Below are 52,823 nucleotides of genomic sequence, written 5' to 3' on the forward strand. Positions count from 1 at the left end.
CTGGTGGAGCCGGTACAGGGCGAGGGCGGCATCCGGCCGGCGAGCCGCGAATTCCTGCACGGGCTGCGCGCGCTGGCGGACAAGCATGGCCTGCTGCTGATGTTCGACGAGGTGCAGTGCGGCGTGGCGCGGACCGGGACGCTGTTCGCGCATGAGCAATATGGTGTCACGCCCGATGTGATGGCGATCGCCAAGGGCATCGGCGGCGGCTTTCCGGTGGGCGCCTGCCTGGCGACGGAGCGCGCGGCGGCCGGCATGGTGATCGGCACGCATGGCAGCACCTATGGTGGCAATCCGCTGGCGATGGCGGCCTGCCAGGCGGTGCTGGATGTCGTGGCCGAGCCGTCCTTCCTGGAGCAGGTGAAGCAGACCGGCGCGCGGCTGCGCGCGGCAATCGAGCAGATGATGCCGAACCACGACCATCTGTTCGACCATGTGCGGGGCATGGGGCTGATGCTGGGCATCAAGCTGAAGGCGGACAGCCGGGCCTTCGTGAACCATGCGCGCAGCCATGGCATCCTGCTGGTGGCCGCCGGCGACAATGTGGTGCGCGTGCTGCCACCACTGAACATCGACGAAAGCCATATCCGCGAGTGCGTGGAGCGGCTGTCCGCGGCGGCGGCGGCGTTCGAGCTTCCTAAGGCCGCCTGATGGCGCGGCATTTCCTGAACCTGGCGGATGTCGGTTGCGCCGGACTGCGGGCGTTGCTGGATGCGGCGCATGCGCGCAAGGCCGCGCGGGCGGGCTGGCCGCAGGGGCGGGTGGATGGCGACGCGCCGCTTGCCGATCATGTGCTGGCGGCGGTGTTCGAAAAGCCATCGACCCGCACGCGGCTGAGTTTCGACATCGCGATGCGGCAGCTGGGCGGCGCGACCATCACGCTTGCCGCCGGTGACATGCAGCTGGGCCGGGGCGAGACGGTGGGGGATACGGCGCGGGCGCTGTCCGGCTATGTCGATGCCATCGCCATCCGCGCGAACCGTCATGCCGATGTCCAGGCCTTGGCGGCGGAGGCGGGCGTGCCGGTGATCAACGCGCTGACCGACTGGTCCCACCCCTGCCAGATCGTGGCGGATGTGATGACCGTGGAAGAATCGCTGCGCAGCAGCGTGGCGGGGCTGCGCTGGGCCTGGCTGGGCGACGGCAACAATGTGGCGCACTCGCTGATCGAGGCGGCGGACCTGCTGGGGTTCGAGCTGGCGCTGGCGGTGCCCGAAGGCCATGATCCCGATCCCGCCCTGCTGGCGGGTTCGCGGGGGGTGCATGTGACGCGCGATGCGGCGGCGGCGGTGCGTCGGGCCGATGTGGTGGTGACGGATACCTGGGTGTCGATGGGGCAGGCCGGTGGCGCGGCGAAGATGGCGGCGATGGCGCCCTATCAGGTCACCGCGGCGCTGATGGCGAAAGCCCTGCCGCATGCGGTTTTCCTGCATTGCCTGCCGGCGCACCGGGGTGAGGAGGTGACGGGGGATGTGATCGACGGCCCGCAGAGCCGGGTGTGGGCGGAGGCGGCCAATCGCGTGCATGCGCAGAAAGCCATCCTGTTGTGGGCGTTGGGGCGGCTGTGAGCGACGCCATATTGGGGTTCACCATTCCCGGTCGGGGGGCGAGGGGGCGGCTGGTGCGGCTGGACGGGGTTTCGGCGGAGATCCTGGCGGCGCATGACTATCCGGCCGCCTGTTCGGCGCTGCTGGGCGAGGCGCTGGCGCTGACAGCGCTGATGGGCAGCCTGTTGCGGCAGGATGAGGGGCAGGTGACGGTGCAGGCGCAGGCGCAGGGCGGGCCGGTTTCCATGCTGGTGGCGGATTACCGGCCGGTCGGGGCCATGGCCGAGGTGCGCGGCTATCTGCAGCATGGCGCCGGTGCGGCGACGGGGGCTTCGCTGCCGGACCTGTTCGGCGAGGGCTATCTGGCGATCACGCTGGAGGCGACGGCGGCGGCCGAGCGCTATCAGGGCATCGTGCCGCTGGAGGGGGCGACGCTGGCGGAGGCGGCGGAAGCCTATTTCAACGGCAGCGAGCAGTTGCCGACGCTGGTGCGGCTGGCGGCGGCGCCGGGGGCCAATGGCTGGCGGGCGGCCGGGCTGCTGCTGCAGCATCTGCCGCGCGGCGAGGTGGACGCGCCGCGACTGGGTGTGAGCGGCGACGTGCCGGGGGTGCCGGCGGACTGGGCGCATGTGGCGGCGCTGGCGGGAACGGTGACGGCGGACGAACTGCTGGACGCCGGCCTGCCGTTCGACGCGCTGCTGTGGCGGCTGTTCAACGAGGATGAGGTGAGGGTGACACCGCCGGTGACAGTGGTGAAGGGCTGCCGCTGCTCGCTGCCGTATATCCGCGGGGTGCTGGCGGGGTTTCCCGAGGAGGAGCGGCTGGCGATGCGCGGCGACGATGGCCTGATCGGGGTGGATTGCGGCTTTTGCGCCCGGCGGTTCGAGCTGGCTTTGTAAGAAAGCGACAAATCGACGGCAGTAGGCATGATTTTGCGGCATGCCGGGATTGATTCATCCGGCGCGCTGCCCCTTTGTCGGTCCCATGAACGGGATGAGTCGGATTGCCCTCTTTTGCATGGTGCTGGCGGCGCCCGCGGCGGCGCAGGACCTGGCGCTGCTGCGCGATTTCGTGCCCGGCGCCTATGAGGCGCGTGAGGTCGGGCAGGATTGGGGCGCGCGCAGCCTGTGCCTGGACCGGCCGGTGCAGCTGCTGTTCGATGGTGATCCGCCGGCGGCGAAGTGCGAATGGACGGTGCTGGGTGACGAGGCGACCAAGGCGGCGGTCAGCTATCGCTGCAACGGCAAACGCTCCGGCCGCACTGACCTGCGGCGCGACGCTGCCGGCGTCTATGTGGTGGATGCGCAGGGGATTGCCGGCGCGCTGCCGTTCGCGCGCAAGAGCGAATATCGGCGGACGGGGGCGTGCCGGGCGCCGGCGCAGTAGCTTCTCAGCAGCGGAGCGCGTCGGCGGGGATTTGCAGCTGGTCCAGCAGGGCGGCGTGGGCCGCGGCGGTATCGGCCCAGAGCGACGGGTTGCCGAGGTCGGATGGATTGATCGCCTGGGGCCAATGGGTTTCGACGAGGCGTTCGAGGGCGTCGAGCCGGGCGTCGTCGACCAGGAAGCGCGGGTCCACGGCGGCGAGCGCGGCATCGGACAGCGCGACGCGCAGCCGCAGGCAGGCGGGGCCGCCGCCGTTGCGCATCGATTCGCGCAGGTCGAGGATGTGGAGGTGGGTGATCGGGTTGGCGGGGTCGGCGACGACGCGTTGCAGCCAGGCCCAGACGCTGGGGGTTTCGCGGGCCTCGGCGGGGAGGAACAGCGCCATGCCGTCGGGCAGGCTCACCAGCGCGGCGTTGAAGACGTAGCTGGCGATGGCATCGGCGAGCGGCACGTCGGCGGCGGGGGCTTCGACGAGGGTGAAGCCGGGGACGCGGGCCTGAAGCGCGGCGACGAGCCCGTTGCGGTCGTGAAATGCCGTTTCATGGGCGAACAGGACAGACTCGTTGGCGACGGCGACGACATCATTGTGGAAGGCGCCGGACTGGATGGCGATGTCGGCCTGGCGGGCGAACAGCGCATCACGGGTGCCGTGCTGACGGGCGACGGCCTGGGAAGCGCGGACATGCTGGCGCGCGGGGAAGGCGCCACCCGCTTCGCCATAGACGAAAACCTGGGTGGCGGGGTCGGCGTGGGTGGCGGCAAGGCGCATGTGGTTGGCGGCGCCTTCGTCGCCGAAGCAGGGCGGGATGGGCGCGTGCACGGCGAAATGCTGCCGGTCGGCGAAGGCGAGGCGGAGTTGCGCGTGGGTGAAGGCGGCCTCTTGCGCGCGGTGCGGCATGGTGGCGAGGTTGGCCGGGGTGAAATGGGTGCGGCCATCGCCACTGTCCGGCGCCGGACAGACGGTGGCGGCGTTGGCGGTCCACATGGCGCTGGCAGACGTTGCCGCGGCGAACAGCGGCGGATCCTCGCGCGCGGCGGTGGCGAGCACGGTGGCGTCGTTGCCGGTGAAGCCGAAACCGCGCAGCCAGGCGGCGTTGGGGCGGCGGTGGGGGAGGAGCAGCCCCTGGGGGACGCCCAAGGAGACGAGGCGCCGCATCTTGCCGAGGCTCTGGAGCGCGGCGCGGCGCGGCGCGCTGGTGGCACCGGCGTTGCTGGTGGCGGCGAGGTTGCCGAGGCTGAGGCCGGCATAGTTGTGGCTGGGGCCGACGAGGCCATCGAGATTGAGTTCGCGCATCAGATCAGCCCTGTGCCGATGGTGGCGGCCGGGGTTTCGGACTCCATGCTGGCGACCGGCCAGGCGCAATAATCGGCGGCATAATAGGCGCTGGGGCGGTGGTTGCCGGAGAGGCCGATGCCGCCGAAGGGCGCGTTGGAGGCGGCGCCGTTGGTGGGGCGGTTCCAGTTGACGATGCCGGCGCGGCTCTTAGCCCAGAAATCATCGTAGCGCGCGCGGTCGCCCCCGAGCAGCGCGGCGGAGAGGCCGAAGCGCGTGTTGTTGGCGGCGGCGATGGCCTCGTCCCAATCGGCAACGCGGGTGACGGTGAGGAGGGGGCCGAAATGTTCCTCGTCGGGCTGGCTTGTGCCGGTGACGTCGATGAGCGCGGGGGTGAGGAAGGGGCGGTCGGGGTCAGGGCGGGTGAGGGGGCGGATGACCGTGCCGGGCATGGTGGCGGCGGCCGACATCAGCCGCGTGGCGGCGCGGTTGTCGATGACGGGGCCCATGAAGGGTTGGGGGTCGGCGAACGGTTCACCAATGCGCAGCCGTTCCATCAGTGAAACGACACGGTCGATAAGGTGGGCGTGGGCGCCATCGCGTATGATCAGCCGGCGGGCGCAGGTGCAGCGCTGGCCGGCTGACAGATAGGCCGACTGGACGATGGTGGCGGCGGCATCGTCGAGATGCGCGGGATCGAGGTCCCAGACGAGGAGCGGGTTGTTGCCGCCCATTTCGAGCGCCAGGATGCGGTGCGGGGTTTCCGCGAACTGGCGGGCGAGTGCAGAGCCGGTGGGGGCGCTGCCGGTGAAAAGAAGCCCGTCGATATCGCTGCCGGCGAGTGCGCGGCCGGTGTCGGCGAGGCCGTGGATGACGGTGAGGACGCCTGGGGGCAGGCCGGCGGCGGCCCAGAGCGCGGCCATGAAATCGGCGGTGGCGGGGGTGAGTTCGGAGGGTTTCAGCACCACGGCGTTGCCGGCGAGCAGGGCGGGCACGATGTGGCCGTTGGGCAGGTGCACCGGGAAATTGTACGGGCCGAGCACGCCGAGGACGCCGTGCGGTTTGTGGCGGAGTGCCTGGGTGGCGGCGCCGGCGGCGCTGCTGCGTTCGCCGGTGCGTTCCCTCAGCGCGGTGATGCTGATGTCCACCTTGGCCGCGGTGCTGGCGACCTCGGTGCGGGTTTCCCACAGCGGCTTGCCGGTTTCGCGGGAGATCAGGCGGGCGAAGGCGTCGGCCTGCTCCTCGACCGCAGCCTTGAAGGCGCGCGCGACCGCGATGCGCGTGTCGAGGCCGGCGGCCCACCAGGCGGGTTGGACGGCGCGGGCACGGGTGACGACGGCGGCGACCGCGGCAGCGTCGCCGATGGCGCCCTGCCAGATGGTTTCGCCGGTGCAGGGGTCGAAGCTGTTAAAAGATGACATGCGACACATCCTGTCCATCAAGGTCGGCGCTGGCGGGGACGCGCAGCGTGTCGCCGTCGGCGATGCCCAGCGTGACGCGCGCGGTGAAACGTTCGGCTTCGCCGGCGGCGACCAGGCGGGCTTCGCCGGCGGCGCTGCCGGCGCGGGCGGTGGCGCGCCGCGCGGTGGCGACGCTGGTGATGCGGTCGGTCGCGCATTCCACCGTCGGCCCGCCATCGAAGATGTCGATATAGCCGTTGTGGACGAAGCCTTCCTTCGCCAGCATGGCGAGGGCCGCGCGGCCGGCGGGGTGGCATTGGCCGATGACGGCGCGGGCACTTTCGGGCAGCAGCGCGGCATAGACGGCGTGTTTGGGCATCAGGTCGGCGATGAACTGGTTGCCGTGCAGGCTGTTGAACTTGTCGGCCTCGCGGAAGTCCATGCCGAAGAAGCGGCCGGCGAGACCGTCCCAGAAGGGGCTGTTGCCGGTTTCGTCGATGACGCCGCGCAGCTCGGCGATCATGCGGTCGCCGAAGCGGGCGCGGTGGCGGGCGACGAACAGGTAGCGGCTGCGCGCCAGCAGCCGGCCGAGGCCGCCGGTGCGGCGGGCGGGGTGCAGGAACAGCCCGCCCACTTCGCTGGCGCCGTCATAATCGTTCACCAGGTGCAGCACCTGGGTGGAGAGGGTGCGGCCCAGTTCCTTGCTCTGTTTGGAAAGGGTGGTGAGCTTGTAGCTGTAGAAGGGCCATTCGACGCCGACGCGGCTGAACAGGCAGGCGGTGCCGGCGATTTCCTGGGTGCGGCGATGGGCGAGGACAAGCATGTAGAGCTCGTTCTGCGGACCATCGAGGGCGGCGGCGAGGCTTTCCAGCGACCAGTTGATGCGCAGCGCCAGTTCGTCGCGGTCCGGCGGCAGGTTGGTGAAGCCGCCGCCGGTCAGCTGCGCCAGCGCGTAAAGCGCGTCCACGTCCGACGCGCAGGCGGTGCGGATGTGCCAGTCGTGGAGTTCCCCGATGTCCATGGGCATGGGTCTTGCCAGAAAGCGCAGCGCAGCGGTAACGATATTCTGAGGTTTCGACCGCAGATTCTGCGGCAATGAAGGGTGTTTCCATGGACAGGATCGACCGGCGCATCTTGCTGGCGTTGCAAAATGACGGACGGATGACCAATGCGGCGCTGGCGGAACGGGTGGCGCTGAGCCCGAGCGCCTGCCTGGCGCGGGTGCGGGCGCTGGAGGAGGCGGGGGTGATCGCCGGCTATCGCGCGGTGGTGGCGGTGGAGAAGATCAGGCCGGCGCTGACCATCTATGGCGAGGTGACGCTGAAACGGCACCTGCCGGAGGATTTCGCGGCGGTGGAGGCGATGCTGCGCGGCGAACCGCGGGTGCTGGAGGCCGCCGAGATCAGCGGCAAGAGCGACTATCTGGTGACCTGCATGGTCGCCGACATGGCGGAGTGGCGGGCGATGACGGCGGAATGGACGGCCGGTCCGTGGCAGATCGAGCGGGTGACGAGCAGCGTGGCAATGCACCGGACCAAGGCGTTCGCGGGGTTTCCGCTTGGCTGACGCTCCGGCCCGCTGACGGGCCGGAGCGCGACGCATCAGGCGAAGGCGAGGCTGCGGTCGATGCCGGTCATGCGGTCCTTGACCTTCAGCTTGGTCTTTTTGAGCCGAGCGAGGCGGACGGCGTCGGGCAGGCGACGCGCCCGTTCGGCCTGGATTTCATGGTCGAGCTTCAGGTGCAGGCGGCGCAGATTGGCAATGAGTTTGAATGACATATCCCTCTCCCGTGGATGACACGTCCCCTGTGGACCGAAAGGTTGGGAGGTGTCTGGCGGCCTTCAACCCCCCGGCCGGCGAGTTGAGTAAAATTCATGGCAAGTCGGCGCCGAGTTTCAGCAGACCGGCTGCGGCGAGGAGCCGCCGGTCGCGCGTCCAGAGGCGACAGCCGGCGGTGAGCATCGTTGCGGCAAGCAGATGCACATCGATGTAGCTGAGTTTGCGGGAATGGAGCGGGACGGATTCGATAAATTGCATCACCTCTTCATGCGATGCGGTTTCGCATCGCGGGAGTTCATCGAGCATGGTCAGCACGTCATCGCGTCCTATGATCGGCCCGACGGCGATTTCACCCAGCACCATCGGATGGACGTGAAGTTGACGATTGCTGACAAGTTCGGTCAGCTTTGCATCCGGCTGACGAAAATGAACGAGCCAGATATTCGTGTCGGCCAGGATCAAGCAAAAGGCTCGCTGTCAGCGCCGAACTCGTCCCATGGTCGCTTTCGCGGGGTGATTTCCAGGTCGGGCATCGTTCCGCCCAGCGCTGCCAGCCGGAGTCCGGCCTGCCACGCCACATAGGACCGCAAGGCTTCATTGATGACCGCCGATTTTTCCTTGAGACCGGAATAGACCGCGGCCCGTTCGATCAGCCGATCATCCAGGGTGACAGTTGTACGCATGTCAATTCTCCGCTTCGCATATCAAATGGCACCATTTGATGCTTTTTTCAATGCCAGCTACAGATGGATGACGCGGCCATAGGCGTCGAGCACGCTTTCGTGCATCATTTCGCTGAGCGTTGGGTGGGGGAAGATGGTGGCCATCAGGGTTTCCTCGGTCGCCTCGCATTGGCGGGCGATGGCATAGCCCTGGATCAGTTCGGTGACTTCGGCGCCGGCCATGTGGGCGCCCAGCAGCTCGCCGGTGCTGGCGTCGAACACGGTCTTGACGATGCCATCCGCCTCGCCGAGCGCGATCGCCTTGCCGTTGCCGATGAAGGGGAAGCGGCCGACCTTGACCTGGTGGCCGGCCTCGATGGCCTTCGCTTCAGTGAGGCCGACGCTGGCGACCTGGGGGCGGGAATAGGTGCAGCCGGGGATGTTGGATTTGTCCATGGGGTGGGCGTGCGGCTGGTTGGTGAGGCGTTCGACGGCGACGATGCCTTCGTGGCTGGCCTTGTGCGCGAGCCAGGGGGCGCCGGTGACGTCACCGATCGCCCAGAGGCCGGGGACGGTGGTGGCGCCCCATTCGTCCGTGACGATGTGGCCGCGGTCGGTCTTTACGCCGAGGGCTTCGAGCCCGAGATTTTCGGTGTTGGGGGCGATGCCGATGGCGATGATGACATGGCTGAAGCGCGATGCTTCGCCATTGATGGTGGCGGTGACGCCGTCGGCGTCGGGTTCCAGCTTTTCGACGCTGGATTGGGTGCGCAGCGTCATGCCCTGTTTGGTCAGCGCCTTGGCCATGAAGGCGCTGATGTCGGCATCCTCCACGGGCAGGATGCGGTCCAGCATTTCGACGACGGTGACCTTTGCGCCCATGTCCGAATAGAAGCTGGCGAATTCGATGCCGATGGCGCCGCTGCCGATGACCAAGAGGTCTGTCGGCATGGCGGGCGGGACCATGGCGTGGCGGTAGGTCCAGATGCGCTCGCCATCGGCCTTCAGGTGGGGGAGTTCGCGGGCGCGGGCGCCGGTGGCGATGATGATGTTGGGGGCGGTGAGGGTGCGCTCGCCGACCTGGACGGTGGTGGCGGAGGCGAGGGTGGCGACGCCTTCAACGACGGTGACCTTGTTCTTCTTCATCAGGCCCTTGACGCCGGCATTCAATTGCCCGGCGACCTTGCGGCTGCGGTCGGTCACCTTGGCGAGGTCGAAGCTGGGTTTGTCCGCGGTGAGGCCGTAGGCGCTGGCGTGGTCCATGTAGTGCTTGATTTCGGACGTGCGCAGCAGCGCCTTGGTGGGGATGCAGCCCCAGTTGAGGCAGATGCCGCCAAGGCGCTCGCGCTCCACGATGGCGACCTTCTGACCAAGCTGCGACGCGCGGATGGCGGCGACATAGCCGCCGGGGCCGGAGCCGATGATGATGAGGTCGAAGGGTTCGGCGGGCATTACACAGTCTCCGGTTCTGCATATCGGATGTTTTCGGGCAGCCAGGTGACGATGCCCGTTCCGAACAGGTCACGATCGCGGGTCATGACCGGGGCATTGAACGCCATGGCAAGGGCGAGGAGGGGCCAATCCTTGTCGCGCGCGCAGCCGACAAGGCGCGCCATGGCCTGGGTTTGGAAGGACGCATAATCCTCCTGGCCGGTCACGGACACCAGCGACCACAGGATGGACGGGTTTGGCATGGGCACTGCCTTGTGGCGCGCCACATGAGGCACAACGGTGGCGACTTCTTCGGCCTGTGCGGCCGGCGTTGTCAGCGCGAAGCCCCGGTCGTTCAAATCTCTCAGCATTCGCATCGATGTTCCGAACAGCGAGCCCAGCAGGATGTTGGCGTCGATGATGAGGTCGCTCACGGCTTGCCGTCGGCGAGTGGTGCTCCTGACGGGTCAAGGCCAAGGTCGGCGAGAATGTCGTACGGCTCGATCCCGTGTGCGCGCAGCGATGCCTGATAAGCCTCGATGTCGCGCACTGCGGCCGCAGCGACTTCAGCAGGAACCGGACGTCGCTCGGGAATGAAGCGGCCCAGGCGCTTTCCGCGGTTGGTGATGACCACCGGCTCCGCGCCGTGCACCATCTCGCTGAAACGCTCGCGAAACTCGCGAATTCCGACCTGGATCATGCAGCTGCTCCTTGTGCACACATATGTGGCAACAAGGCGTGGGAGTCAAGTTCAGCGTTCAAGCGAGCATCCCCAGTGGCGCTTCGATCAGGGTTTTGAAGGCGCTCATCAGCTGGGCGCCGACGGCGCCGTCGATGGCGCGGTGGTCGAAGCTGCCGGTGGCGCTCATCACGGTGGCGATGGCCAGCGCGTCGTCCACCACATAGGGGCGTTTTTCGCCGGCGCCGACCGCAAGAATCAACCCTTCCGGCGGGTTGATGACGGCGTCGAACTGTTTGATGCCGAACATGCCCAGGTTGGAGAGGCTGGCGGTGCCGCCGCTGTATTCGGGCGGTTGCAGCTTGCCCTCCTTGGCGCGGGCGGCGAGATCTTTCATTTCGGTGGCGATTGCCGAGAGGCGTTTGTTGCCGGCGTCGCGGATGACGGGGGTGATGAGGCCGCCGGGAATGGCGACGGCGACGGAGATGTCCGCGCGGTGGAATTTGCGCAGGGAATCGCCGGCGAAGCTGACGTTGGCGTCCGGCACGGCGTGGAGGGCGAGGCCGAGCGCCTTTACGATCAGGTCGTTGACGGAAAGCTTGATGTTCTGCGGTTCGAGCGCCTTGTTCAGGTCGGCGCGGAGTTTGAGGAGGGCGTCGAGCCGGACATCGACCGTGAGGTAGAAATGCGGGACGGTGGTTTTGGATTCGGTGAGGCGGCGCGCGATGGTCTTGCGCATGTTGCTGAGTTTGAGGGTGTCGTGGGGGACGTCCGTGGGGGCTGGGGTGGATGCGGTGATAGTGTTGCCCCCTCCGCTCGCCGTTGGCGAGTCGCTCCCCCGTGCCGGGGGAGAGACTGGTGCGGTTTCAGCGGCTTGCTGAGCGCTGACGATAGCAAGGGCCGGGCGGGCGGTGGCGGCTTCGACGTCGGCTTTGATGATGCGGCCGCCCGGGCCGGTGCCGGTGAGGGTGGCGAGGTCGATGTTGCGGACCTGGGCGATGCGGCGGGCGAGGGGGGAGGCGATGGGGCGCGTGCCCCCTCCGTCACTCGCTGCGCTCGTGCCACCTCCCCCGCTGCGCAGGGGAGGAGCGACTGGTGCGCTTGCGGGCGTTGGTTGCTCCACCTTGCTGGGTTCTGTCGAGGTGGGTGTTGGTTGGGGTGGGGGGGCCTTTGCGGGGAGGGTGACACCCCCTCCGCTCGGCTGCACCGAGTCGCTCCCCCTTGCAGGGGGAGAGCTGTCCTCGCCTTCTTCGGCGAGGGTGGCGATGGGGGTGTTGACTTTGACCTCCTCGGCGCCTTCCTCGACCAGGAGGGCCGTGACGGTACCTTCGTCCACGGCTTCGACTTCCATGGTCGCCTTGTCGGTTTCGATCTCGGCGATGATCTGGCCGGATTTGACGCTGTCGCCGGGCTTGATGTGCCATTTGGCGAGCGTGCCCGATTCCATCGTGGGGGACAGGGCGGGCATGGTGATGGTGATGGGCATGGCTTTACTCCGGCATTGCTTCAATCGCCGTGCGAATAGCATTCGCGTCTCCCCCCGGCGGCGTTACGGCGGCAACAATCTCGTCTATGGTATGGGATTTTGAGCGCCTTATACCTGCCAAGACAATCATCAAAAGAATTTCATCTGGAGCATTTCTGAGCTCTTTGACCTGCGTTCGCATGCCTTCAAACGCTGGCACGCAAAAACTTGTGATTCTCGCCCCTAAATCAACGTCATCACGAAACGGCAAGGTTTTGCAGAAATAGTCCCAGCGGTCGCAAGCGCGTTCCACCATCGGTCTCATCACTCTGATTGCGTCGTCTGCGTTCGACTTTCGTCTGCGAAATGGCCACATAGCAGCAGCTCAACAGATCGATTTGACGGCGGCGACCACATCCGCGGCCTTTACCAGGGCGGCTTTTTCGAGGTTGTTGGCGTAGGGGAGGGGGACGTCCTTGTTGGTGACGCGCAGGACGGGGGCGTCGAGGTCGTCGAAGCCTTGTTCCATGCAGAGGGCGATGATCTCGCTGGCGATGCTGCACGTGGGCCAGTTTTCTTCGACAACGATGAGCCTGTTGGTTTTTTTGAGCGACGCCAGCACGGCGGCGGTGTCGAGCGGGCGGAGGGTGCGGAGGTCGAGGACTTCGGCTTCGATGCCTTCGGCGCTCAGCGTTTTGGCGGCGTCCAGCGCGATGCCGACGCCGATCGAATAGCTGACGAGGGTGACGTGCTGGCCCTCGCGCATCAGGCGGGCCTTGCCGATGGGGACCACATGCTCACCTTCCGGCACTTCGAAGCTGTGGCCGTAGAGGAGTTCATTTTCCAGGAAAACGACCGGGTCTTCGGAGCGGATGGCGCTTTTCAGCAGCCCCTTGGCGTCGGCGGCGTCATAGGGGGCGATGACGATGAGGCCGGGGACGGAGGCGTACCAGGCGGCATAGTTCTGGCTGTGCTGCGCGGCGACGCGGCTGGCGGCACCGTTCGGGCCGCGGAAGACGATGGGGCAGCGCATCTGGCCGCCGGACATGTAATTGGTCTTGGCGGCGCTGTTGATGATGTGGTCGATCGCCTGCATGGCGAAGTTGAAGGTCATGAACTCGACGATGGGTTTGAGGCCGCCCATGGCGGCACCGGCGCCCAGGCCGGCGAAGCCCATCTCTGTGATGGGCGTGTCGACCACGCGGCGCTCGCCGAATTCGTCGAGCAGGCCCTGGGTGACCTTGTAGGCGCCCTGGTATTGCGCGACTTCCTCCCCCATCACGAAGACGCGGTCGTCGGCGCGCATTTCCTCGGCCATGGCGTCGCGGAGCGCCTCGCGGACGGTTTGTTTGCGGGTGGGAGCCCCACCCGCCGCGCTAGCGCGCGAGTCGACCTCCCCGCTCTCCGCTGCGCGGGGCGGGGAGGTGGCGGCGGATGGTTGGGGCGCGATGTTTGTCGCGAGGCTGGCGGGGCTGTCGGCGGGTTTGGCGTTGACGGAGGTGGCAACAGGCGTCGCAGCGGCGGGCTCGGGATCCGGGGCGGCTGCCGGTTCTGCGGGTGCTGCCGTCTCGCCTTCTGCCGCCATCCGCGCGATCACGGTGCCGACTTTCACGCCGTCGGTGCCGGCTTCGACCAGGATTTCGGTGACGGTGCCGCCTTCGTCCGATTCCAGCTCCATCGTCGCCTTGTCGGTTTCGATTTCGGCGATGACGGCGCCGGGTTTCACCACGTCGCCCACCTTCACCAGCCAGGTGGCGAGGCTGCCTTCCTCCATGGTGGGGGACATGGCGGGGAGTTTGATGTCGGCCATCAGTAACGCTCCACCAGCACGTCGGTATAGAGTTCGGCAAGGTCGGGTTCGGGGGCCTGTTCCGCGAAATCGGCGGCTTCAGCGACCTGGGCGCGGATGACCTTCTCGATCTCCTTCAGCGCCGTTTCATCCGCGAAACCGCGTTTCAATATGTCGGCGCGGGCATTGTCGATGGGGTCGCTCTTGTCGCGCATCGCCTGCACCTCGTCCCGACTGCGGTATTTGGCCGGATCGGACATGCTGTGGCCGCGATAGCGGTAGGTCTTCATTTCGAGCAGAATCGGCCCCTTGCCGCCGCGCACCCATTCGAGCGCGCTGTTCATCGCGCCGCGCACGGCGAGCACGTCCATGCCATCGACCTGCATGCCCTCGATGCGGAAGCTCTCGCCGCGACGGTAGAGCTGGTCCTCGGCGCTCGCCCGGTTGACGCTGGTGCCCATGGCGTACTGGTTGTTTTCGATGATGAAGATGACGGGCAGCTTCCACAGCTCTGCCATGTTGAAGCTTTCATAGACCTGCCCCTGGTTGGCGGCGCCGTCGCCAAAGTAGGTCAGCGCCACGCCGCCATCGGCCTTATACTTGTGGGCGAAACCGAGGCCGGTGCCGAGCGACACCTGGGCGCCGACAATGCCGTGGCCGCCGTAGAAGCCATGTTCGACGCTGAACATGTGCATGGAGCCGCCCTTGCCGCGGCTGATGCCGGCGGCGCGGCCCGTCAGTTCGGCCATCACCACCTTCGGGTCGATGTGGCAGGCGAGCATGTGGCCATGGTCGCGGTAGCCGGTGATGACGCTGTCGCGGCCGGGCTGGATCGCCGATTGCAGCCCGGTGACGACGGCTTCCTGGCCGATGTAGAGGTGGCAGAAACCGCCGATCAGGCCCATGCCGTAGAGCTGGCCGGCCTTCTCCTCGAAGCGGCGGATCAGCAGCATCATGCGGTAGAATTCGAGATATTCGGCGACGTTGGTCTCGTGGCGGACGGGTTCGGGGAGGGCATCGAACCGATCCGGTATTGCCTTTGTCGCCGCTTTGACCGGTGAGGCTTTTGGCACGCCATTTACTCCCGAAATGCTTTCCCCCGCTCATGAAGCGGCGGCGCAGCGATTTCAAGCGCCATGGTGCGGGGTGCGCATACGTAAAACCGGCACGGCATGTTACCGGATTGGTTGGCGCTTTTCGGATTCCAGCGGCACGATGATCTCGTCGGGGCGGACGACGCCGAGCTGCTGACGCACCAGCTCGTCGGCATAGTCGGGGTCGACCTTGCGCGGGTCGAGCAGGTCGATGCGGCGCTGCATGGCGTCGCGCTCCGCGGTCAGCTGCTGCTTGCGCGCCTGGAGCGCGGCGCTTTCCTGGCGGATGCTGCCGAGCGACAGCAGGCCGGCGGCGCCGAAGGTGGCATGGCTGAGGAAATAGGCGGCCACCAGGATGCAGGCCGCCGGCAGGGCGGCGCGCGACAGCAGGTCGAAGAGCGGGTGGCGCGTCATCACGGCCACAGAATCACGGGTGATTCGCCGCGTCAACCGGCAATCATGCAAAATAAGGTCAAGCGCGCAGGATGGCACCCCCGGCGTAACGGGCGGTGGTGCCAAGCTCCGCCTCGATCCGCAGCAGCTGATTGTATTTGGCGAGGCGGTCGGAGCGGCTCAGCGAACCCGTCTTGATCTGGCCGCAGTTGGTGGCAACGGCGAGGTCGGCGATGGTCGCGTCCTCGGTCTCGCCGCTGCGGTGGCTCATCACCGTGGTGTAGCCGGCGCGGTGGGCGGTTTCGACGGCGTCCAGCGTTTCGGAGAGCGTGCCGATCTGGTTGACCTTCACCAGCATGGAGTTGGCGACGCCGCGGGCGATGCCGTCCCGCAGCCGCGCGCTGTTGGTGACGAACAGGTCGTCACCGACCAGTTGCACCTTGGTTCCGATGGCGTCGGTGAGCGCCTTCCAGCCGTCCCAGTCATCCTCGCCCATGCCATCCTCGATGCTGATGATCGGGTAGCGGGCGGTGAGCTCGGCGAGGAAGCCGGCCATGTCGGCGGGGGAAAGCTTTCGGCCCTCGCCGGTCATGTCATAGGTGCCGTCCTTGAAGAATTCGGTGGCGGCGCAGTCGAGCGCCAAGGCGATGTCCTCGCCGGGGCGGTAGCCGGCGGCTTCGATGGCCTGGAGGATGACGTCGAGCGCTTCGGTCGCCGACGACAGGTTGGGGGCGAAGCCGCCTTCGTCGCCGACGGCGGTGGACAGGCCGCGGTCGTGCAGTTTCCTTTTCAGCGTGTGGAAGATTTCGGCGCCCCAGCGCAGGCCCTCCCCAAAACTTTCCGCGCCGATCGGCATGACCATGAATTCCTGGAAGTCGATGGGGTTGTCGGCATGGGCGCCGCCGTTGATGATGTTCATCATGGGAACGGGCAGCAGGCGGGCGCGGGTGCCGCCGACATAGCGGTAGAGCGGCAGCCCGCGGGCGTCGGCGGCGGCCTTAGCGGCGGCGAGGCTGACACCCAGGATGGCGTTGGCGCCCAGCCGGGACTTGTTTGGCGTGCCGTCGAGTTGGATCAGGCTGGCATCGATCTCCTCCTGCCCCTCGGCATCGACACCGACCAGCGCGTCGGCGATCTCGCCGTTGACCGCCGCGACCGCTTTCAGCACGCCCTTGCCGCCGTAGCGGGATTTGTCGCCGTCGCGCTTTTCATTGGCTTCGTGCGCGCCGGTGGAGGCGCCGGAGGGAACGGCGGCGCGGCCCATGCTGCCGTCTTCCAGGATGCAATCCACCTCGACGGTGGGGTTGCCGCGGCTGTCGAGGATTTCGCGGGCGATGAGGTCGGCGATGGCGGTCATGCAAGCTCCTGGGAAATATCAGGCGCAGTCGTCGAGGACGGGGAGCGCGGGGGTGCCGTCTGGCGCGGGAAAGGGGGTGCGGAAGCCGAAGGCGTGCGCCGTCGGCCCGTGCCGGTCGAGGTGGGCGATGCGGGCCATGCCCTCGGCGACGGTGGGCAGCGTGCCGGCGGGGAGCCACCAGAGCGCGACGCGGGTGGAGCCGGGTTCGAACCAGTCCCGCCGGCGGCGCATGATGGCGAGATGGTCGGGCTGGCGATAGGCGTAGGCGGCGAGCGCGTCGAGGTCGGTCCAGACCGACATGTTGACGATGAGGTTGGGGTCGTTCGGCAGCACTTCGATGTCGGTGGCGTCATTGCCGTCGCCGACCAGGCGCCAGATGAATCCCGGGGCGGCGTCGGCCTGTGCGTTCACCGGATCGAGCGCGGCGATGAAGTCCGCGTTCGCCGGATGGTCGCGGGACAGGCGGAAGCGGGCGATGTTGATCTGGGCGAGGTGGAACATGGCGGCGCGTTGATAGCCGTTCAGCCCCAAAGTTCAACTGTCGGGGGCTCGACGTCGCTGCCGCTGAAGCGCAGGCCATGCGGGCGGTCGGTGGCGAGGAGCAGGGGGCCATCGAGGTCGGCGTGGCTGCCCTGCATCGCGATCATGAAGGCCGGGGCGATGCCGAGCGATGTGGAGAGCATGCAGCCGGTCATGACGCCGAGGCCGCGCTGCTTGGCGGCGTGGAGCAGGGCGAGGGCCTCGGTGAGGCCGCCGGCCTTGTCGAGCTTGATGTTGATGAAGCGGTAGCGGCCGACGATGGCGTCCAGGCTCTCGCGGGTGTGGCAGCTTTCGTCGGCGGCGAGCGGGATGGCGGGGCGGACGCCATCGAGCAGATGGTCCTGGCCGGCGGGGACGGGCTGTTCGATCAGCTCGACATGGAAGGCGGCGAGCGCGTGGGTTTCCGCCTCGATGTCGAGCGCTCCCCAGGCTTCGTTGGCGTCGGCGATCAGGCGGGCGTCGGGGGCGGCGGCGCGGACTGCGGAGACGCGGTCGCGGTCTCCTTCGCCGCCGAGTTTCAGTTTGAGGAGTTCGCGGTGGCGGGCGGCGTGCGCCGCGGCGGCCATGGCGGCGGGGGTGCCGAGGCTGATGGTGTAGGCGGTGAGGAGCGGCCGGGGCCGGGGGAGGCCGAGCAGCTGCCAGACGCGGTGGCCGCTCTGTTTGGCTTCGAGGTCCCAGAGGGCGGCATCGATGGCGTTGCGGGCGGCCCCGGGGGGGAGGAGGGTGAGGAGGTCGGCGCGGGTGGCGCCCGCGGCCAGCGCCGGCGCGGCGGATTGTGCCGTGGCGAGGGCGGCTTCGGCGCTGTCGCCATGGTAATAGATGGCGGTGCCTTCGCCATGGCCTTGGTGGCGACCGTCGGTGAGGGTGACGGACAGGACGTCGACATGATGCTTGGCGCCGCGGCTGATGGTGAAGGCGGCTTTGGTGGCGAAGCGGTCGATGCGGGCGGAAAGGATGGGCATCGCGGGTGCCTAGCGGTTGCCGGTTGTGGCCGCTAGACTGCGGGCATGAGCATCAGGGAACGGGTGAGGGCGGCGGGGCATCGGTTGCGGCGGGACGCGCATGCGCTGTGGATCGCGGCGCGCGATCCGCGCACGCCGCTGATGGCGAAGCTGGTGGGCGGATTCGTGGCGGCCTATGCGTTCAGCCCGATCGACCTGATCCCGGATTTCGTGCCGGTGCTGGGCTGGCTGGACGACCTGATCATCGTGCCGTTCGGCATCTGGCTGGCGATGCGGCTGGTGCCGGCGCCGCTGTGGGCGGAGCATCTGGCGGCGGCGGAGGTGGCGACGGCGCGGCCGATCAGCACGGCGGGCGCGGTGATCGTGGGGTTCCTCTGGCTGCTGATCATCGCCAGTGTGGCCGGGTCGATCTGGGCGATGAGGTATTGGTGATGGCGGAGGACGCGGGCGAGGAGATCGAGCTGGACCCGGTGGTGACGGTGGCGCGCATCACCACGCTGGAGATGCTGGTGCGGCAGATGATGGTGGTGCAGCTGCGGATGCTGGACGAGCGCGGGCATATCAGGCTGACGCCGGATTATGTCGCCGAGCTGTCGCGCGCCTATGCCGCGAAGGTGGATGAAAGCCCGATCATCGAGAGCAATTCGCCGGGCGTGAACTATGCCTTCAAGATGAATGTGCTCAACCAGCTGGAGCGGTTTTTCGACGAGATCACGGCGCATCTGAAGGCGACCGGGACATCTTGAGGCGCCGTGCGGCGACTGGCTTGCGGCACGGTGGTCGGGGAAAGAGGATTCGAACCTCCGGCCCCTGCCTCCCGAAGACAGTGCTCTACCAGGCTGAGCTATTCCCCGGACCGAAGCGCGGCCATACCCACCCCGGTCGGCACAATCAACCCCCCATCGCCGCCGCCATGGCGTCGAGCGTCACGAATTTCTCGCGCGGGGCGCCCGGCCGTGCCCGCGCCACCTCCGCGGCGTCGATCCGGCGCCAGCCGTCATAGCCGCTGGCGCGCACGCCGCGCGCCGCCAGGATGGTGTCGAGCATCGCGCCGCCGGGCCGGCCCTCGCCGGTTTCCGCCGCCATCGCCTCCACCACGGCGAAGGCGTCGGTGCGGTTGGTGCCGATGGTGCCGCTGGGCCCGCGCCGCGCCCAGCCGGTGCACCACAGCCGGTCGGCGATCCGCCCGTCCCTGTTCATGAACTTTCCGCCCCGGGCATCGAACGGCACGTCCGGGACCGGGCCGGTGCGATAGCCGATGCAGGGGATCACCATGCCGCAGGGGATCACCCGCAGCTCCCCGGTGCCGGTCGCGACGCCATCGGCATCCACCCGCGTGCGCTCCACCTGCAACCCTTCCGCCCGGCCTTCGCCCAGCACGGCGACCGGCCGGCTAAAGAAGTCGAAGCCGATGCGCACCGGCTTGCCGGCGTCCGGGCCGCGGGCGGCGAAGCCCCTGAGGTGGGCGAGCACCTTGCGCAGGCCCGGCTCCAGCGCGGCGTCGGCCTCCGGTGGCGGGAAGTCCGCGCCATCGACCAGCGGCGTCGCGCGTTCCAGTTCGCCGAGCTCCCCCAGTTCCTTGGGGGTGAAGCTGACCTGGTGCGGCCCGCGCCGGCCGACCAGGTGCACCGACCGCACCGCGCTGCCCGCGAGCGCGTCCAGCGCATGGCCGGCGATGTCGCTGTCCGCCAGCTCGGCGCGGGTCTTCGCCAGCACCCGGGCGCAATCGATGGCGACATTGCCGTTGCCGATTACGCAGACCGCGCCGGCGTCCAGGGGCGGGTTGAGGCCGGCGTGATCGGGATGGCCGTTGTACCAGCCGACGAAGGCCGCCGAGCCGATCACGCCGGGCAGGTCCTCGCCGGGGATGCCGAGGGACCGGTCGTGCGGGGCGCCGGTGGCCAGCACCACGGCGTCATAGGCCTCCAGCAGCTCGCCGATGCCGACATCCGTGCCCAGCGTCACGCCGCCGACATAGCGCAGCTGGCCGCCGCTGGCGGTCGCGTCGTAGCGCCGGCTGACCGCCTTGATCGACTGGTGGTCCGGCGCCACGCCGGCGCGGATCAGCCCGAAGGGAGTCGGCAGCCGGTCGATCATGTCGATCCGCACCGCGTCGCCGAACCGCTTGATGGCGGCTTCGGCGGCATAGAAACCCGCCGGACCCGATCCGACGATGGCGATGTTGGGCATTGGTCCTCCGCATTCTGCCCGGTCGCTTTGCCGCCGGCGGGCGCGGCTTACAAGCCCGTGCCGGTCGCCTCCAGGCAGTGCATCATGGCGTCCGCGGTCGCCGGCGCCATGACGATGAAGGCGCGCCGCCGGTCGTGCGCATCCTCCTGCCGCAGCAGCAGGCCCTCGTCGCACAGCCGCTTTACCCAGCGCAGCGCGGTGGTGGTGGGCACGGCGGCGGCGATGCACAGGCTGGACACGCTGACCATGCGCCCCTCCAGCCGCGCGGCGCTGAGGTCCAGCAGCATGTCCCAGGCGGGGTCGGCGAACAGGTCGGGGGGAAAGAAGCCGGCGCGCACCCGCCGCGCCTTGATCAGCGCGCGGATCGCCGCGGCATCGACCGGCACCTTGCGGCCCGCCGGCACCGGTTCCGGCAGCAGCCCGCCGAACATCGCGCCGTGCCCGCGGTCGGCGACGCTGCCGGGGTCGCCGAACCGCCGCAGGTTGGACCGCACCGTGCCCGGCGTCGCGTCACGCGGCAGGTAGCGCACGGCGGGCATGCCCAGCACCGCCGCCGCGGCGTCCACCGTGGCCGCATCCACCAGCAGCAGCGTCGGCTGCGCCTGCCAGGGGGGCGCGGCAAGCAGGCCCGCCAGCGCTTCGTCGATCCGGGCGGCGTCCAGGATCAGCAGGTCGGGCATGCTGCGCATCAGCGCGGCGCCCGCCGGCTCGCCCTCCTCCGCCACTTCCACCAGCAGGTCGAGATCGCCCAGCAGCGTCGGGTCCAGCGCGTCGCCCAGCAGGAGCGCCCGGCGCAGCGGCCTGTCCGAGACATGCCACGCCTGCGGCGAAAGGGATGAAGCGTTCATCGGCGCGCGTCTCCTGGCAGCACCGACCCCGATCCCTGTTCGGCGGTTCCGGCGGGAAAATCAATGCCCCCGCATTTCGGCTTGCCGCGCCGGCGCCGCTTGCGATAGAGGGCGACGATGCCCGGTGTTTCCTTTTCGTTCGCATCGGCCACCATGTATCCGCTGCCCTGCGGCGCGCTGTTCTGGCCGGCGGAATCGGCGTTGCTGGTGGCCGACCTGCACCTGGAAAAGGCGAGCTGGCTTGCCTCCCACGGCCAGCCGCTGCCACCCTATGACAGCCTGGACACGCTGCAACGGCTGGCGTCCACCCTCGCCGCCACGGCGGCGACGCGGCTGTTCGCGCTGGGGGACAGTTTCCACGATCCCGATGGTCCCGGCCGCTTGCCGGGGGATGCGGTGATGCTGCTCGACCGGCTGTTGCGGCAGCTGGACTGGACCTGGGTCGGCGGCAATCATGACGGCCTGGCGCCCGGCCGGCTGGGGGGACGGGTGGTGGAGGAAGCGCGGCTTGCCGGCGTCAGCCTGCGCCACATCGCCGACCCCGCGGAGGGGGGGGCGGAAATCAGCGGCCACTGGCACCCCAAGGTGCGCATCGCGCTGCGCACCGGGCGGCAGGTGTCGCGCCGCTGTTTCGCGCTGTCGGCGAACAAGCTGGTATTGCCCGCCTATGGCAGCCTGACGGGGGGCTTGCGGGTGGACGACCGCGCCTTTCGGGCCGCCATGCCCGCTGCGATCACGGCGATGGTGCCGCTGAAGAAACAGCTTTTGCAGCTGGCGGTCGCGGGTTAGGCAGCGCCATGCCCTATTTCCCGCCACCCCATGCCCGCATCTTCTGCGCCGCCGTCAACTATGGTGACCATCGGGCGGAAATGGGACGGGAGGAAAGCGACACCCATCCCATGCTGTTCCTGCGCACGCCGCAGTCGCTGGTGCCGGCGGGGAAGCCGCTGATCAAGCCGCCGAACAGCGACCGCTTCGATTATGAGGGCGAGCTGGCGCTGATCATCGGCCGGCCGGGCCGCCATGTGCCGAGGGCGGAGGCGCTGGCGCATGTCGAGGCCTGGGTGCCGTTCATGGACGGGTCGGTGCGCGACTGGCAGCGCCATACCGCGCAGTTCACGCCGGGCAAGAATTTCGACGGCAGCGGCAGCATCGGCGACAGCCCGGTGCCGGCGGCGCTGTTCGGGGATTATCGCCGCCACCGGCTGCTGACCCGCGTCAACGGCGAGGTGGTGCAGGAAACACCGGTCGACCGCATCCTGTTCGATGTCGAGACGCTGATCGCCTATGTCAGCAGCTTCACCGAATTGCGGACCGGGGACATCATCGCCACCGGCACCTGCGGGGGCGTGGGCGACAAGCGGGTGCCGCCGCTGTACCTGTTCCCCGGCGACACGGTCGAAGTCGAGGTTTCCGGCCTGCCAGTCCTGCGCAACGGGGTGGCGGCCGCGTGATTCGCCGCCGATGATTCACCCTCGATTCACCTTCGCTGGGCGAGAGGAAGCCATGCGCCCTGCCCTCCTCGCCCTGCTTCTCGCCAGCCCGGCCCTGGCCCAGACGGCGGCGCCCCAGCCGGCAACGCCCGCGCCGGCGGCCGCGCCGGCAGCCCCCGCGGCGGGCGCCGCTGCCGTTCCGTCCCAACCCGCCGGCAGCGCTGTCTATGAGAAGGACGACATCATCGCCGCGGCCGACGGTGCCTTTGGCAAGGGTGCCAAGGGCGTCGGTGCCGTCATCGAGAAGATCTTCATCGATCTCGGCAAGCCCAACGCCTATATCGTCGGGCGGGAGGGCTCGGGCGCGGTCGGGGTCGGCCTGCGCTATGGCAAGGGCACGCTCTATTCCAAGGTCGAAGGCGAGCGCACCGTCCACTGGACCGGGCCGAGCCTGGGCTTTGACGTGGGCGGCGATGCCTCGCGCACCTTCACGCTGGTCTATCACCTCGACGACACCGACGACATCTTCAAGCGTTTCCCGGCGGTCGAGGGGCGCGCCTATCTGATCGGCGGCATCAGTGCCAATTACCACCAGCGCGGCCGGATCATCGTGGTGCCGGTGCGGCTGGGGGCCGGCTGGCGGCTGGGGGCCAACGTCGGTTATATCCGCTACACCCGCGAAGGACGCATCCTGCCCTTCTGAATTGCGGTTGATGCACCGGATGGGCCTGCCTATGGCTGATGCCGTGATGCGTCCGCTCTTCCTGTCCCTGCTGCTCGCGTGCGCTTCGCCGGGGTTTTCGCAGGATGCGCCCCCGCCCGCGGCCAACCAGGCCGAGGAGATCGAGTTCAGCGCCAACCTGCTGACCTATGACGAAAATGCCGACCTTGTCACGGCGACGGGCGATGTCATCCTGACGCGCGACGGCACGCGGTTGACGGCGGATCGGGTGCGCTGGGAGCGGAAGACCGGCCTGGTCGAAGCCGATGGCCGGGTGCTGATCGTCGACCCCAGCGGCAACCGCGTGGTGGGGGACCGCATCGCGCTGACCGACAGTTTGAAGGACGGGTTCGTCAGCAACATCCTGCTGGTGCTGGAGGACGGCAGCCGGCTGGCGGCGGTGGATGGCGTTCGCAAGGATGAGGTGACGACGCTGAACCGGGCGGTGTACAGCCCGTGCGCGGTGGTCGATGCCAATGGCTGCCCGTTGCGGCCGGTGTGGCAGATCAAGGCACTGCGCATCGTCCATGATCCGGCGCGTGGCCTGGTGTCCTATCAGAAGGCGCGACTGGAGATGTTCGGCATTCCGCTGGTGGCGCTGCCCGGGCTGTCGCACCCCGACAATTTCGACCGCAACCGGTCGGGCCTGTTGGGACCGGATGTCCGCTTCAACCGTTTTCTGGGAGCGGAAGTTTCGCTGCCCTATTTCATCAGCTTCGCGCCGAACCGCGACCTGACGCTGACACCCTTTCTTTATACCGGCGTCAACCCGGTGCTGGGCGCCAGCTATCGCCACCTGTTCGATGCCGGGCCGATCGAGATCGGCGGCCGCATCACCTGGGCGCGCGGGCAGACGCTGGCGCCCGACGGCGTCAGCCTCCTTGATACCGCCAACCGGATCCGCGGCAATCTCGACATCAAGGGACAGCTGAACCACGGCGACGGCTGGCGCAGCACCTTTTCCAGCCGGCTGGCGACCGACGACAATTTCCTGGGGCGCTACCAGATCAGCTATGACGACCGGCTGCGCTCGACCTGGAACCTCGAGCATTTCGGGGGGCAATCCTATCTGTCGGTGCAGGGCTGGGCGTTCCAGGGGCTGCGTGCCACCGACCGCGCCGACACGACGCCGCTGGCGCTGCCGCTGGTGGATTTCCGCTGGCGGCTGCCGCTGCAACCGCTGGGCGGCGCGCTGATGCTGCATGTCAACTCGCTGAACATCCATCGCGCCGCCGGGCAGGACATGACGCGGGCGCTGGCGAGCCTGCAATGGGATCGCAGTTGGCTGTCCACCGCCGGCCAGCGCCTCACCCTGACCGCGCTGGTGCGCGGCGACGTGTACAACACCCGCAACGGCGAGCTGGCCGACCTGCCGCTCTATGCCGGGGAGAATGGCTGGAAGGCGCGGGCCATCCCGCTGGTCGCGGCCGACATCGAATGGCCGCTGGCCGGGGCGCTGTGGGGCGGCACGCAGACGCTGACGCCGCACATCCAGTTCGTGGCCAGCCGGGCGGGCGTGAACAGCGGCATCCCGAACGAGGATGCCCGCGCCATCGACCTTGAAGACATCAACCTGTTCAGCCTGAACCGCTTCCCCGGCTTCGACCGGTGGGAGGGTGGGGCCCGCATCACCTATGGCGCGACCTGGACCTGGAACGCGCCCGGCCTCGCCGCCAGCGCGCAGCTGGGGCAGAGCTATCGCTTTTCCAGCGAGGGCAACCTGTATCCGGACGGCACCGGCCTTTCGAACCGTTTTTCCGATCTGGTCGGCCGGTTCAACATCCGCATCGGCCGCTGGGTGGAGCTGTCGCAGCGGGTGCGCATCGACAATGAGAATCTGGCGATCCGGCGCAACGAGACCGACGTCACCTTCGGCACGCGCTCGACTTATGCCACCGTCGGCTATTTCAAGTACAACCGCAACATCAACCTGGAGGACCTGCGCGACCATGAGGAGCTGCGGTTGGGCGGGCGGCTGCCGGTGGGGCGGTTCTGGGCGGTCTATGGCGCGATCATCGTCGACCTGACGTCACGCGCCGACGATCCGCTGACGGTGAACGACGGCTTCCAGCCGATCCGGCACCGCGTCGGCGTCACCTACCTCGACGACTGTCTGGAGTTCGGCCTGTCGTGGCGCCGGGATTATGTCAGCAACATCAACATCCGCCGCGGCAACAGTTTCCTGTTCACGCTGAGCCTGAAGAATCTGGGGATCTGAACCGCGGTCAGGCGCGGACGCCGGCCGCCAGGGCCTTCGCGCCGGCCAGGAGGAAATCATGGTCGCTCGCCAGCAGGAACAGGCTGGCGCCCTTGCCGCGCCACAGCGCGGCATCGCCGGGGCGAGGCAGGAACATGCCGATGGCCTTGCCGGCGGCGCGGCCGGCGGCAAGGATGGCCTCGACGGCGGCGACGACACGCGGGTCGTCCGGCGAGGCGGCGTCGAGGCTGATGGTGAGGTCGGCGCGACCGATGAAGAGCGCGTCGAGGCCGTCGACGCGCGCGATGGCCTCGATCTCGTCGAGCGCCTCGGCATCCTCGATCTGCGCGATGACGGTGACGTGGGCGGCGTCGGCGCGGTTCGTGGCCATGGCGCGGGTGCCGAAGCCGGCGCTGCGGGTGGTGCCGGCATAACCACGCCCGCCGGGGCCGAAATGGCAGGCGCGGACGATGGCGCGTGCTTCCGCGGCGCTGCGGACGTGGGGGACGATGACGCCGGCGGCGCCGTAGTCGAGCGCCTGGAGCAGGTGCGCGGGGGCGGCGCTTTCGGGGCGGATGAGGACGGGTTTGGCGCCGGCGGCGCGGACGCAGGCGTCGAGCTCGGCGCGGCCGAAGGGGGCGTGCTCGGCATCGAGCACGAGGCAGTCGAGCGGGGAAAGGGCGAGCACCTCGGCGACGGTCGGATGCGGCGTTTTCAGCCAGGTGCCGACGGTGAGCGCGCCGCCGCGGACCTGCGCCTTGAAGGCGGGGTTCACGCGGCCGCTTTCCACAGGCGGGCGGAGGCGATTTCGGCGCCGTCGGCCAGCGTTTTCAGCTTGGCCCAGACGATCGCGGGATCGACCGCGCCGAAGCCGGCGAAGGTGGAGAAGCCGCAGTCGGTGCCGGCGATGACGCGGTCGCGGCCGACGATGTGGGCGAAGCGTTCGATGCGCTCGGCGACGACGCGGGGATGTTCGATGAAGTTGGTGGTGCTGTCGATGACGCCGGGGATCAGGATCTTGTCGTCGGGGATGATCGCGGCCTGTTCGACGAAATAGTTCCAGTCATGCTGGTGGCGGGGGTTGCTGGTTTCGAACAGCAGCCCGGCCGGTTTGGCGCGCATCAGCGTGGGCAGGATGACGCCCATTTCGACGTCGCAATGGTGGGGGCCTTCGTAATTGCCCCAGCAGACGTGCATGCGGACACGGTCGGCGGGGACGTTGCGCAGCGCGTGGTTCAGGACATCGACGTGGTGGCCGATGAGGGTGAGATAGTCCGCGTCCGAGCGGTCCTTGTACATCATGTGGCGGCCGAGGCCGAGATCGGGGCTGTCGAGTTGCAGCAGCAGGCCGGCGGCAACGATCGCTTCATATTCGGGGCGCATCGCCTCGGCGAGGGCTTCGAGATAGGCATCCTGCGTCGGATAATGGTCGTTGGGCTGAAAGAGGGCGATGACGCCGGGCGACGCGCTGTTCATGAAGGCGCCGTGGGGTTTGTGGCGTGCCATCGCCGCGGCGAGGTGGGCGAGGTCGTCGTGGAGCGGGGCGAGGGTGAGCGGTTCGACCGGGCCGACGCAGCGCGGGCGGCGGTAGCTGGGGGTGCCGCCGCCCTTCGCCTGGCGTTCGAGGAAGCTGGGGAAGGCCTCCAGGTCGGCGGGCGGGGTGCGGGGGCTGTCGCCGTCGAAGCCGGTGATGCGGTCCTTGATGTAGGTGGCGTAGGAAATCTTGCCCATTTCGCCGTCGGAGACGAGGTCGATGCCGGCGGCGACCTGGCGGGCGACGGCATCGTCCACCGCGGCAGCGATGACGGCATCGAACTGCGCCTTGTCCAGCGCGTCGCCGCGTTCCTGGGCGAAGATCAGGTCGGTGACGGCGGCGCTGCGCGGCAGGCTGCCGACATGGGTGGTGAGGATCCGGGTCATGCGGTCACTTTCAGGCGGGCGGAGGCGCCGGTGAGGATCTCGCCGGCGAAGAGGCGTTGTTCCGGGGTTTGCCCCGGGGTTTCGATGCGTTCCATCAGCATGGCAACCGCGGCGTCGGTCATGCGGCGGACGGGCTGGCGGACGGTGGTGACCTGATAGGCGTGCCAGGTGGCGGGGCCGACGCCGTCGAAGCCGACGACAGACAAGTCACCGGGCACGGCAAGGCCGAAATCGCGGCGCGCCGAATCGATGGCGCCGATCGCCATCACGTCGTTGGCGGCGATGACGGCATCGGGCAGGCCGGTGGCGGCCAGGGTGCGGAAGGCAAGCGCGCCGCTGGCATGATCGAAGGTGCCGCGTTCGAGGCGGGCATCGAAGCCGTGATGGCCGAGGCGGGCGGCCGCAGCGCGGACGCGTTCCTCCCCGACATAGCTGTCGGCGGGGCCGCCGATGATGGCGAAATCGCGGTGGCCGGCGGCGACCAGGCCATCGACGAGGGCACGGGCGCCACTGCCCGAATCGAAGCAGACGCTGGCGACGGGGGCGGCATCGCCGATGCGGTTGTAGAGCACGACCGGCACGCCGCGGTCGGCGAACTGCGCCAGCTGCGCGTCCGACAGGCGGGCGGCGACGATGGCGCCATCGACCCGGTAGCGCCAGACCTGGTCGAGCATGTCGTCCACGTCCGATTCGGCGGCGAGCGTGAACAGCAGCACGCGCATGCCGCGCGCCGACAGGCGCTGGGTCAGCTCGGCGAGCACCTCGGGATAATAGAGGTTGGTGAGGTTGGAGATGATGATCGCGGCAAGGTGGGAGCGTTTGGTGATCAGGCCCGAGGCGATGGCGTTGGGCGCATAGCCGAGGGCGCGAGCCGCCGCCATGATGCGGTCGCGCGTGTCCGGCGCGACGCTGGCGCCGGGGCGGAAGGCGCGGCTGACGGCGGATTGCGAAACCCCCGCCCGGCGGGCGACGTCATAGCTGGTGACGCTGCTGCCGGCGGGGGGTTTGGCGCTCATGCCGCTTCGGCGCGGCCGGCGTAGGGGATGTTGCGGCCACCGAAGCGGCGGACGCGGATGTTGGCCTGCTCGCCATGGCCGGCGAAGCCTTCGAGCGCGCACAGACGGCTGCAATATTCACCCACCAGCGTCGAGGCTTCGTCGGTCAGCACCTTCTGGTAGGTGCAGGTCTTGATGAACTTGCCCACCCACAGCCCGCCGGTGTAGCGCGCCGCCTTCTTGGTGGGCAGCGTGTGGTTGGTGCCGATCACCTTGTCGCCATAGCTGACATTGGTGCGCGCGCCCAGGAAGAGCGCGCCGTAATTGGTCATGTTGGCCAGGAAATAATCCGGGTCGCGGGTCATGACCTGAACATGCTCCGATGCGATGGCGTCCGCAATGCGCACCATTTCGGCATCGTCCTCCGCCACGATCACCTGGCCATAGACGTCCCAGGCGCGGCGCGCGATGTCGGCGGTGGGAAGGATGGTGAGCAGGCGGTCGATCTCCCGCATCGTGTCCCGCGCGAGCGCTTCGGAGGTGGTGAGCAGGATGGCGGGCGAATCGGGGCCATGTTCGGCCTGGCCCAAGAGGTCGGTGGCGCAGAGTTCGCCGTCGGCGCCGATCTCGTCCGCGATGACCAGGGTTTCGGTGGGGCCGGCGAACAGGTCGATGCCGACGCGGCCGAACAGCTGGCGCTTGGCTTCGGCGACGAAGGCGTTGCCGGGGCCGACCAGCATGTCGACCGGAGCCATGGACTGTGTGCCGATGGCCATGGCACCGACCGCCTGGATGCCGCCCAGGCACCAGATCTCGTCGGCACCCGCCAGCGCCTGCGCGGCGACGATGGCCGGCGCGGGCTTGCCCATGAAGGGCGGCGCGCAGGTGACGACGCGGGGGACGCCGGCCACCTTTGCCGTGATCACCGACATGTGGGCGCTGGCGAGCAGCGGATATTTGCCGCCGGGGACATAACAGCCGGCGGCGTTCACGGGCAGGTGCTTGTGGCCAAGGATGACGCCGGGCAGCGTTTCAACCTCGACATCCTTCATCGAATCACGCTGGAACCGCGCGAAATTGCGCACCTGCGTTTGGGCGAACTCGATGTCGTGGATGTCCTGCTTCGTCAGCTGGTCGAGGCAGGCCTGGATTTCCGACGGGCTGAGGCGATAATCCTCGCGGTCCCACTTGTCGAAGCGGATGGAGAGGTCCCGGACGGCGGCGTCACCCCGCGCGGCGATGTCGTCAAGGATCGTTTCGACGGTGGCACGCACATTGGCGTCCACCGCGGCGGCGGCACTATCGTCTATTCCGGTCTTCAGATATCGGGCCATGGGAACCTCCTGTGGGAAAGGATAACCGCGGATGACTGCGGATGCAACGCGCCATTTTTCCGTCGATCTCCAGGGCCGGGTCGCGGTCGTCACCGGCGCCTCGCGCGGGCTGGGGGCGGCGATCGTGCGATTGCTGGCGCACTGTGGCGCGACGGTGCACGCCGTGGCGCGCGGGGCGGAGGAGCTGGCAGCGCTGGCGGCGGACTCCGCCAATATCCGCCCTTGGGTGGCGGATGCGGCGGATGCGGGGTTCCATGCGGCGCTGGCGGCGATGGAGGTGGACCTGCTGGTGAATAACGCCGGGACCAATGCGCCAATGCCGATGGCCGACGTGCCGGACGATGTGCTGGACCGGGTAATGGGGTTGAACCTGCGCGCGGCCTATCTGGTGGCGCAGGCGGCGGTGCGATCGATGCTGCGGCACGGGCGCGGCGGCGCGATCGTCAACATCACCAGCCAGATGGGGCATGTCGGGTCGCCCGGGCGCACCGTCTATTGCATGACGAAGCATGGCCTGGAGGGGTTGACGAAGGCGATGGCGGTGGAGCTGGCCCCGAACGGCATCCGGGTGAACAGCGTGGCGCCGACCTTCATCGAAACGCCGCTGACGGCGCCGATGCTGGCGGACCCGGCGTTCCGGGCGTTCGTGACCGAGATGATCCCGCTGGGCCGGATCGGCAAGCCGGAGGATGTGGCGGCGGCGGTGGCCTATCTGCTGTCCGACGCCGCGGGGATGGTGACGGGGACCAGCCTGCTGGTGGATGGGGGGTGGACGGCGCGGTAGGCGCGCGCATGCAGCCGTCGGCAAGGCCGACGAGTCTGCCGGGGGAAGTGAAGAAAGAAATTGCGGGCAAAGCCCGCTCGTCGGGCGTGTCGCTTTTGTGGCTTCGCCGCAAAAGCGCACGCCGGCCGCGCACTGCGCAGAGTCTTGGCGCTTCAGAAAATCGCTTCGCAATTTTCTTCCACCGCCAAGCCTGCTTGGCGGTGGTGGAGCCTAGCGGGATCGAACCGCTGACCTCTACAATGCCATTGTAGCGCTCTCCCAGCTGAGCTAAGGCCCCGAACCAACAAACCGCCTGGGGGCGGGAGGCGCCGGTTACGCGGGATCGACACCCGAATCAAGCCGGATTCTGCGAAATGCGCACCGGTGCCAGCCGCGCCGTGCTGTCGGAAAAAGGCCTGATGACTGTTAAATGCTGTTCTTCTATGGTTGTCCGGTTCGGCCGTGTTGCGGCTTTCGGGGACATGGCATGGAGGTCTCGGCCCGTATCGAAGCGACGATCGAGGGTGCCGATTGCAGTTTTCCGCTGACCGCCGGACGCCTGTTCCGGATCGGTCGCCATGCCGACAATGATGTCGTGCTGAAAACCCATGCGGCGTCGCGCCACCATGCCACGATCCAAGGTGATGGCGTGGGCCATTTCCACCTGTTCGATGCCCGCAGCAGTAACGGCACGCTGCTGAACGGCCGGGTGCTGACCGGCGGCGAGCGGCTGAGGGACGGCGACCTGGTGGAGATCGGCGGGCAGCAGTTCTGCTTCCGGCAGTCCGCCCTGGAAGTCGGAAAGCGCGACGACTCCGCCTCCGAACATACCCAGTTCCTGGTCTCGCGCGACCTGGTGACGGTGATGGTGGTGGATATCTGCGATTTCACCGGCCTGTCGCGGCGCATCGGCGAGACGCGCATCGGCGGGTTGGTGAGCGACCTGTTCCGCACCTCGGGCGAGGTGCTGGACGGCAATGGCTGCTGGGCGAAGAAATATATCGGCGATGCGGTGATGGCGGTGTGGCGCCACCGCGAGCCGGTGCTAGAACCGATGCACCTGGCACTGTTGCTGCGGATTTTCGCGGAGTTCCTGCTGCTGTCACGCGACCTGGTGGTTCGGCATGCGCTGGGGGAGCCGATCCGCATGCGCATGGCGCTGAACGCCGGTTATGCCGCCACCGGCAACATGGGCAGCGCCGGCACCGCCGACTTCACCGCGATGGGCGATACGGTGAACAAGGCTTTCCGGCTGGAAGGCGGGGCGAAGGCGCTGGGCGCCGATGTGCTGATCGCCGCTGACATGATCGGCCTCATCCACCCGCGCCTGCCGGCGGGGTCGATCCCGGACAGCATCGACCTGCCGCTGAAAGGCTATGACGCACCGGAGCCGGTGCATGTCATGAGCTATGCCCAGGCGGGCGCGCTGGCGCGCGCCATCCTGGCCTCGGGCAGAGGCGATTAACGCTCCTCGTCGTCGTTGTCGCTGACCACCTCGGACAGGTCGTCGTCCCCGCCGATGTCCACGGCATGCTCGTCCGAGGGTTCCTCGTTGTCGGCATCGAGGTCCAGATCGTCGGTCGACAGGTCGGCGCCTTCGGCGGCCACGGCCTCGGGCTTCGCCGCCTCGAACGGCAGCGTCTGCTTCGATTTCAGGATGGGTTCGGGCACCCAGGCATGGCCGCAATTGATGCAGGTGACCGGATCGGCCACCGTCAGATCATAGAATCGGGTGCCACATTTCGGGCAGTTGCGCTTGCTGCCCCATTCCGCCTTGACCAAGGTTTCGCTCCAGACATGCGTGGACCGGCCGGGCCCTGCCCGCCGGAAAGAGGGCGCGCCTTGCCATAGGCCGCACCCGCTGTCAAAGCCTTGCGCCCATGCACGCCGCCCCCCGCCCCCTGACGCTTGCCGCGGACGGTCCGTTGAGCGGGCATGTCCGCGTGCCCGGCGACAAGAGCATTTCGCATCGCGCGCTGATGCTGTCCGCGCTGGCGGTCGGCACCAGCCGGGTGTCCGGCCTGCTGGAAGGGGAGGATGTGCTGGCGACGGCGGCGGCGCTCCGCGCCTGCGGTGCGGGGATTGACCGGCAGGCCGATGGCGACTGGCTGATCGATGGTGTTGGCGTCGGCGGGCTGCTGCAACCGCTGAACGCGCTGGACATGGGCAACAGCGGCACCTCGACCCGCCTGCTGATGGGGCTGTTCGCCTCGCATGCGCTGACCGTGACCTTCGTGGGCGATGCCTCGCTCAGCCGGCGGCCGATGCAGCGCGTGATCGATCCGTTGCGGCGGATGGGGGCGGACATCAGCGCCTCGCCGGGCGGGCGGCTGCCGTTGATGCAGCGCGGCCTGTGCCCGGCGATTCCGATCGTCCATGACCTGCCGGTGGCGTCGGCGCAGGTGAAGTCCGCGGTGCTGCTGGCCGGGCTGAACGCGCCCGGGGCCACCACGGTCATCGAACGCACGCCGACGCGCGACCACAGCGAGCGCATGCTGGCGGGATTCGGCGCCGAGGTGACGGTGGAGCCGGTGCCGGGCGGCAGCGCCATCACGGTTCGCGGGGGCGCGGAACTGCGGCCGCGGGATATCGTCGTGCCCGGCGATCCGTCCTCGGCGGCGTTTCCCGCGGTGGCCGCGCTGATCGTCCCGGGCAGCGAGGTGCTGATCGAGGGGGTCGGCCTCAATCCGACGCGCGACGGCCTGTATCGCGTACTGGCGATGATGGGGGCGGACATTGCGCGCGAGAATTCCCGCCTGGTGGGCGGCGAGCCGGTGGCGGACCTGCGGGTGCGGGCGGGTCCCCTGATCGGCATCGAGGTGCCGCCGGAGGTGGCGCCCAGCATGATCGACGAATATCCGATCCTGTTCGTGGCGGCCGCGCTGGCGAGCGGCCGTACGGTGATGCGCGGCATCGAGGAGCTGCGCGTCAAGGAGAGCGACCGGATCGCGACGATGGCGGCGGGCCTGCGCGCCTGCGGGGTTGAATGCGAGGAAGTGCCGGACGGGCTGATCGTGACGGGGCGGGATGGCGCGCCGGTGCCGGGCGGCGCGACGGTCGCCTCGATGCTGGACCATCGGATTGCCATGAGTTTCGCGGTGCTGGGGCTGCGCGCGGATCAGCCGGTCATCGTCGACGATGCCGCGCCCATCGCCACCAGCTTTCCCGATTTCCTGCCGTTGATGACCGGTCTGGGCGCCCGCGTCGGCTGAGCGCGGTGCAGCCAGCGCTCGATGACGGCGGCGATGCGGTGGCTGGCCCGGCCGTCGCCATAAGGGAAACAGGGGTCGAGCGGGGGCAGCGCGAGGGCGGCGTGCACCGCGCGGATGATGGCGTGGGTATCGGTTCCGACCAGCTGCGCGGCGCCCATGTCCACCCCTTCCGGCCGCTCGGTCGCTTCCCGCAGGATCAGCACGCGACGGCCCAGCGCCGGCGCTTCCTCCTGCAGGCCGCCGCTGTCGGTCAGCACCAGCGCGGTCTGGCCGATGAGCCAGACAAGCGCGGCATGGTCCTGCGGCGCGCACAGCAGGATGCCGGGGACATGGCCGAGAAGCGCCGTCGTCCGCTGTTGCACCGCTGGGGTGGGATGGACGGGCACGATCAGCCGGGCGCCGCCGCCGCGGGCAAGGGCGGCGAAGGCGGCGAGAATCGATGACAGGCGTTCGCCCTGATTCTCGCGGCGGTGGACGGTGGCCAGCAGCCAGGGCGGACCCGGTGTGGCGAGCAGCGGAAAGCGGGCGCGGAGGTCGGCGGCAAGGGCGGCCTGCCCGGCAAGCATCGCCGAGGTGGCGAGCACGGCATCGATGCCGCTGTTGCCGGTGACATGGATCCGACCGGCGGGAATGCCTTCGGCCCTGAGCGCGGCAGCCGCCGAGGCGGTGGGCGCGAAGTGCAGGCAGGCGAGCGGCGCGATCAGGCGGCGATGCATTTCCTCGGGAAAGGGGTCGGTCGGGTGCCCGGCGCGCAGGCCGGCCTCCACATGCGCCAGGGGCAGTTGCGCATAGGTCGCCGCGAGCGCGGCGCCGAAGGCCGAGGTGGTATCGCCCTGCACCAGGGTCAGCCGGGGCGCGTGTTGCCGGAACAGCGTTGGCAGGTGCGCGACCAGGGCGCCGACCAGGTCCGGCGGGGTGATGCCGGGGCGATGCAGGCCAAGGTCGATATCGGCCTGCAGGCCGGCCTGTTGCAGCATCGCTGGCGCGAGATGCGGATGCTGGCCGGTGGCGACGATCAGGGTGGGAATGGCGCGGGATCGCAAGGCGGTGACGACCGGGGCCAGCTTGATCGCTTCGGGACGGGTGCCGAACACGAGCATGACGGGAGCTTGGGCGAGCAGCAGTGACGCTTTCAACCGACCCTTCGATTGAACCAGCCCAGCCATCCTAGCGAAGCGGCAGGGCCGGTGCCAGCATAATTGCTGTTTTTGCGAGGCGCTTGCATCTGGGATCGTTGTTGCGTATCAATCGCAGCAACGAATCGCTGGAGGGCCGTTTGATCGTCTGTTCATGCAATGCGCTGCGCGAACGCCAGGTGCGGGAGGTCGGCCGGTCCGGCATTCGCTGCGAGCGTGAGGCGTATCGCGCGCTCGGTTGCCGGCCGCAGTGTGGGCAGTGCCTGCCGTTCGCCCGGCAATTGCTGCGCGATGAGGCCCGCGGCTGACCCCGTCGGCGCCCACCTTTTCATTCGTTTTTCTTCCGGCCGTGCTCACCCCGCGTTCAGGCACGCATGAATAGGGGATGGCGATTGGGCGGCCGCTGCGATAGAGCGGCGCCGATAGCAAGGGCATGACAGGACGATGACAGTGAAATGGGTTGGCGCGGCCTTACTGGCCCTGGTCTCCGCCACCGCGGGTGCGCAGGAGGTGGCGGCGCTGAGTTCGCCGCGCAATTCGATCATGCAGCTGCCGGAACTGCGGGTGCTGGGCACGATCGATCCCAACGTGCGCAAGGCGACCGCCATCGTCAATGGCGATATCATCACCGATACCGACATCGAGCAGCGGTTGAACCTGGTGCTGATCGCCAACCAGGGCAAGGTGGACGCCGAGGAGCGGGAGCGGCTTCGCCTGCAGGTGATGCGCAACCTGATCGACGAGAAATTGCAGATCCAGGAAGCGGCGACGCATGACGTCAAGGTGTCCGACGCCGAGGTGAACAACGCCTACAACCGCGTCGCCGCCAATTTCCGCCAGTCGATGGAGGCGTTCGAGGCCTTCCTGCGCGCCGGCGGATCGAGCCCGCAATCGATCAGGCAGCAGATTCGCGGCGAAATCGCCTGGTCGCGCCTGTTGCGGAAGCGGGTGGAGCCGTTCATCAATGTGGGCGACGACGAGGTCCAGGGCGTCATCAAGCGGCTGGAGTCGGCGAAGGGCAAGCAGGAGTATCGCGTCGGCGAAATCTTCCTGTCGGCGACCCCGGAAACCCAGGCCGCGGTGCTGGCCGATGCCGGCCGCATCGTGCAGCAGATCCGTGGCGGCGCCAGCTTTGTGGCCTATGCCCGGCAATTTTCCGAAAGCTCGACCGCGCCGGTCGGCGGCGACCTGGGCTGGGTGCGCGCGGAACAGCTGTCGCCGGAGCTGGCGGCGATCGTGCCGAACCTGGCGCGGGGCGCGGTTTCCGACCCCGCCATCGTCAAGGGCGGCGTCACCATCGTCGCGCTCATTGACCAGCGGCAGGTGCTGTCGGCGGACCCGCTGGACGCGATGCTGTCGTTGAAGCAGCTGTCCATCCCGCTGAAGCCCGACACCAGCGAGGCCGAGGCGCGGGCGATGGTGACGGATATCCAGGCCAAGACCCAGTCGATGGGCGGCTGCGGCCGGGCCGAAGCGGTCGCGAAGGACATCGGGGCGAGCGTCACTGCCAACGACCAGCTCCGCATCCGCGACCTGCCGCCGCCGTTGCAGGAAATCCTGAAGACCCTGCCCGTCGGTGGCGCGACGCCGCCGTTCGGTTCGCAGCGGGATGGCCTGCGCGTGCTGGTGCTGTGCGGCCGCGACGATTCGCAGACGGCATCGAAACTTCCCAGTTTCGATGAGGTTTATGGACAGATGAACGAGGAACGGGTCAGCATGGCGGCGCGGCGCTATTTGCGCGATCTTCGGCGCGACGCGATCATTGACTATCAGTGACGGCGCGATGAGCGGGGCGCTCGCCGTTTCCCTGGGCGATCCGGCGGGGGTTGGGCCTGAAATCGTCGCCAAGGCCTGGGCGTTGCGGGAGGCCTATGGCCTGCCGCCCTTCTTCGCCATCGGCGATCGCCGCAGCCTGTCGGCGGTCAGCAATGTGCCGGTGGAGAGCATCGCCCATCCCGCCGACGCCACGGACATGTTCGCCGCAGCCCTGCCGCTGCTGCAGGTGGACGATCCCGGCGATATCGTTCCCGGGGAACCCAACCTGGCCGGCGCCCGCTGCGCGCTCGATTCGGTGGAACTGGCGGTCGGGCTGGCCCGCAGCGGCGCCGCCGCCGCGCTGGTGACCGGCCCCGTTGCCAAGGCACAGCTCTACGCCATCGGCTTTGTGCATCCCGGGCAAACGGAATTCATCGCGGAACGCTGCGGCGTGGCGGACGGCAATGTGGCGATGATGCTGGCCGGGCCCGGATTGCGCACCGTGCCCGTGACCATCCACCGCGCCCTAGCCGACGTGCCGACAGCCCTGACGGTGGAACTGATCGTCTCGCGCGCGCGGGCGACGGTGCGCGGCCTGCAGCGCGATTTCGGCATCGCGGAGCCGCGGCTGGCGGTTGCCGGATTGAACCCGCATGCCGGTGAGGGCGGCGCCATCGGCCGGGAGGAAATCGAGGTGATCGCGCCCGCCATCGCGACGCTGATGGCCGAGGGGATCAATGCCTGGGGGCCATTGGCACCTGACACGATGTTCCACGCCGGGGTGCGCGAAACCTATGACGCCGCCATCTGCATGTATCATGACCAGGCGCTGATCCCGCTGAAAACCCTGTATTTCGACGAGGGCGTCAACGTCAGCCTGGGCCTGCCGATCATCCGCACCGCGCCCGATCATGGCACCGCGTTCAACATCGCCGGGCAGGGCAAGGCCAATCCGCGCGCGATGATCGCCGCCATCGCGCTGGCCGGCCAGTGCGTCCGCAACCGGGGGTGACCGCCGCGATTGCCGCGCTGCCCCCGATGCGGCAGGTGATCGAGGCGGCGGGACTGCGGGCATCAAAGGCGCTGGGGCAGAATTTCCTGCTCGACCTGAACCTGCTGGACAGCATCGTGCGCGCCATGCCCATCCAGCCCGGCGACGCGGTGTATGAAGTCGGCCCCGGCCCGGGCGGGCTGACGCGCGCGCTGCTGAAGGCGGGGGCGCGCGTCACCGCCGTGGAGCGCGATGCCCGCGCGCTGCCGATCCTGGGCGATCTGGCCGCGGTCGCGCCGCTGACCGTGATCGAGGGCGATGCCCTGAAGCAGCAGCCGGCCGCGCTGTTTCCGGGCGGCGCGCACATCGCCGCCAACCTGCCCTACAACATCGGCACCGCGCTGCTGGTCGGCTGGCTGTCCGAAGCGCAATGGCTGCCCTGGTGGCGCAGCGCGACCCTGATGTTTCAGCGTGAGGTGGCCGAGCGGATTGTCGCCCTGCCGGGCAGCGCGGCTTATGGCCGGCTGGCGGTGCTGGCGGGATGGCGCAGCCGGGCGCGGATCGTCACCACGCTGCCGCCCGCCGCCTTCGTGCCGCCGCCCAAGGTGAGCAGTGCCGTGGTGCAGCTGCTGCCCAAAGACCCCGCGGATGGGGTCGCGCCAGGTGATCTGGCGCGCGTGACGGCTGCGGCCTTCGGCCAGCGCCGCAAGATGCTGCGCGCCGCGATGAAAAGCCTGCCCGGTGGCGTGGAGGCCATCGAAGCGGCGGGGCTGGACGGCACGCGCCGCGCGGAAACGCTGGACATCGCGGAGTTCGTCACGCTGACAAAGGCGTGGCAGAAGGGTTAGCGCTTGCCCTTGCGGTCCTCGTCAAACAGCGTGGCGAGCTGGTCGACGATGGCGCCGCCCAGCTGCTCGGCATCCATGATGGTGACGGCGCGACGGTAATAGCGCGTGACGTCGTGGCCGATGCCGATGGCGATCAGTTCCACGGGCGAGCGGCTTTCGACCCAGCCGATCACCTGGCGCAGGTGGCGTTCGAGATAGCTGCCGCTGTTGACGCTGAGCGTCGAATCATCGACTGGTGCGCCATCGGAGATGACCATCAGGATGCGGCGGTCTTCGGGGCGGGCGAGCAGCCGGTTGTGTGCCCAGAGCAGCGCCTCGCCGTCGATATTTTCCTTCAGCAGCCCCTCGCGCATCATCAGGCCCAGGTTGCGGCGGGCGCGGCGCCAAGGGGCGTCGGCGGCCTTGTAAACGATGTGCCTGAGGTCGTTGAGGCGGCCGGGTTTCGCCGGGCGGCCCTCGGCGAGCCATTTCTCGCGGCTCTGGCCGCCTTTCCAGGCGCGGGTGGTGAAGCCCAGGATTTCGGTTTTCACGGCGCAGCGTTCCAACGTGCGGGCGAGAATGTCGGCGCTGATCGCGGCGATGCTGATCGGCCGGCCGCGCATCGAGCCGCTGTTGTCGATCAAAAGCGTGACCACGGTGTCGCGGAAATCGGTGTCGCGTTCGACCTTGTAGCTGAGCGCATGTTCCGGGCTGACGACAACGCGCGTGAGGCGCGCCGGATCGAGCAGGCCTTCCTCCTGGTCGAAATCCCAGGCGCGGTTCTGCTGCGCCATCAGCCGGCGTTGCAGGCGGTTGGCGAGTTTCGTGACCGCGCCCTGAAGGGTCAGCAGCTGCTGGTCGAGGTAACCGCGCAGGCGGGTCAGTTCCTCGGCGTCGCACAGATCCTCAGCGGTGACGACCTCGTCGAACGCCGTGGTCCACGGTTTATAGTCGAAATCCGGCGGAAGTTTCGATTCGGGCAGGTTGGGGCGCCAGGGCATCATGCCCTCCTGCCCGTCCTCGCCGTCATCCGCTTCGGACACCATCTCGGTGTCCATCTCGACCTCGCGGGTCTCGCCCTCGCCATCGGCGTCGTCCGATTGTTCGGAGCGGGATTCGACGCTGCTGTCGGCGCTGCTGCCGTCCTGCTGCTCCTCCTCGCCTTCTTCGCCCGCCTGTTCCTGTTCGGCGTCGTCGCTGTCGTCGGCGTCGGTCGCTTCCTGGTCGGCATCGGGATCGTCGCCCAGGCCGAGGTCGGAGAGGACGCGGCGGAAGGCGTCGGCGAAGGCACCCTGGTCGGTCATCACCGCGCCCAGGGCATCGAGATGGCCGGCAGCGGCGCTTTCCACCCGGTCCCGCACCAGGGCGACGCCGGCGCTGGCGCTGGCGGGTGGGGCCTCGCCGGTCAGGCGTTCGCGCACGATCAGCTGGACGGCGGTGGCGAGCGGCACTTCGTCAGCGGTGCGGGCGCGGGCGATGGGGTCCGTGCGCATGCGGGTTTCGGTCATGCGGGTGAGATTGGCGGCGACGCCTGCCATGTCGGCGCCACCGGCGGCCTCGATGCGCGCCTGTTCGGCGGCATTGAACAGCTCGCGGGCAAGGCCGGGGGCGACATCGGCGGCGGCATGGGCGCGGGCGTCGTGCAGGCGGCGTTTGAGGGCGAAGCTGTCGGCCCAGCCGCGCGCTTCGGCGACCTGTTCCGCGGACAGGCTGCGGGCGGGTTGCGGCACCCGCGCCTGGGTGCCGTGGCAGGCGGGTTTGTCGGCGGTGTAGGCGAGTTCGAATTCCGGCGTGCGGCCGAGCGCGCGCATGCCGGCGGCGAGCGCCTGGCGAAAATCTTCGAGCGGGTTGTCGGGTTGCGCCATGGGATGCTCTGTCCAAAGCGGCGGGCGCGCTGTCAATGTGGCAATTGAGATGGGGGGCCCGAAGCGCTACGCAAACGCCAACGGGGAGATTCGGGCATGATCTGGACGAAGCGGGCAGGCAGGGGGCTGGTGTGGCTGCTGCTGGCGGTTGTGGTGTTGCTGGTGCTGCTGTGCGCGTTCCTGTGGTGGCGCATGGAGGCGAGCGTACCCCAGTTGGAGGGGGAGCTGACGGGTGTGGCCGTGTCGGCGCCGGTGACGGTGGCGCGCGATGCGGCGGGCATGCCGACGATCACGGCGGCGACGCGGGCGGATGCCGCCTGGGCGCTGGGCTTCCTGCACGGGCAGGAGCGGTTTTTCCAGATGGACACGCTGCGGCGGGCGGCGGCCGGTGAGTTGGGCGGGCTGGTGGGGGCGAACGGCCTGAAGCTGGACCGGGTGACGCGGGTGCACCGGTTCCGGGCGCGGGCGCGCCTGATCGTGGCCGGGATGGCGCCGGAAGAGCGCGCGCTGCTGAACGCCTATGTCGCGGGGGTGAACCGGGGGTTGGGGAGCCTGAAGGCGGCGCCGTTCGAATATGCGCTGCTGTTCCGGACGCCGGCGGCGTGGCGGGACGAGGACACGATCCTGACGGTGTTCGCGATGTACATGAACCTGCAACCGGCGCTGCCGATGCGGGAGATGGACCGGGCGCGGGCGATGGCGAAGGGGGGCGTGGCGCTGGCCGACCTGCTCTATCCGCTGGCCGGCAGCCTGGATGCGCCGATCGACGGCAGCCGCCTGCCCGAGGTGCCGTTGCCGGCGGCGTTGAAGCCGCTGCTGGCGGCCGATCTGGATGAGGTTGCGGAGGGTGCGCCGGAGGCGGTGGTGACCGGCAGCAACAATTGGGCGGTCGCCGGCCGGCTGAGCAGCAGCGGCGCGGCGCTGGTGGCGAACGACATGCATCTGGGGCTGGGGGTGCCCAGCATCTGGTATCGCGCGCGGCTGGTGGTGAACGGGCGGCCGGCGGTGACCGGCGTGACGCTGCCCGGCGCGCCGCTGGTAGTGGCGGGCAGCAACGGCCGGATCGCCTGGGGCTATACCAACAGCTATATCGATACCGCCGATGCCGTGGTGGTGCAGCCGGACCCGGATTTCGCCGACCGTTACCGCACGCCGGACGGTGGCGAGACCATCGTGCGGGTGGAGGACCAGTTGTGTGCGCGGGATGTCTGCGAGCCGTTCGTGATCGAGGAGACGATCTGGGGGCCGGTGGTTGGCACCGATGCATTCGGTCGCAAGCTGGCGATGCGCTGGACCGCGCATGAGCGCGACGCCATCCGGCTGTCGCCCAGCCTGGCGCTGGAGACGGCGGGTAGCGTGGCGGAAGCGGTGGCGATTGCCCACAAGGCGCGGATTCCCCAGCAGAATTTCACGGTGGGGGACAGCGCGGGGAATATCGCCTGGACGATCATCGGCGCCATCCCGGCGCGCTATGGCTTCAACGGGCAGGATGCGGTGAGCTTTGCCGACGGCAGCCGGGGCTGGCGCGGGATCCTGCCGCCGGAGGCCACGCCGGTGGTGATGAACCCGGCGAACGGGCGGATCTGGACGGCGAACAGCCGCGTGGTGGGGGGTGCGGCCCATGCCCTGCTGGGCGATGGCGGCTATGACACCGGCGCGCGGGCGGGGCGCATTCGCGACCGTTTGCTGATGAAACAGCGTTTCACCCCTGAAGACTTTCTGTCGATCCAGCTGGACGATGTGAATGTGAAGCATCGCTGGTGGCAGGCGCTGCTGCTGCGTGAGCTGGAGAAGCGCAAGGGCGATGCAAAGCTGGCGGCGCTGATCGCTCCGGTCAGGGACTGGGGCGAGCGGGCGGTGCCGGCGGCGACGGGGTATCGTTTCATTGGTGTATTCCGCGATGCAGCAGTGAAACGCTATTATCGCGCGTGGGTGGGCGAGCCGGAAAAGGGTGGCATGCGCAAGAGCTATGCGCCGTCGATGGGGGAGGTGACGCTGCGCCGGGTGCTGGAGGCGCGGACGCCCGCGCTGCTGCCGGCCGGGGACGTGAGCTGGGACCAGTTCATCGACCGGGCGCTGGCGGAAGCGATGGCGGAGCTGGACGCGAAGGCCGGGGGCGACATCACGCGCTTCACCTGGGGCGCGGTGGGCAGGGCCGGCGTGCAGCATCCGCTGGCGAAGGTGATCGCGCCGCTGGGCTGGGTGACCGACCCGCGCGACGTGGCGGTGCCGGGCGACCGGGCGACGGTGCGGGCGCAGGCGCCGGGCTTCGGCGCCAGCGAGCGCTTCGCGGTGTCACCGGGGCATGAGACGCAAGCGCTGTTCCAGATGGGCGGCGGGCAGGCGGGCAACCCCCGCGCGCCCTATTATCTGGCGGGGCATGAGGCGTGGGTGAAGGGCACGCCGGCCCCGTTCCTGCCGGGACCGGCGAGGTGGACGCTCACCCTGCAACGATAGGGTTCAGGCCCGCGCGCGCACCATGGAGGGCTGCCGGGAGCGGCGCAGCGAAAGCCCGATCGCGCCGAAGCCGAGGATCATGGTGGCCCATGTGCCGGGCTCTGGCACCGCGCCCAGAACCGGCGCCGACATAGCCGTGACGAAGGAGGAGGAGCCGGGGCTGAACGTGTTCACGCGATAGCGGCCCACGCTGTCCTGGAAGAAGAAGCGGATGTCATTGCCCGCGGCGGTGAAGAAGCGCAGGCCGCTGCCGTCGAGGAAGGTGCCGCCGGTGGTGAAGTAGTTGCCATAGTTGCCGGTGGGGGCTGCGATGGCCGAGCCGTTGACCATGCCGGTGATCGAGGTGACGGCGAAAGCGGTTTCGCCACCGACGGTCATGGGCGTGTCCGATGTGGTGAAGATGCCCGAGCCGTCCACGGGGCCGCCGAAGAGCGGCTGATTGGTGACGAAGCTGAAGCTGTATTCGGCGGCGACGACCGGCGCCGCGCACAGGAAAAACGCCATCGAAGTGAATATTGTTGCCGATTTACGCATGATTGCACCCTTTGGTTCCGGGCATCGCCGATGGCGATGGGACGAAAGCCGGCGTGGCTTTCGGTCAGGATACGCGGGCCGGGGGGTGACGGTTTCAGGCGATTATCGTTTGGCCTTGCTGGCGACGCTTTCGGGGAGGTCTTCGCCAAACACGCGCTGGTAATATTCGGCGACCAGGGGGCGTTCGGCTTCGTCGCAGCGGTTGAGGAAGCTGACGCGGAAGGCGAAGCCGAGGTTGCCGAAAATCGCCGCGTTCTGCGCCCAGGTCAGCACCGTGCGCGGCGACATGACGGTGGAGATGTCGCCGGCGATGAAGCCGGCGCGCGTCATGTCCGCCACCTTCACCATGTTGGCGACGGTCTTTTTCCCCGCCTCATTGGCATATTGCGGCGATTTGGCGAGGATGATCGACGCCTCGGTGGCGGCGGGCAGATAGTTGAGCGTGGTGACGATGCTCCAGCGGTCCATCTGGCCCTGGTTGATCTGCTGCGTGCCGTGGTAGAGGCCCGAGGTGTCGCCGAGGCCGACGGTGTTGGCGGTGGCGAACAGGCGGAACCAGGGGTTGGGCCGGATGACGCGGTTCTGGTCGAGCAGGGTCAGCTTGCCCTCGACCTCCAGCACGCGCTGGATCACGAACATCACGTCGGGGCGTCCGGCGTCATATTCGTCGAACACCAGCGCGGTGGGGGTTTGCAGCGCCCAGGGGAGGAGACCCTCGCGGAACTCCGTCACCTGCTTGCCGTCGCGCAGCACGATGGCGTCCTTCCCCACCAGGTCGATGCGGCTGATGTGGCTGTCGAGGTTGATGCGGATGCACGGCCAGTTGAGGCGGGCGGCGACCTGTTCGATGTGGGTGGATTTGCCGGTGCCGTGATAGCCCTGCACCATGACGCGGCGGTTGTGGGCGAAGCCGGCGAGGATGGCGAGCGTGGTTTCGGGATCGAAGACATAGGCCGGGTCGAGGTCGGGCACGCGCTCGTCGGCGATGCTGAAGGCGGGAACGGCCATGTCGATGTCGACGCCGAAGGTGGCGCGAGCATCGACGGTGATGTCGGGCGCGGCGAGCGCGGCGGGCGCGTGACGGTCGGTATCGGCGGACAGGTTCAGGCTGGTCATGGTGGGGGTGGGTTAGGGGGGTGGCGAGTGGTTTGCAACCGCCTCGGCGTCGCGGGCAGGCTGGGGGTTTTGAGGGGGGATGAAAGTCTATGGGGGGGTGCCACGATTCTTTCGCTTGTTATCACGTCCCTCGACAAATAACTCATGAAAGTATAGCAAACCGCGAATAATTATAGCTATTAGAATGGCTGATCCATATGCCCATTTTGCTTCTTCTTGATGAGATGTACTATAAATGGATAGATATACCTTCTCGATCAAACTGCCGCCGTAATAGCATGCTGCTATATAACCGATGACCTCTGCACCATTCTGTAGATTGATTAAGGTGTCAGTTTGGCTGCGATCGAGTGCATTTTCAACAAGATTTGACAACTCGTCAATACGCAGCCGCAGCGAATCGTAACGCCTGCCTACCCCGACCATGGCGCGCGCCGATCGGTTGAACCGTCGCGCGAGAAAGTCGCGTAGATTGAGGTAACCAGGAATGTTGCGGTGGTCAATACGTTCTAGAATGCGCTCCAAGGCTTCGGTCGCGTGTTCCACGGATCGCGCACGATGTGATATACCACCACCCACCATTTCGTTAAGAATAGTCAATTTTAATGTGGCGTTCTGGAGATCTGTGATGAACTCCTTATCTCTCAGCTGCTGCTTAATACTTTTGTCATTGGAGTTCCATTTCTGCACGGCATCCTGCACATCGGAATGGAGGTCGTTAAGGCAATGCTGCAACAATCGGAATTGTGGCAGAGCAAGCATAGTCAAGACGCGTTGTGTCGAAAAGGCAAACAGGTTTTCAAGTAATCGTCCTCGCTGGAAGGCATTCAGCCCACAATCGATAATGACAGTACGCGTAAATAATGGTCCCACACCTCGCTGGTCCATCTCTACGTTTGAGAACAAGACGGCGCGACCTCCCATTACGGATGCCGCTACGAACTCATGATCGCTGCGCTGCGCTGCGGTGGGGCCATGGCCAAACATGTGCTGGATCAGCGGCAATGCTAGTTGGCAAACGGTGCTAGCTAGTTGAGGGCGTTGCCGTGCATTGTCTGAGTGGATTGCACGACGCATAGATTGTTGGAACTGAGTTGGGCGAGTTTTGGCGTTTATTAGTTCAATCCAGGACGGACCAGGATCGACATCTTCCTTGGCTGGCTTCGGTGCATGCTCGAACGCATCTGCCCTTTGTTGTGCAGCATAGCGCACGTAAGTGGTCTCGAGCAACCAAAAGCATGGAATGACTACATATGTTGCACCTTGCGCGAAATTGCCGATGATGATGTCGGACCAAGCTGGAATCGCGCCACCAGCTGGCAAGCCGTCAAACGCCGATGACCAACGGAACTCGACTTTTGCGTTGGATGGCTTTTCGATGAATTCGCGAATAGCGCGATAAATGCGATCCGCCCCCGGTTCTGGTAGGCCAATGATAGATTGTGGTCGATGGTTTGCAGGGTCACGACGCTCGTCAATGCCAGTCCAGGTCTGATAGCCGCTGTCATGCCGAATCCACCTAAAGGCTGGTGAAGTATTTGCCGCGTTCGCCCGTTGTCGGTTGGTCGGCGTGCAAGAACAGACGCCGCATGTTGCTGGCGGCATTGCTGCTTCCAGCCCTCAGGCAAGTTAGCAAAACGTCCACATTCTTGGCTTCCACATGCTCGTTCAGAACGGCTGCATCACGCCAGTCCAGCCATAGCTTCGTCAGCAGGCGACGTGTTGTCACATAGGGTTCTGAAAAGTCCCAGTGCGTTGTCATCGCGTTGATTACACGGTCTTTGCCGCCTTTGAGCGGTGAGGTGCCGGGTTCAAGCTGGTGAATAGCACGCCTCCTCATTTTCACCAACATGTCATATGAAGATTCAGAAAGAAGGCGTGGTCGAATGGGCCGGATTTCGTTTTTTTCTTCCTTCTCAAAGCCACCGGACTTCGCCTCGCCTGGAGTCATGCGAGGCGCATAGGCCGGCAGCATGGAAAAATGACTTGCAAGACAAAATGACTCTAATGGTTCGAATGCTGAAAAATTGAATTCGCTGTGCACGTATGCAGTACCGATAGATAATTGTCGAGGGCTGTTATCCACATTACGCAGCATTTCATCCTCATCACCAATGCTGGGATGCTCACGCGCAGTCTGTCGCAAAATTGTTTTCCATTTTTGCAGTCGATCAAACAACGAAGCTGTATTCAATTCAATACCATGCTCGCGAAAATTGGCTTGCACGTCAGCCCGCAAAGCGCGCAGCTGATCATTAAGGCAGCGACCACCATTCGTGTTTTCGGACCAAGGTCCATACTGGACGGACTGTAGCATTGGCATGCGCCTTTTCGACTCAACGACATTCATCGTGCCATTATTGTGGCGGACTTGCTAGCGCAGCCTTGGGCAGGGGGGGAGCTGGTTGCGGCGGGGGGCTTTGGTTTCGGATTCGGGGGGTGGGGAGAGGGTGGGGGGCTCGCCGAGGAGGGACTGGAGGGCGATCGTCACCGGTTTGCGGGTGCGGTTTTCGGAAGGGGCGGGGAGGCCGGCGAAGGCGGCGCGGAGGCTGAGGGGACAGACGGTGGTGACGGTGCCGGCGAGGCGGAGGGTGGTGACCCCCTCCGTCTCGCTGGGCGAGACACCTCCCCCGCGAGCGGGTGAGGGGCTGGCGGAGACAGTGTCGCTCGCTGCGCTCGCGCCCACCCCCGCTCGGCTGTCGCCGAGTCGCCCCTCCCGTGAACGGGAGGGGAGTTGCGTGGGGATGGCAGTGGCGGTGAGCGACAGGATTTCGCCGCTTTTGTCGGCGAGGGTCAGCGAGGTGAGTTCGGCGGTGCCGAGGGCGCGCCAGGCAGTGAAGCTGGTGATCGGCTGGTTCGCGGTGAGGTCCAGGTTGGCGGCCAGTGTCAGTGGCGCGCCTTCGCCCAGGCGGACGGCGGTGCCCGACAGGACGAGTTGGGCTTGCCGGGGCGGGGTGGGGCCGCGGTTGGTGGGCGTGGTGGTGGGCGTTTCGCGCAGGTGGGCTTCGAACGCCGCGGCGCGGACGGGGACGGGGAGCAGCGTGGTGGTGAGCTGCGCGTCGCTCCAGACGATGGACAGGCGGGCGATGATCGGGCGCGCGGTGCCGGGAACCAGGTGCAGGCTGGCCTGGGCCGCGGGCGCGCGGATGCTGGCCTGCACCAGCGGCAACGCAGGGATCGCGACGCGGGCCAGCGGGGCGGTCAGGTTGAACACGCTGTGCTCGGGGCGCCAGGGCTGGCGGTTGATGACCGCTTTTTCCGCCTCCGCGCCGGCGGCGAGGCCGGGGCCGTCGAAGCCGATGCGCGGGCGCTCGACGGTCGCCTCCAGCCGGTAGGGGAAGCCGGCGATGCCGACCGCGGCGCCGGGTTGCAGGCGGGCGACGTCGGCGGCGAGGGTGTCTGCGTAGCCGCTCCAGACATGATACCAGCCGGCGATGCCGGCGGCCAACGGGATGAGCGTGACCCAGAGCGGGATGCGCCTCATACCGGTGCCGTGCGCGGATCGGCGTTGATGGCGGCGTGGACGGCGGCCTCCATCTCGGCGCGGGACAGGCCGGGCGGCACGGGCGGGCCGAAGGCGGCGGTGACGGTGCCGGGATATTTGGCGATCCCCTTGGGCCAGACGCGCCCGGCGTCGACCGCCATGGGGACAATGGGCAGTTCGAGCGCGCCGTACAGCGCGGAGAGGCCGGATTTCAGTTTCGGCGCCTCGCCGACGGGGACGCGCGTGCCTTCGGGGAAGATCAGCACCGGGCGGTCGGGGCCGCCGCGTTCCAGCGCGGCGCGCAGCAGTTCCCGCAGGGCCACGCCGTGCTTGCCGCGCTGCACCGCGATGCTGCCATGCTTGCGCACGACATAGCCGAAGACCGGGATGCGCAGCAGTTCCGCCTTCAGCACGACGACGGGCGCCTTGAACAGGTAGAGGGTGAGGAGCGCGTCATAGAAGCTCTGGTGCTTCATGGCGACGATGTGCCCGCCGCCGGGGATGGTGCCGCGCACCACCAGGCGGATGCCCAGGATCCAGCGGGCGAGCCAGAAGCACCAGGCCGACCAGAGGTGGCTGCCGTGCATCATCGCGGCACGGGAGAAGGGGGAGAGCAGCGCGGTGGTGACGACGATCGGCACCGAGCCAAGGTAGAAGAGGAGGGCGAACAGCAACCCGCGCAGCGTGGCCATCAGCGCAGCCCCATTTGCAGCATCGGCCAGCGGACGATGAATTTCGAATATTCGCGCGCCAGCGGCAGCAGGGGAAGCCCGGCCGGGACGCCATCGGGGACGACGCGGACATCGGGGCCGAGCTTGGCCGCCAGTTCGGCATTGGCGCGCGGCAGGTGATAGGCGGCGGTGATCAGCCGGACGCTGCGCCAGCGGTGGCGGATCACCCAGGCCTCGGCCTCATCAGCGTTGCCGCGCGTGTCATCGGCAACGAAGCCGAGATCGATGCAGCAGGCGAGCAGGCGCGGCGGCACGCCGGCCTTTTCGGTGAGCACCGGGCGGGTGACGCGGTCCCCCACGCCGGAGATGAGCAGGCGTTTGGCGAGGCCGTCTTCGAGCACCTGCACGCCGCGCGCGACGCGGCCGGGGCCGCCCGTCAGCACGATGGCGGCATCGGTGCGGGTGCCGGGCAGCGCGGGGGCCGGCAGGGTGGCGATGAAGGCGACGAAGCCGCCGAGCCAGGCAAGCATCGCCAGGGCCGCGAGGCGCAGCAGGGTGGCGAAGGGCGCGGCACGGCGTTTGCGGCGGGGCACTGCGTCTGCTTAACCGGGCGCTCGGATGGGCGCAATCGGCGTGGCTGCGGTCTTGCGACACGGGCGGCGACTGTGCTTTGTGGGCGCCATGATCCTGACATGCCCCAGCTGCGGCGCGCGGTACAATGTGCGCGCCGATGCCATTCCCGCCGCCGGCCGCAAGGTGCGCTGCAAGGCCTGCGCGCACGAATGGCTGGCGCTGCCCGAGGTGTGGGAGCTGCCCGAGGCGCTGCCGGCGGGGAGTGCGGAGCCGGCGCGGGAACCGGAGCCGGCACCGGCTCCGGCGCCGGCGGCCGCGCCCGAGGCGCCGGCCCGGCGCTGGCCGTGGCTGCTGGTGCTGGCGCTGCTGCTGCTGGGCGGCGGGGGCGCGCTGGGCTGGGCGGTGGGCGAGGGGCGGATCGATCCGGCGCGCATTCCCGGCTGGCAATGGCTGATCAGCCGGGAGATCCCCGGCGTGCGGTTGCCGGCGCCGCCGCCGACGGCGCTGACGCTGAGCGCCACGGTGACCAACCGCCAGGTGCCAGGCGGCGGGAACGTGTGGGAGGTGACCGGGCGGGTGGTGAACGACACGCGCACGGTGCGGCCGGTGCCGCCCATTGAGGTCATCCTCTATGGCCGGGGCAACCGCGAGCTGTATCGCTGGCAGGTGGCGCCGCCGCGGCCGACGCTGGGGCCGGGGATGGCGGTGCGGTTCGATACCGCCACGGTGAACACGCCCGATGAGGCGAGCCATGTGCGGGTGACGCTGCGCCCGGCAGCGCTGGGGCGCGGTTGACCGGGGTGGGGGGTGGCCTTATCATGTGATGATAAGGAGCATGATATGCAGACCGAGCGTGTGACGGTGTTGATGGCGCCGGAGGCGAAATCCGCGATGGCGATGCGCGCGGCGGGCATGGGGCTGTCTACCGGCGAATTCGTGCGGCTGGCGGTGGACAATTTTGCTGGCGACCGGGGGACGGAGGCCGAGCTGGAAGCGCTTACCGCCGAGTTGCAGGCGGCACTGCCGAAGATGGAGCGGCAGTTCGATGCCATGCGGCAGGCGGTCAACGAGGCGCGGGCGGCCATCGACCTGGCATTGCGCGCGAGTGGCGCCCGGGCATGAGCGCGGTGGAGGCGGCGGTGCGCGCGGTGCGTGACGTGCTGTTGCTGGGCAAGCGGATCGACGACCTGGAAGGCGATGTGACGGCGCTGTCGCGCGATATCCAGGCGCTGGCGGCGGATCATGCGCTGCTGGCGCAGCGCGTGGCGCGGATCGAGGGCTTTGTGGAAGGGGCGGCCGCCGCAAATGTCGCGCGGCGGGCGCGGCTGCCAAAAGCGTGAGGGCGGGCGGGTTGACTTGGCGGGGTGGCAGACGCCACGACGAATGCCATGCCGACCGTGCTTCGCATTGGTGCCTTTCGCTTTTACTTTTACAGCCATGAGCCGAATGAGCCGCCGCATGTGCATGTCGACCGCGGCGGCGCGACCATCAAGATCTGGCTGGATGGTCTTGACGTGGCGCTGAACCGGGGGTTCAGGGCACATGAGATCGGCGAAGTGGTGGCGATGGTGCGGGCGAACCGCGCGCGTCTGACGGAGGCATGGCATGGCTTCTTTGGCTAGGGTGGCGGATGAGCGGGTGCTGGACGTGCGCTGCGACGCGCACAGCCTGATCGTGGACCTGATGGACGGGCGGACAATCAGTGCACCGCTGGCCTGGTATCCGCGATTGCTGCGGGCGACGGCGGAGCAGCGTGCCCGCTGGGAGCGGGCGGGGGCCGGGTACGGCATCCACTGGCCGGAGATCGATGAGGATTTGAGCACGGAGGGGTTGTTGCGGGGGGTGCCCGCCAAAGGCACCACGTGACGAGGGGCGCTGCGGTTTTCGGGCTGGTGGTCCTGACGATTGTTCTGATTGCAATGTTCTATTCCGGCATGTTCATGCACGGGGACTAGGGAGCCGGAATGTTCAAGAAAATCCTGATTGCCAATCGTGGGGAAATCGCCTGCCGGGTCGTCCGGACGGCGCGGCGCATGGGGATCGCCACGGTCGCCGTCTATTCCGATGCCGATGCGGCGGCGCTGCATGTGGAGATGGCGGACGAAGCCGTGCATCTGGGGCCGCCGCCGGCGGCGCAATCCTATCTGCTGGCGGACCGGATCATCGCGGCGTGCAAGGCGACGGGGGCCGAGGCGGTGCATCCGGGATACGGGTTCCTGAGCGAGCGGGCTTCGTTCGTGGAGACGCTCGACGCGGCGGGGATCGCGTTTATCGGCCCGCCGGCAAGCGCCATCGCCGCGATGGGCGACAAGATCGAATCGAAGAAGCTGGCGAAGGCCGCCGGTGTGAACGTGGTGCCTGGCTTTGTGGGAGAGATTGCCGACACCGACCATGCGGCGCGGATCGCCGGCGAGATCGGCTATCCGGTGATGATGAAGGCAAGCGCGGGCGGCGGCGGCAAGGGGATGCGGCTGGCCTTCAGCGAGGCCGATGTGCGCGAGGGGTTCGATGCTGTGCGGCGGGAGGCGCTGGCGAGTTTCGGCGACGACCGGGTGTTCATCGAGAAATTCGTGGAGCAGCCGCGGCATATCGAAATCCAGCTGCTGGGCGATAGGCACGGCACCATCCTCTATCTGAACGAGCGCGACTGTTCGATCCAGCGGCGGCACCAGAAGGTGGTGGAGGAAGCGCCGAGCCCGTTCGTGACGCCCGAGATGCGGCGCGCGATGGGCGAGCAGGCGGTCGCGCTCGCGCGCAATGTCGGTTATTTCAGCGCGGGGACGGTGGAGTTCATCGCCGGCGCCGACCGCAGTTTCTATTTTCTGGAGATGAACACGCGGCTCCAGGTGGAGCATCCGGTGACCGAGTGCATCACCGGGCTGGACCTGGTGGAACAGATGATCCGCGTGGCGGCGGGCGAGCGGCTGGCGCTGAGCCAGGGCGACATCGGCATCAACGGCCATGCCATCGAGACGCGATTCTATGCCGAGGACCCCTATCGCGGGTTCCTGCCCTCGATCGGCCGGCTGACACGCTATCTGCCGCCGACGGAGGAAGGGGGCGTGCGGGTGGACAGCGGCGTGGTGGAGGGCAGCGAGATTTCGATGTTCTATGATCCGATGATCGCCAAGCTGATCACGCATGCGCCGACCCGGCTGCAAGCGGCGGATGCGCAGGTGGCGGCGCTGGATCGCTATGTCGTGCGCGGCATCAGCCACAACGCCGATTTCCTGTCGGCGCTGATGCAGCATCCGCGTTTTCGGGCCGGCGAGGCGGTGACGACGGCGTTCATCGCGGAGGAATATCCCGACGGGTTCAAGGGCCATCCGGCCACGGCGGACGTGCGGGCGCGGTTGGTGGCGGCAGCGGCGGTGGTGAACGCGATTCTCGCCGACCGGGCGCAGATGATCGACGGTCAGCTGAACGGGCATGGCGCCGCCTGGGGGACGGACTGGGTGGTGGAGCTGGACGGCGAGCGCACGCCGGTGACGGTGGTGGACCATGGCGGGCTGTGGGATGTGGCCGTCGGGGGTGCGCAGTTGCGGGTGCGGGGCCAGTGGCGGCCGGGCGAGCCGCTGTTCGAGGCCGAGATCGACGATGTGGCGATGGCGATCCAGCTCGACCGGCTGGGCGTGGGCTGGCGGATGACGCATGGCGGCGCGCAGCACGCCATGCGGGTGCTGAGCCCGCGCGCCGCGGAGCTGGCGGGGCACATGATCGCCAAGGTCGCGCCGGACCTGAGCCGCTTCCTGCTGTGCCCGATGCCGGGGCTGGTGGTGAGCATCGCGGTGGCCGAGGGGGATCGGGTGGAGGCCGGGCAGGCGCTGGCGACGGTGGAGGCGATGAAGATGGAGAATATCCTGCGCGCCGAGAAAGCCGGCACGGTGGCGCGGCTGCACGCCAAGGCCGGGGACAGCCTGGCGGTGGATGCCGTGATCCTGGAGTTCGCGGCGTGATGCTGGCGGCGCTGATCGTGGCGTTGCCGGGCGTGCCGGAACGGTCGTTCGATCCCGCGGCGCTGGACGCGCTGCCGCAGGTGGAGGCGGT

General features: G+C 68.1%; 61 protein-coding genes and 2 tRNA genes (2 of these 63 running past the window's edge). 26 read left to right on the forward strand and 37 right to left on the reverse strand.

What is annotated here, in order from left to right:
* The 4 genes from H3309_RS03325 to H3309_RS03340 form a co-directional block, all read left to right on the forward strand.
* Positions 1–651, forward strand: the 3' portion of a protein-coding gene (locus H3309_RS03325) for an aspartate aminotransferase family protein (protein WP_182297367.1). 537 nt of this gene lie to the left of the window's left edge; only the last 651 of its 1,188 coding nucleotides appear in the window; the start codon falls outside the window, past its left edge; its stop codon occupies positions 649–651.
* Positions 651–1,568 (forward strand): ornithine carbamoyltransferase, encoded by a 918-nt coding sequence (argF, locus tag H3309_RS03330; RefSeq protein WP_182297368.1) that lies wholly within the window; start codon positions 651–653, stop codon positions 1,566–1,568. Before H3309_RS03325 ends, argF begins: the two co-directional genes overlap by 1 nt.
* On the forward strand, positions 1,565–2,446 hold the full coding sequence (gene hslO, locus H3309_RS03335; protein ID WP_243453825.1) for an Hsp33 family molecular chaperone HslO: 882 nt from the start codon (positions 1,565–1,567) through the stop codon (positions 2,444–2,446). Before argF ends, hslO begins: the two co-directional genes overlap by 4 nt.
* A 118-nt stretch (positions 2,447–2,564) precedes the next feature.
* On the forward strand, positions 2,565–2,933 hold the full coding sequence (locus tag H3309_RS03340) for a hypothetical protein (RefSeq protein ID WP_182297370.1): 369 nt from the start codon (positions 2,565–2,567) through the stop codon (positions 2,931–2,933).
* 4 nt (positions 2,934–2,937) lie between these two features.
* Here the strand turns inward: H3309_RS03340 and H3309_RS03345 are convergent, their stop codons facing one another.
* From H3309_RS03345 to H3309_RS03355, 3 genes are read right to left on the reverse strand one after another with little or no spacing between them, the layout of a single operon-like run.
* Positions 2,938–4,224, reverse strand: a complete 1,287-nt coding sequence (locus H3309_RS03345; protein ID WP_182297371.1) for an N-succinylarginine dihydrolase — start codon at positions 4,222–4,224, stop codon at positions 2,938–2,940.
* Positions 4,224–5,624: a succinylglutamate-semialdehyde dehydrogenase gene (gene astD, locus H3309_RS03350; RefSeq protein ID WP_182297372.1), complete on the reverse strand. Its 1,401-nt coding sequence runs from the start codon at positions 5,622–5,624 to the stop codon at positions 4,224–4,226. The genes H3309_RS03345 and astD overlap by 1 nt, the downstream gene beginning before the upstream one ends.
* On the reverse strand, positions 5,611–6,630 hold the full coding sequence (locus H3309_RS03355) for an arginine N-succinyltransferase (RefSeq protein ID WP_243453826.1): 1,020 nt from the start codon (positions 6,628–6,630) through the stop codon (positions 5,611–5,613). The genes astD and H3309_RS03355 overlap by 14 nt, the downstream gene beginning before the upstream one ends.
* A gap of 83 nt (positions 6,631–6,713) precedes the next feature.
* On the opposite strand from H3309_RS03355, the gene H3309_RS03360 reads away from it, so the two are divergent.
* Positions 6,714–7,169: an Lrp/AsnC family transcriptional regulator gene (locus H3309_RS03360; protein WP_182297373.1), complete on the forward strand. Its 456-nt coding sequence runs from the start codon at positions 6,714–6,716 to the stop codon at positions 7,167–7,169.
* 35 nt (positions 7,170–7,204) lie between these two features.
* Here H3309_RS03360 and H3309_RS03365 read toward each other — a convergent pair whose 3' ends face one another.
* From H3309_RS03365 to dgcA, 14 genes are all read right to left on the reverse strand, one after another.
* On the reverse strand, positions 7,205–7,381 hold the full coding sequence (locus tag H3309_RS03365; RefSeq protein WP_182297374.1) for a YdcH family protein: 177 nt from the start codon (positions 7,379–7,381) through the stop codon (positions 7,205–7,207).
* 94 nt (positions 7,382–7,475) lie between these two features.
* Positions 7,476–7,844 (reverse strand): type II toxin-antitoxin system VapC family toxin, encoded by a 369-nt coding sequence (locus tag H3309_RS03370; RefSeq protein WP_182297375.1) that lies wholly within the window; start codon positions 7,842–7,844, stop codon positions 7,476–7,478.
* The gene (locus H3309_RS03375) at positions 7,841–8,065 is read right to left on the reverse strand and encodes a type II toxin-antitoxin system VapB family antitoxin (protein ID WP_182297376.1); all 225 of its coding nucleotides are present in this window, start codon (positions 8,063–8,065) and stop codon (positions 7,841–7,843) included. The genes H3309_RS03370 and H3309_RS03375 overlap by 4 nt, the downstream gene beginning before the upstream one ends.
* Positions 8,066–8,122: 57 nt before the next feature.
* The gene (gene lpdA, locus H3309_RS03380; protein WP_182297377.1) at positions 8,123–9,496 is read right to left on the reverse strand and encodes a dihydrolipoyl dehydrogenase; all 1,374 of its coding nucleotides are present in this window, start codon (positions 9,494–9,496) and stop codon (positions 8,123–8,125) included.
* Complete coding sequence (locus H3309_RS03385; protein ID WP_182297378.1) at positions 9,496–9,909, reverse strand: PIN domain-containing protein; 414 nt, start codon at positions 9,907–9,909, stop codon at positions 9,496–9,498. Before H3309_RS03385 ends, lpdA begins: the two co-directional genes overlap by 1 nt.
* Positions 9,906–10,175 (reverse strand): type II toxin-antitoxin system Phd/YefM family antitoxin, encoded by a 270-nt coding sequence (locus H3309_RS03390; protein WP_182297379.1) that lies wholly within the window; start codon positions 10,173–10,175, stop codon positions 9,906–9,908. The genes H3309_RS03385 and H3309_RS03390 overlap by 4 nt, the downstream gene beginning before the upstream one ends.
* 58 nt (positions 10,176–10,233) lie before the next feature.
* Positions 10,234–11,640 carry a pyruvate dehydrogenase complex dihydrolipoamide acetyltransferase gene (locus H3309_RS03395; RefSeq protein ID WP_182297380.1) on the reverse strand — a complete coding sequence of 469 codons (1,407 nt, stop codon included), beginning with the start codon at positions 11,638–11,640 and terminating at the stop codon, positions 10,234–10,236.
* A 4-nt stretch (positions 11,641–11,644) separates the two neighbouring features.
* The gene (locus H3309_RS03400; RefSeq protein ID WP_182297381.1) at positions 11,645–11,944 is read right to left on the reverse strand and encodes a hypothetical protein; all 300 of its coding nucleotides are present in this window, start codon (positions 11,942–11,944) and stop codon (positions 11,645–11,647) included.
* 60 nt (positions 11,945–12,004) lie between these two features.
* A complete protein-coding gene (locus H3309_RS03405; protein WP_398399500.1) occupies positions 12,005–13,429 on the reverse strand; it encodes a pyruvate dehydrogenase complex E1 component subunit beta in 1,425 nt (474 codons plus the stop codon).
* The gene (gene pdhA / locus H3309_RS03410; RefSeq protein ID WP_398400232.1) at positions 13,429–14,442 is read right to left on the reverse strand and encodes a pyruvate dehydrogenase (acetyl-transferring) E1 component subunit alpha; all 1,014 of its coding nucleotides are present in this window, start codon (positions 14,440–14,442) and stop codon (positions 13,429–13,431) included. The genes H3309_RS03405 and pdhA overlap by 1 nt, the downstream gene beginning before the upstream one ends.
* 141 nt (positions 14,443–14,583) lie before the next feature.
* Positions 14,584–14,916 (reverse strand): FtsB family cell division protein, encoded by a 333-nt coding sequence (locus tag H3309_RS03415; RefSeq protein ID WP_182297383.1) that lies wholly within the window; start codon positions 14,914–14,916, stop codon positions 14,584–14,586.
* A 58-nt stretch (positions 14,917–14,974) separates the two neighbouring features.
* A complete protein-coding gene (gene eno, locus H3309_RS03420) occupies positions 14,975–16,252 on the reverse strand; it encodes a phosphopyruvate hydratase (protein WP_182297384.1) in 1,278 nt (425 codons plus the stop codon).
* An 18-nt stretch (positions 16,253–16,270) separates the two neighbouring features.
* Entirely contained in the window at positions 16,271–16,753 is a 483-nt protein-coding gene (locus H3309_RS03425) for a DUF3291 domain-containing protein (protein ID WP_182297385.1), read from the reverse strand.
* Positions 16,754–16,773: 20 nt separating this feature from the next.
* On the reverse strand, positions 16,774–17,754 hold the full coding sequence (gene dgcA, locus H3309_RS03430) for an N-acetyl-D-Glu racemase DgcA (RefSeq protein WP_182297386.1): 981 nt from the start codon (positions 17,752–17,754) through the stop codon (positions 16,774–16,776).
* A 45-nt stretch (positions 17,755–17,799) separates the two neighbouring features.
* On the opposite strand from dgcA, the gene H3309_RS03435 reads away from it, so the two are divergent.
* Together H3309_RS03435 and H3309_RS03440 are read left to right on the forward strand one after the other, a co-directional pair.
* Positions 17,800–18,186, forward strand: coding sequence for a YkvA family protein (locus tag H3309_RS03435; protein WP_182297387.1), 387 nt, complete (start codon positions 17,800–17,802; stop codon positions 18,184–18,186).
* The gene (locus H3309_RS03440; RefSeq protein WP_182297388.1) at positions 18,186–18,500 is read left to right on the forward strand and encodes a hypothetical protein; all 315 of its coding nucleotides are present in this window, start codon (positions 18,186–18,188) and stop codon (positions 18,498–18,500) included. Before H3309_RS03435 ends, H3309_RS03440 begins: the two co-directional genes overlap by 1 nt.
* A 31-nt stretch (positions 18,501–18,531) precedes the next feature.
* Here H3309_RS03440 and H3309_RS03445 read toward each other — a convergent pair.
* The 4 genes from H3309_RS03445 to H3309_RS03460 all read right to left on the reverse strand — a co-directional run bounded on the left by H3309_RS03445 (position 18,532) and on the right by H3309_RS03460 (position 20,947).
* Positions 18,532–18,608: transfer RNA gene (locus H3309_RS03445), tRNA-Pro, on the reverse strand.
* Positions 18,609–18,645: 37 nt separating this feature from the next.
* Complete coding sequence (locus H3309_RS03450) at positions 18,646–19,944, reverse strand: FAD-dependent oxidoreductase (RefSeq protein ID WP_182297389.1); 1,299 nt, start codon at positions 19,942–19,944, stop codon at positions 18,646–18,648.
* A gap of 47 nt (positions 19,945–19,991) precedes the next feature.
* A complete protein-coding gene (locus H3309_RS03455) occupies positions 19,992–20,792 on the reverse strand; it encodes a hypothetical protein (RefSeq protein WP_182297390.1) in 801 nt (266 codons plus the stop codon).
* The gene (locus tag H3309_RS03460; RefSeq protein ID WP_182298890.1) at positions 20,789–20,947 is read right to left on the reverse strand and encodes a hypothetical protein; all 159 of its coding nucleotides are present in this window, start codon (positions 20,945–20,947) and stop codon (positions 20,789–20,791) included. The genes H3309_RS03455 and H3309_RS03460 overlap by 4 nt, the downstream gene beginning before the upstream one ends.
* Here H3309_RS03460 and pdeM point away from each other — a divergent pair.
* From pdeM to H3309_RS03480, 4 genes are read left to right on the forward strand one after another with little or no spacing between them, the layout of a single operon-like run.
* Positions 20,946–21,581, forward strand: coding sequence for a ligase-associated DNA damage response endonuclease PdeM (gene pdeM / locus H3309_RS03465; protein ID WP_243453827.1), 636 nt, complete (start codon positions 20,946–20,948; stop codon positions 21,579–21,581). The genes H3309_RS03460 and pdeM overlap by 2 nt on opposite strands.
* An 8-nt stretch (positions 21,582–21,589) precedes the next feature.
* The gene (locus H3309_RS03470) at positions 21,590–22,246 is read left to right on the forward strand and encodes a fumarylacetoacetate hydrolase family protein (protein ID WP_182297392.1); all 657 of its coding nucleotides are present in this window, start codon (positions 21,590–21,592) and stop codon (positions 22,244–22,246) included.
* A gap of 52 nt (positions 22,247–22,298) precedes the next feature.
* Positions 22,299–22,928: a DUF1134 domain-containing protein gene (locus H3309_RS03475; protein ID WP_182297393.1), complete on the forward strand. Its 630-nt coding sequence runs from the start codon at positions 22,299–22,301 to the stop codon at positions 22,926–22,928.
* A 46-nt stretch (positions 22,929–22,974) separates the two neighbouring features.
* Positions 22,975–25,164 (forward strand): LPS-assembly protein LptD, encoded by a 2,190-nt coding sequence (locus tag H3309_RS03480; RefSeq protein WP_243453897.1) that lies wholly within the window; start codon positions 22,975–22,977, stop codon positions 25,162–25,164.
* A gap of 7 nt (positions 25,165–25,171) precedes the next feature.
* On the opposite strand, the gene H3309_RS03485 is transcribed toward H3309_RS03480, so the two are convergent.
* Genes H3309_RS03485 through hisD form a run of 4 tightly spaced genes read right to left on the reverse strand, consistent with a single transcriptional unit; the run spans position 25,172 to position 29,392 of the window.
* The gene (locus H3309_RS03485; protein ID WP_182297395.1) at positions 25,172–25,918 is read right to left on the reverse strand and encodes an HpcH/HpaI aldolase family protein; all 747 of its coding nucleotides are present in this window, start codon (positions 25,916–25,918) and stop codon (positions 25,172–25,174) included.
* Positions 25,915–27,063 (reverse strand): cobalamin-independent methionine synthase II family protein, encoded by a 1,149-nt coding sequence (locus H3309_RS03490; RefSeq protein ID WP_182297396.1) that lies wholly within the window; start codon positions 27,061–27,063, stop codon positions 25,915–25,917. Before H3309_RS03490 ends, H3309_RS03485 begins: the two co-directional genes overlap by 4 nt.
* Entirely contained in the window at positions 27,060–28,079 is a 1,020-nt protein-coding gene (locus H3309_RS03495) for a LacI family DNA-binding transcriptional regulator (RefSeq protein WP_182297397.1), read from the reverse strand. The genes H3309_RS03490 and H3309_RS03495 overlap by 4 nt, the downstream gene beginning before the upstream one ends.
* The gene (gene hisD / locus H3309_RS03500) at positions 28,076–29,392 is read right to left on the reverse strand and encodes a histidinol dehydrogenase (protein WP_182297398.1); all 1,317 of its coding nucleotides are present in this window, start codon (positions 29,390–29,392) and stop codon (positions 28,076–28,078) included. The genes H3309_RS03495 and hisD overlap by 4 nt, the downstream gene beginning before the upstream one ends.
* A gap of 31 nt (positions 29,393–29,423) precedes the next feature.
* Here hisD and H3309_RS03505 point away from each other — a divergent pair, with 31 nt between their 5' ends.
* On the forward strand, positions 29,424–30,176 hold the full coding sequence (locus H3309_RS03505; RefSeq protein WP_182297399.1) for an SDR family NAD(P)-dependent oxidoreductase: 753 nt from the start codon (positions 29,424–29,426) through the stop codon (positions 30,174–30,176).
* A gap of 201 nt (positions 30,177–30,377) precedes the next feature.
* Here H3309_RS03505 and H3309_RS03510 read toward each other — a convergent pair.
* Both H3309_RS03510 and H3309_RS17115 read right to left on the reverse strand, forming a co-directional pair.
* A tRNA-Ala gene (locus H3309_RS03510) sits at positions 30,378–30,453 on the reverse strand.
* A 57-nt stretch (positions 30,454–30,510) separates the two neighbouring features.
* Positions 30,511–30,813, reverse strand: coding sequence for a hypothetical protein (locus H3309_RS17115; protein ID WP_243453955.1), 303 nt, complete (start codon positions 30,811–30,813; stop codon positions 30,511–30,513).
* On the opposite strand from H3309_RS17115, the gene H3309_RS03515 reads away from it, so the two are divergent.
* Positions 30,751–31,620: an adenylate/guanylate cyclase domain-containing protein gene (locus tag H3309_RS03515; RefSeq protein ID WP_243453898.1), complete on the forward strand. Its 870-nt coding sequence runs from the start codon at positions 30,751–30,753 to the stop codon at positions 31,618–31,620. The genes H3309_RS17115 and H3309_RS03515 overlap by 63 nt on opposite strands.
* Here the strand turns inward: H3309_RS03515 and H3309_RS03520 are convergent.
* Positions 31,617–31,937, reverse strand: coding sequence for an FYDLN acid domain-containing protein (locus H3309_RS03520; protein WP_182297401.1), 321 nt, complete (start codon positions 31,935–31,937; stop codon positions 31,617–31,619). The two genes, H3309_RS03515 and H3309_RS03520, sit on opposite strands and share 4 nt — an antisense overlap.
* 98 nt (positions 31,938–32,035) lie before the next feature.
* Here H3309_RS03520 and aroA point away from each other — a divergent pair, with 98 nt between their 5' ends.
* Positions 32,036–33,367 (forward strand): 3-phosphoshikimate 1-carboxyvinyltransferase, encoded by a 1,332-nt coding sequence (gene aroA / locus H3309_RS03525; RefSeq protein ID WP_182297402.1) that lies wholly within the window; start codon positions 32,036–32,038, stop codon positions 33,365–33,367.
* On the opposite strand, the gene wecB is transcribed toward aroA, so the two are convergent.
* On the reverse strand, positions 33,274–34,467 hold the full coding sequence (gene wecB, locus H3309_RS03530) for a non-hydrolyzing UDP-N-acetylglucosamine 2-epimerase (RefSeq protein ID WP_207791555.1): 1,194 nt from the start codon (positions 34,465–34,467) through the stop codon (positions 33,274–33,276). The two genes, aroA and wecB, sit on opposite strands and share 94 nt — an antisense overlap.
* 137 nt (positions 34,468–34,604) lie before the next feature.
* Between wecB and H3309_RS03535 the strand changes: the two genes are divergently transcribed.
* From H3309_RS03535 to rsmA, 4 genes are all read left to right on the forward strand, one after another.
* The gene (locus H3309_RS03535) at positions 34,605–34,811 is read left to right on the forward strand and encodes a bacterioferritin-associated ferredoxin (protein WP_398399518.1); all 207 of its coding nucleotides are present in this window, start codon (positions 34,605–34,607) and stop codon (positions 34,809–34,811) included.
* 136 nt (positions 34,812–34,947) lie between these two features.
* Complete coding sequence (locus tag H3309_RS03540) at positions 34,948–36,279, forward strand: peptidylprolyl isomerase (RefSeq protein WP_182297404.1); 1,332 nt, start codon at positions 34,948–34,950, stop codon at positions 36,277–36,279.
* 7 nt (positions 36,280–36,286) lie between these two features.
* Positions 36,287–37,270, forward strand: coding sequence for a 4-hydroxythreonine-4-phosphate dehydrogenase PdxA (pdxA, locus tag H3309_RS03545; RefSeq protein WP_182297405.1), 984 nt, complete (start codon positions 36,287–36,289; stop codon positions 37,268–37,270).
* 26 nt (positions 37,271–37,296) lie between these two features.
* Positions 37,297–38,097, forward strand: coding sequence for a 16S rRNA (adenine(1518)-N(6)/adenine(1519)-N(6))-dimethyltransferase RsmA (rsmA, locus tag H3309_RS03550; protein ID WP_243453899.1), 801 nt, complete (start codon positions 37,297–37,299; stop codon positions 38,095–38,097).
* Here the strand turns inward: rsmA and cobT are convergent.
* The gene (cobT, locus tag H3309_RS03555; protein ID WP_182297406.1) at positions 38,094–39,941 is read right to left on the reverse strand and encodes a cobaltochelatase subunit CobT; all 1,848 of its coding nucleotides are present in this window, start codon (positions 39,939–39,941) and stop codon (positions 38,094–38,096) included. The genes rsmA and cobT overlap by 4 nt on opposite strands.
* Positions 39,942–40,037: 96 nt before the next feature.
* Between cobT and H3309_RS03560 the strand changes: the two genes are divergently transcribed.
* A complete protein-coding gene (locus H3309_RS03560; RefSeq protein ID WP_182297407.1) occupies positions 40,038–42,398 on the forward strand; it encodes a penicillin acylase family protein in 2,361 nt (786 codons plus the stop codon).
* A gap of 3 nt (positions 42,399–42,401) precedes the next feature.
* Here H3309_RS03560 and H3309_RS03565 read toward each other — a convergent pair whose 3' ends face one another.
* The 7 genes from H3309_RS03565 to H3309_RS03595 form a co-directional block, all read right to left on the reverse strand.
* Positions 42,402–42,902: a PEPxxWA-CTERM sorting domain-containing protein gene (locus H3309_RS03565; protein ID WP_243453828.1), complete on the reverse strand. Its 501-nt coding sequence runs from the start codon at positions 42,900–42,902 to the stop codon at positions 42,402–42,404.
* Between the two features lie 132 nt (positions 42,903–43,034).
* Positions 43,035–44,048 (reverse strand): cobaltochelatase subunit CobS, encoded by a 1,014-nt coding sequence (cobS, locus tag H3309_RS03570; RefSeq protein WP_182297409.1) that lies wholly within the window; start codon positions 44,046–44,048, stop codon positions 43,035–43,037.
* 87 nt (positions 44,049–44,135) lie between these two features.
* Positions 44,136–45,653, reverse strand: coding sequence for a DUF3422 family protein (locus H3309_RS03575; protein WP_182297410.1), 1,518 nt, complete (start codon positions 45,651–45,653; stop codon positions 44,136–44,138).
* On the reverse strand, positions 45,568–46,365 hold the full coding sequence (locus tag H3309_RS03580) for a hypothetical protein (protein WP_182297411.1): 798 nt from the start codon (positions 46,363–46,365) through the stop codon (positions 45,568–45,570). The genes H3309_RS03575 and H3309_RS03580 overlap by 86 nt, the downstream gene beginning before the upstream one ends.
* Positions 46,366–46,422: 57 nt before the next feature.
* Positions 46,423–47,532, reverse strand: a complete 1,110-nt coding sequence (locus H3309_RS03585) for a hypothetical protein (RefSeq protein WP_182297412.1) — start codon at positions 47,530–47,532, stop codon at positions 46,423–46,425.
* A complete protein-coding gene (locus H3309_RS03590; RefSeq protein WP_182297413.1) occupies positions 47,529–48,224 on the reverse strand; it encodes a lysophospholipid acyltransferase family protein in 696 nt (231 codons plus the stop codon). Before H3309_RS03590 ends, H3309_RS03585 begins: the two co-directional genes overlap by 4 nt.
* Positions 48,224–48,796 carry a YdcF family protein gene (locus H3309_RS03595; RefSeq protein ID WP_243453829.1) on the reverse strand — a complete coding sequence of 191 codons (573 nt, stop codon included), beginning with the start codon at positions 48,794–48,796 and terminating at the stop codon, positions 48,224–48,226. The genes H3309_RS03590 and H3309_RS03595 overlap by 1 nt, the downstream gene beginning before the upstream one ends.
* Before the next feature lie 88 nt (positions 48,797–48,884).
* Between H3309_RS03595 and H3309_RS03600 the strand changes: the two genes are divergently transcribed.
* The 7 genes from H3309_RS03600 to H3309_RS03630 all read left to right on the forward strand — a co-directional run.
* Positions 48,885–49,571, forward strand: a complete 687-nt coding sequence (locus tag H3309_RS03600) for a zinc-ribbon domain-containing protein (RefSeq protein ID WP_182297414.1) — start codon at positions 48,885–48,887, stop codon at positions 49,569–49,571.
* 45 nt (positions 49,572–49,616) lie between these two features.
* Entirely contained in the window at positions 49,617–49,898 is a 282-nt protein-coding gene (locus H3309_RS03605) for a hypothetical protein (protein WP_182297415.1), read from the forward strand.
* Positions 49,895–50,116 (forward strand): hypothetical protein, encoded by a 222-nt coding sequence (locus H3309_RS03610; RefSeq protein ID WP_182297416.1) that lies wholly within the window; start codon positions 49,895–49,897, stop codon positions 50,114–50,116. Before H3309_RS03605 ends, H3309_RS03610 begins: the two co-directional genes overlap by 4 nt.
* Before the next feature lie 48 nt (positions 50,117–50,164).
* A complete protein-coding gene (locus tag H3309_RS03615; protein ID WP_182297417.1) occupies positions 50,165–50,398 on the forward strand; it encodes a DUF4160 domain-containing protein in 234 nt (77 codons plus the stop codon).
* Positions 50,382–50,642 carry a DUF2442 domain-containing protein gene (locus tag H3309_RS03620; protein WP_182297418.1) on the forward strand — a complete coding sequence of 87 codons (261 nt, stop codon included), beginning with the start codon at positions 50,382–50,384 and terminating at the stop codon, positions 50,640–50,642. The genes H3309_RS03615 and H3309_RS03620 overlap by 17 nt, the downstream gene beginning before the upstream one ends.
* Positions 50,643–50,740: 98 nt before the next feature.
* Positions 50,741–52,732 (forward strand): acetyl-CoA carboxylase biotin carboxylase subunit, encoded by a 1,992-nt coding sequence (locus H3309_RS03625; RefSeq protein ID WP_182297419.1) that lies wholly within the window; start codon positions 50,741–50,743, stop codon positions 52,730–52,732.
* On the forward strand, positions 52,729–52,823 hold the 5' end (the start) of the coding sequence (locus tag H3309_RS03630) for a molybdopterin-binding protein (protein WP_182297420.1). The gene runs 340 nt beyond the window's last position; 95 of the gene's 435 nt are visible here — the first part of the coding sequence; the start codon lies at positions 52,729–52,731; its stop codon lies beyond the right edge, outside the window. Before H3309_RS03625 ends, H3309_RS03630 begins: the two co-directional genes overlap by 4 nt.

This window comes from Sandaracinobacteroides saxicola, assembly GCF_014117445.1.
GTDB lineage: Bacteria > Pseudomonadota > Alphaproteobacteria > Sphingomonadales > Sphingomonadaceae > Sandaracinobacteroides_A > Sandaracinobacteroides_A saxicola.

Excerpts from the sequence above, each read along its gene's own strand:
- lpdA (WP_182297377.1), bottom strand. The coding sequence starts at position 9,496 with ATGCCCGCCGAACCCTTCGACCTCATCATCATCGGCTCCGGCCCCGGC.
- H3309_RS03625 (WP_182297419.1), top strand. The coding sequence starts at position 50,741 with ATGTTCAAGAAAATCCTGATTGCCAATCGTGGGGAAATCGCCTGCCGG.
- H3309_RS03405 (WP_398399500.1), bottom strand. The coding sequence starts at position 13,429 with ATGGCCGACATCAAACTCCCCGCCATGTCCCCCACCATGGAGGAAGGC.
- H3309_RS03480 (WP_243453897.1), top strand. The coding sequence starts at position 22,975 with ATGCGTCCGCTCTTCCTGTCCCTGCTGCTCGCGTGCGCTTCGCCGGGG.
- H3309_RS03590 (WP_182297413.1), bottom strand. The coding sequence starts at position 48,224 with ATGGCCACGCTGCGCGGGTTGCTGTTCGCCCTCCTCTTCTACCTTGGC.
- H3309_RS03495 (WP_182297397.1), bottom strand. The coding sequence starts at position 28,079 with ATGAGCGCCAAACCCCCCGCCGGCAGCAGCGTCACCAGCTATGACGTC.
- H3309_RS17115 (WP_243453955.1), bottom strand. The coding sequence starts at position 30,813 with ATGGCCCACGCCATCACCTTGGATCGTGGCATGGTGGCGCGACGCCGC.
- rsmA (WP_243453899.1), top strand. The coding sequence starts at position 37,297 with ATGCGGCAGGTGATCGAGGCGGCGGGACTGCGGGCATCAAAGGCGCTG.
- H3309_RS03575 (WP_182297410.1), bottom strand. The coding sequence starts at position 45,653 with ATGCCGCCAGCAACATGCGGCGTCTGTTCTTGCACGCCGACCAACCGA.
- H3309_RS03425 (WP_182297385.1), bottom strand. The coding sequence starts at position 16,753 with ATGTTCCACCTCGCCCAGATCAACATCGCCCGCTTCCGCCTGTCCCGC.
- eno (WP_182297384.1), bottom strand. The coding sequence starts at position 16,252 with ATGACCGCCATCGCCGACCTCATCGCCCGCGAAATCCTCGACAGCCGC.
- H3309_RS03450 (WP_182297389.1), bottom strand. The coding sequence starts at position 19,944 with ATGCCCAACATCGCCATCGTCGGATCGGGTCCGGCGGGTTTCTATGCC.
- aroA (WP_182297402.1), top strand. The coding sequence starts at position 32,036 with ATGCACGCCGCCCCCCGCCCCCTGACGCTTGCCGCGGACGGTCCGTTG.
- H3309_RS03395 (WP_182297380.1), bottom strand. The coding sequence starts at position 11,640 with ATGCCCATCACCATCACCATGCCCGCCCTGTCCCCCACGATGGAATCG.
- H3309_RS03540 (WP_182297404.1), top strand. The coding sequence starts at position 34,948 with ATGACAGTGAAATGGGTTGGCGCGGCCTTACTGGCCCTGGTCTCCGCC.
- H3309_RS03390 (WP_182297379.1), bottom strand. The coding sequence starts at position 10,175 with ATGATCCAGGTCGGAATTCGCGAGTTTCGCGAGCGTTTCAGCGAGATG.
- hisD (WP_182297398.1), bottom strand. The coding sequence starts at position 29,392 with ATGGCCCGATATCTGAAGACCGGAATAGACGATAGTGCCGCCGCCGCG.
- cobS (WP_182297409.1), bottom strand. The coding sequence starts at position 44,048 with ATGACCAGCCTGAACCTGTCCGCCGATACCGACCGTCACGCGCCCGCC.
- pdxA (WP_182297405.1), top strand. The coding sequence starts at position 36,287 with ATGAGCGGGGCGCTCGCCGTTTCCCTGGGCGATCCGGCGGGGGTTGGG.
- H3309_RS03600 (WP_182297414.1), top strand. The coding sequence starts at position 48,885 with ATGATCCTGACATGCCCCAGCTGCGGCGCGCGGTACAATGTGCGCGCC.
- H3309_RS03580 (WP_182297411.1), bottom strand. The coding sequence starts at position 46,365 with ATGCTACAGTCCGTCCAGTATGGACCTTGGTCCGAAAACACGAATGGT.
- dgcA (WP_182297386.1), bottom strand. The coding sequence starts at position 17,754 with ATGCCCATCCTTTCCGCCCGCATCGACCGCTTCGCCACCAAAGCCGCC.
- H3309_RS03615 (WP_182297417.1), top strand. The coding sequence starts at position 50,165 with ATGCCGACCGTGCTTCGCATTGGTGCCTTTCGCTTTTACTTTTACAGC.
- H3309_RS03565 (WP_243453828.1), bottom strand. The coding sequence starts at position 42,902 with ATGGCGTTTTTCCTGTGCGCGGCGCCGGTCGTCGCCGCCGAATACAGC.
- H3309_RS03440 (WP_182297388.1), top strand. The coding sequence starts at position 18,186 with ATGGCGGAGGACGCGGGCGAGGAGATCGAGCTGGACCCGGTGGTGACG.
- H3309_RS03490 (WP_182297396.1), bottom strand. The coding sequence starts at position 27,063 with ATGACCCGGATCCTCACCACCCATGTCGGCAGCCTGCCGCGCAGCGCC.
- H3309_RS03475 (WP_182297393.1), top strand. The coding sequence starts at position 22,299 with ATGCGCCCTGCCCTCCTCGCCCTGCTTCTCGCCAGCCCGGCCCTGGCC.
- H3309_RS03340 (WP_182297370.1), top strand. The coding sequence starts at position 2,565 with ATGGTGCTGGCGGCGCCCGCGGCGGCGCAGGACCTGGCGCTGCTGCGC.
- H3309_RS03365 (WP_182297374.1), bottom strand. The coding sequence starts at position 7,381 with ATGTCATTCAAACTCATTGCCAATCTGCGCCGCCTGCACCTGAAGCTC.
- H3309_RS03605 (WP_182297415.1), top strand. The coding sequence starts at position 49,617 with ATGCAGACCGAGCGTGTGACGGTGTTGATGGCGCCGGAGGCGAAATCC.
- H3309_RS03415 (WP_182297383.1), bottom strand. The coding sequence starts at position 14,916 with ATGACGCGCCACCCGCTCTTCGACCTGCTGTCGCGCGCCGCCCTGCCG.
- H3309_RS03355 (WP_243453826.1), bottom strand. The coding sequence starts at position 6,630 with ATGCCCATGGACATCGGGGAACTCCACGACTGGCACATCCGCACCGCC.
- H3309_RS03455 (WP_182297390.1), bottom strand. The coding sequence starts at position 20,792 with ATGAACGCTTCATCCCTTTCGCCGCAGGCGTGGCATGTCTCGGACAGG.
- H3309_RS03400 (WP_182297381.1), bottom strand. The coding sequence starts at position 11,944 with ATGAGACCGATGGTGGAACGCGCTTGCGACCGCTGGGACTATTTCTGC.
- H3309_RS03560 (WP_182297407.1), top strand. The coding sequence starts at position 40,038 with ATGATCTGGACGAAGCGGGCAGGCAGGGGGCTGGTGTGGCTGCTGCTG.
- argF (WP_182297368.1), top strand. The coding sequence starts at position 651 with ATGGCGCGGCATTTCCTGAACCTGGCGGATGTCGGTTGCGCCGGACTG.
- cobT (WP_182297406.1), bottom strand. The coding sequence starts at position 39,941 with ATGGCGCAACCCGACAACCCGCTCGAAGATTTTCGCCAGGCGCTCGCC.
- H3309_RS03610 (WP_182297416.1), top strand. The coding sequence starts at position 49,895 with ATGAGCGCGGTGGAGGCGGCGGTGCGCGCGGTGCGTGACGTGCTGTTG.
- astD (WP_182297372.1), bottom strand. The coding sequence starts at position 5,624 with ATGTCATCTTTTAACAGCTTCGACCCCTGCACCGGCGAAACCATCTGG.
- wecB (WP_207791555.1), bottom strand. The coding sequence starts at position 34,467 with ATGCTCGTGTTCGGCACCCGTCCCGAAGCGATCAAGCTGGCCCCGGTC.
- pdeM (WP_243453827.1), top strand. The coding sequence starts at position 20,946 with ATGTATCCGCTGCCCTGCGGCGCGCTGTTCTGGCCGGCGGAATCGGCG.
- H3309_RS03435 (WP_182297387.1), top strand. The coding sequence starts at position 17,800 with ATGAGCATCAGGGAACGGGTGAGGGCGGCGGGGCATCGGTTGCGGCGG.
- H3309_RS03585 (WP_182297412.1), bottom strand. The coding sequence starts at position 47,532 with ATGAGGCGCATCCCGCTCTGGGTCACGCTCATCCCGTTGGCCGCCGGC.
- H3309_RS03470 (WP_182297392.1), top strand. The coding sequence starts at position 21,590 with ATGCCCTATTTCCCGCCACCCCATGCCCGCATCTTCTGCGCCGCCGTC.
- H3309_RS03345 (WP_182297371.1), bottom strand. The coding sequence starts at position 4,224 with ATGCGCGAACTCAATCTCGATGGCCTCGTCGGCCCCAGCCACAACTAT.
- H3309_RS03375 (WP_182297376.1), bottom strand. The coding sequence starts at position 8,065 with ATGCGTACAACTGTCACCCTGGATGATCGGCTGATCGAACGGGCCGCG.
- H3309_RS03620 (WP_182297418.1), top strand. The coding sequence starts at position 50,382 with ATGGCTTCTTTGGCTAGGGTGGCGGATGAGCGGGTGCTGGACGTGCGC.
- H3309_RS03505 (WP_182297399.1), top strand. The coding sequence starts at position 29,424 with ATGACTGCGGATGCAACGCGCCATTTTTCCGTCGATCTCCAGGGCCGG.
- H3309_RS03460 (WP_182298890.1), bottom strand. The coding sequence starts at position 20,947 with ATGGTGGCCGATGCGAACGAAAAGGAAACACCGGGCATCGTCGCCCTC.
- H3309_RS03360 (WP_182297373.1), top strand. The coding sequence starts at position 6,714 with ATGGACAGGATCGACCGGCGCATCTTGCTGGCGTTGCAAAATGACGGA.